Below are 54,763 nucleotides of genomic sequence, written 5' to 3'. Positions count from 1 at the left end.
CTCGGTCCGCGACCAGCCGTTCTCGCGCTGGATTTCGGTGAGAAGCGAGCTGTCGTTCTGGCTGAACGTGTCGGTCTCGGGCTCCCACGCGAACGCAGACGAGTAGTCGAGTTCGCCGGTCCGCTGGTCGATGTCGCCGATTTCGCCGATAGTCTGCGAGCGGCGGACGCGCTCGCCGTCGTGTCGGGTGAGCGTCTGGACGCACAGCAGGTCGAGCGACTGCACCATCGCGCGCGGGACGTTGATGGGCTCGTTTTCGAGGCGGTTGATGACCGTCTCGACGCTGTCGGCGTGCATCGTCGAGAACGTCGTGTGGCCGGTGTTCATCGCCTGAAACAGCGTCACGGCCTCGTCGCCGCGCACCTCGCCGACGATGATGTACTCGGGGCGGTGCCGGAGCGCGGACCGAAGCAGGTCGTACATCGAGATGTCGGTCCCCTCGTGGAGCCGCTCGCGGGTGACGGACGACAGCCAGTTGTCGTGGTAGAGCGCGAGTTCGCGGGTGTCCTCGATGGAAAGCACCTTCGACCGCGGCGGGACGAACATCGACACCGCGTTCATCGAGGTGGTCTTGCCCGAGGCCGTCCCGCCCGCGAAGATGAGGCTCTTGTTGTGTTCGATACAGAGCCACAGGTAGGCCATCTGCTCGATGGAGAACGTGCCGTAGCGCACGAGGTCGATGGGCGTGAACGGCTCTTCGGCGTAGAGGCGGATGGTGAACGCCGACCCCCGCGGCGTGACCTCCTCGCCGAGTGCTAGCTCTGCGCGCGCGCCGTTCGGAAGCGTCGTCCCGAGGACGGGGTCGCCGACGCTGATGTGCTGACCCGAGCGCTGGGCGAGTCGGATGACGTAGTTGTCGAGCTCCTCGGCCTCGAACGAGACGTTGGTGGCGATGTCGGTGTACTCGTCGTGGTAGACGAAAAGCGGCAGGTCGTAGCCGTCACACGAGATGTCCTCGATGTGCGGGTCCTTCATCAGCGGGTCCAGCGGTCCGTAGCCGTGGAAGTCGCGCCGGAGGTAGTACAGAAGCGTGTAGAAGGTGTTCATGTCGAGTTCCAGCCCGTACTGTTCGAGAATCGACTGGAGCTCCTCGACGAGCGCCGTCTCGGTCCGCGGGTCCGCCTCGCGGCGGTACAAAAGCGGGTCGCGGACGTCGGTGCGGACGCGTTCGAGTAGCGCCGCTTCGAACTCGTCGAGGTCGGGCTCGACGGTGTGGTACTGGTGGGCGGTCGCGTCCGTGTCGTAGGTGACGACGACGTAGGCGAACGGGGCGTTCACCCAGTAGCGGTCGACCTCCTCGTGGCCCTCGGGAATCTCGTAGGTCCCGAGCGGCGTGTCGTCGGGCGAAAGCGGGTGCACGTCGAGGTCCGATCCCCGCAACATCTCCGCGGTCCGGCGCAGGAGCCGCCGAGCCTCGGCGGTCGCGGCGTCGAACTCCCCGCCGGCGAGGAGTCTCAACACCCCTCTGTCGGCCGGCGAGTCGCGTATCGCCTTCGTCTCAGTGGTCGTATCTCGTGGCATCGTCACCCGGTCAGTTGGTCGGGAGGTATGGCGGGTCAGTACTTAAAAGGTCCGCGCGGGAGACTGTCACTCGGTGTGAACGACCGGCTCGCGGCTTCGGCTCAGGTGCGGTCGACGGTCAGGAGGACGCCGGCGAGGACGAGCGAGATGACGACGCCGAGGGGGAGCGGAATCCCCGGAAGCCCGCGCGTCACGAGGAGGTACGTCGCCGCGGCGAGGACGACGCCGACGACGCCGAGGAGGCCGCCGAGGACCCGAACGGGGTCGACCGGCCCGGCTTCGACCCGCTCGTCGCGCAGGTAGTAGACGAGGGAGAACAGCACCGCGAGCGCGAGGACGGCCGCGCCGACGACCCACGCCTGATACGCGACGGCGACGGTCTGTCCCGACTGGACTGAAAGCGAAGCAAGCGGGGACCTGACCACGACGGGAGTGGAGAGTCCCCACGCGAACTGAATCTCGGCGAAGGGGAACCGGACGAAAAGCAGGCTCACACCCGAGACGTTCGGCGTGTACGTGACGTTCCACGGGAGGAGCGCGCAGAGCCACGTCGAGACGACCGCCAGCGCACCCGCGTGTTCGGAGCGAACCCAGACCATAGGACAATCGCACGGTCTGACAGGTAAAAACTACCGACGGCGCGGGCACGTCGGCGGGGCGGCGCGGTCGCAGGCGGTCCCCGGTCCGGTCGACTCCTCAGGAGAGTCGTTCGGGGTCGTGAGTCAGGTCGCTCTCCGCGGCGTCGCCGGTGTTGAGCGTCTCGGTCGGCTCGACGAGGAGCACCTCGGTCGGTTCGAGTGCCACGGGCCGGTGTTCGACGCCGCGGGGGACCACGAGGAGGTCGCCCGGCCCGAGGTCCGCGTCGTCGCGGTCGCGGAACTCGATTCGGAGCCGCCCGTCGCAGACGAGAAACAGCTCGTCTGTCTCGTCGTGGGCGTGCCAGACGAACTCGCCGTCGAGCTTCGCGACCTTCACCGCGTAGTCGTTCAGCTCCGCGGCGATTCTCGGGGCCCACGTCTCGTCGAACGACGCGAAGCTCTCGTCGAGGTTGACGGGTTCCATACGCGGTTCGCTCGCGGCGGCGACCGATAACGGTTGTGACCGACGCGGTGGCGGTCGTTCGCTCGACGCGTCCTGACTCCGGCGGCGGCAGGAACCGGCGAGAGCGGCGTTTTCGCGTCGAATCGGCCCATTCGGTCGGTTTCGACCCCGGAACCACGGTTCGGGTGGCGTCACGTTAATAGGCCGCGCAGTCCAACGAGGGGTACGGAATGCGGCGTGACTACTTCGAACTCGATGTCCGCGACGTCGACTGGTACGAGGACGACGGCGACCCCCGCCAACCCACCGTATCTATCGACTTCTACGGCCCGGCCGAGGAGCTCCGGTCTCGGTTCCTCTCGACCAGCGGCGACGTGCTCGCCGCGGAGGAACTGGACGTCTCCTTTCGGTTGCAAGACTCCGTCGACGCCGACGACGCCCGCGGCGTCGTGAGCGTGACGGACCGACTCACCGGCGACTACGTCCTCGAACTCAACGCTCGGGCGGAGGACGTCCTCGACTTCATCCGCGCGGCCCGCGAGTACGGGCGCGCCGCGGGCGACGACGAGGGGCGCTACCGCGTCGACGTGGCCATCGAGGGCGACCACTTCGAGACCTTCGAGAAATCGACGTTCCTCGTCTACGACGGCGACGGGACGCTCCTGCGGAGCCAGAGCCTCATCCCCTCGGGCGTCGAACTCTGAGGGCGCTCGCCGGGTCGACGACGCGGACGACGCTCTCCCTCGATGCGTTCCTCACGCTCGTTCGTGTACGATATCGGGTCGAACCACGTCTTCTTTACTCCCCGCTCCCACAGAGAGTACCGTGAGAAACGTAACCGACCGCACGAGAAACCCGTTCGACATGCGACCGTCGTGTGACCGGTACGTCCCCGGCTACGGCGACGCCAACGCCGACTTCCACGTCATCGGCGACCACCCCGGCGTCCACGGGGGCGTCGAGACCGGCATCCCCTTTTCGGGGGAGGCGGGCGAGCGGCTGTTCCCGGCGCTCGAAGACGGCGAGTTGCTGGCCGAGACGGGCGACGAACCGACGGTGAACCGCACGTTCCTCTCGTACCTGCACATGTGCGTGCCGGACGGGACGCCGTCGGCGGCCGACTACACCGACATGGAGCGGTTTTTCGACGCGGAGCTCCGCGCTATCGCCGCCCACGTCCTCCTGCCGGTCGGCGCGGTGGCGACGAAGCACGTCCTGAACAACTACACGTCCGTCGGCTGGAAGACCGACGTGGACATGGAGACGCTCCACGGGAAAGAACTCCGCGGGAGCGGCTTCCTCGTGTTGCCCATCAAGGACCCCGCCGAGTGGGACGACGGCGACCACGACGAACTCGTCGCCGGCCTGCTGGAGCTCCAGTCGACCGACTTCCGCCGCGAATCCGACCTCGGCCGCTTCATGCCCGGCGCGGACCCGTATCTGGTCAGATAACCTGTTTTCGGCCGTATTCGACCCTCGTCCGCCGATTCGATAGATTCTTCACGATTCTACCGTTCGTTCGTCCAGTAACAACCATGAAGGTTACTGAATGTCCAGTTGAATCGGCTAAATGGCTCACATAAGAGCATATTTATCCAGTCGTTCTGGAGGCCGTGGTTCTAATTGGCGATAACAAAGGACTTTTTACAACTAGTGTCCAACGTGGTGTTGACGCGCGTGGTTCGATTCACTTCCGCCGGGCGCGTCAGGCAGCTGTGAGACTGGTGCTCCTCACAGTGGCTTGGTCAGTCCGGGGACCTGCGCTCGGCCGCGGTCCCCGCTCTTAACTCAGACGCGAGCGACGGCTCGGCGTCTCGTCGTCACGTAACTGGGGACTCACGCTCCGAAAGCGTCTTCTCTCCGATTAGAGCTTGTCAGCAAGTCGCTTGAGCGCGCCGTATCCGTACTCCGTGACCGGCTCGCCGTGGCCCATCGCGACGACGTCGACCGGCGGGCACCGCGCCGCGAACTCGCGGACGCTCCGCCTGTTCTCCGCGGCGTCGGTCGCGATAAACCCCGGCAACAGCCCGAGACGCCCGTTCGACTCGCGGACCATGTCGCCGACGAACGCGACGCCGTGGCCCTCGTGGACGAACGCGGTGTGACCGGGGGTGTGCCCCGGCGTCCGGTACGCGACGAAGCCGCCGAGTTCGTCGCCGTCGCGGACGACCTCCACGGGGTTCGTCGGTCGCTCGACGAACGACGCGAGCGCGCGCTGTGCGACGCCTTTCAGCGAGGTGAGAGACGGCTTCGACGCGCCGGTCAGGTGCGAGGCGTCCGGCTCGGCGAGGTGAATCGGCACGTCGTCGCGGAGGCTGAGCGAGGCGAGCGTCCCGACGTGGTCGAGGTCGAAGTGCGTCACGAGCACCCGGTCGATAGCGCCGGGGTCGAGGTCGGAGCGGGCGAGGCCCCGGAGCAGTCGGTCGCGGTCCCACGGCGTCCCGGCGTCGACGAGCACCGTCTCCGACCCGTCGGAGACGAGGTACGCGTTCACGCCGCGGAGTCGGAACCGCCGGACCGAGTCGGTCGGGATGGGCATACCGACCTGTCGGGCGCGGACGACAAAAATCGTGGGCGAGGACGACCCGCGCGCCGCGAAGTTAGCGTGAGGCGAAGAGATACCACCCGGCGTCGACGACGAAGCCGCCGGCTCCGAGGAGCGGACAGACGACGAAGCCGAGGAGGTCGACCGCGACGGGGCGTCCGACGCCGACCGCGCCGGCCGCCACGAGCGCCAGCGGGACAGCCGCCGCGAGCGCGTAGCCCCACGTCGTCCACGCGTGGCCGAACCGGGCGATGACCGCGGCGAGCGAGACGGCGAGAAGCGCCGCCGCGACCGGGAAGACGAACGTCGTCGGCGTCGTCGCCGCGGCGGCCTGCAGGGCCGCGAGGCTCGGCACCGAAAGCGGCGACGACGCGAGGAGTCCCGCGGCGGGCGCGGCGGTGTCGAGCGACGCGAGCGCGGCCGCGAACGCCGCGCCGTCGCCCGCGAGATGCCACGCGAAGCCGCCGAGATACGTCACCAGCGCGACGAGCGAGACGCCCCAGCCGTACCAAAGCGGGTTCGTCGCGCCCGACCGGGACGCGGTCGTAGTCGCCGACTCGGAGCCGTCGCGTCCGCGTTCGAACCGGCCGGTTGTCCCAGTCCGACCGGACTCCGAACTTCGGGTGCGGCCGCGCGACGACCCGCCCGCGGCCGACGACTGCGATGCGCCCGCGGTCCGCGACGACGAGGACGACCCGGAGGCGCGCGACCGACCCGACCGCGACGAACTCGATGCGGACGACGACCGCCGAGAGGACGACGACGACGCGCGCTGAGAGGACGACCGAGAAGACGAGGACGACGACGTTGTGGACGACGACGAAGCCGACCGCCCGGCCGACGACCGACCCGAAGCCGACCGACCGCCGGTGTCAGACTCGCCGCGTCCGCCGTTCTTGCCGGGTTTTCCGGGGTACTTGAACTTCGTCAGGCCGTCGAGGCGTTTCTCGACGTACGGGCCGTGACCCATCCGGTCGTAGTCGGCGCGCTCGGCGTCGTCGGTGAGGACTTCGTAGGCCTTCCGGACGACGGTGAACTGCGCTGTGGCTCGCTCGTCGTCGTTGACGTCGGGATGGTACTCCCGCGCGCGCTGACGAAAGGCCTGTTTTATCTCCGCCGTCTCGGCGTCGCGTTCGACCCCGAGGAGCTCGTAGAAGTCCACCGGCATTCGACGTGCGATTCGATGCGCGGCCGGCTTTTGAATGTGTCGGGCGTCGGGCCGGCGTGCGGGTCGCCGACTCGCCGCTGTCCGACCGACGCTCGGCCGCCCCGAGGGACGCCGCCGCGGCAGTCGGAATAATCATGCACCTCGACGGCCAGGTGGTCGCATGGAACGAATACGGCTCGGGAACACCGTCTTCGAGGGGCGGAACAACGCCTATTTCCTCCCCGGCGACCGGCCGACGCTCGTCGACGCCGGCGTGGCGACCGACTCGGTCCGGCGGGACCTCCGCGAGGGACTCGCGGCGGCCGGCCACGAGGTCGCCGACCTCGAAGCCATCGTCCTCACCCACTGGCACGCCGACCACGCCGGACTCGCGGCCGAGCTACAGGCCGAAAGCGGCGCGCCGGTCTACGTCCACGCCGACGACGCGGGCATCGTCGCTGGCGACCCCGACGCGATTGCGGCCGAGCGCTCGATTCGCGAGCGCCGCTTCGACGAGTGGCGCATCCCCGGCGAACCGCGCGCCGAGGTGACCGACTACCTCGACGGCCACGACGACCTCCGAGGCGGGCGCGTCGACGTGACGCCCGTCGAGGACGGCGACCGCATCGCCGCCGGTGACGGCGAACTCGAAGTCGTCCACCTCCCCGGCCACGCCGCCGGACTGAGCGCCTTCGCGTTCGACGGCGAGCGCGGCGCGGGCCGCGAGGCGTACGTCGGCGACGTCATCCTCCCGAAGTACACCCCGAACGTCGGCGGCGCTGACCTGCGGGTCGACCGCCCGCTCGAAACCTATCTCGACAGCCTCGCGCGCCTCGCCGACCTCGACTTCGAGCGGGCGTGGCCCGGCCACCGCGACCCCATCTCCGACCCCGCCGGCCGGGCGCGCGTCATCGCCGAACACCACCGCGAGCGCACCGAGCGCGTCGTCTCCGTTCTCGACGAACACGGCCCCACGGACGCGTGGACCGTAAGCGCGCACCTGTTCGGCGACCTCTCGGGCATCCACATCCTCCACGGCCCCGGGGAGGCGTTCGCCCACCTCGACCACCTCGTCGCCGAGGGCGTCGTTTCGCCCCCGGACGGCGAGGGACGATACGAACTCCTCGACGCGGACCCCGATTTCGACGAGCTGGTCGCGGTTCCCGAGACGAAACGTTAAAACGCCGCTGGAGGGAACGGAGAGCCATGGAACTGCGGGTCATCGACAAGACCGACGAGGAACTCCGCATCGAAATCGGCGGCGAGGACCACACCTTCATGAACGTCCTGAAGGGCGAACTCCTCCAGACCGACACCGTCACGGCCGCGACCTACGACGTGAACCCCGAGCAGTCCGGCGGACAGACGGACCCCGTCCTCTCTATCAAGACGGAGCCCGGCGTCGACCCCCTCGACGCGCTCGCGGAGGCCGCCCGCGGCGTCCAGCGCACCGCCGACGACTTCACCGACGCCTACCGCGCCGGTATCGACGCGTAATCTGCGGGTTCTCTCTCGTTTCCGCTCGTCCCCGAGCGACGCGTCTCTCCGTTACGCGTCCGCGTCGCCCGGTCCCTCGTAGTCCTTCTCGCCGGCCTCGATGCGGACTTCGAGCCAGTTCTCCATCGGGACGAGCGGGCACTCGTAGCGCGGCGAGTAGGCGCAAAACGGGTTGTACGCGTAGTTGAAATCGACGACCCACCGCCCGTCGTCGCCCCGGTCCGCGGCTTCGAGGTCGAGGTAGCGACCCGCTCCGTAGGTCTCCTCGGTGTTCGTCTCGTCGCGGAACGGCACCCACAGGCGGTCCTCGTCGGCGTCGGCGCGGTAGGCGTCGAGCGCGTACGACTCGCCGTCGACCTCGAACCCGAAGCGCCCCCACGCGAGGTACTCGCGCTCGCCGTCGGTCGAGGTGCCGATGGTGATGCGCTCGGGGTCGTCGTACTCGCGGAGTTCGAGTTCGAATCGGAGGTCGGGGTCCGGCTCGAAGTAGTCGAGACCGTCGAAAAAGCTCCGTTGGTCCGGCGGAATCGGCGAGTTGCGGTCGGCGGCGAGATAGCGGTCCTTCTGTTCGCGGTGCGTGCGGAGGGCGTCGAGCCACGCGTCGTCTGTCATCTCGGAGCGAGATACGACGCGCCGGCGGGTTAAGATTGGTTTCGACTGCGCGGGGGGCGCACGACCGGCCGAGGGGTCGGCGACGGGGCGCACGGGGATGGCGACGGGGCGCACAGGGACAAGAGAGGCAGAGCAGAACGGCTGTGAGGGCGCTGGTTTACAGTCGAACCGGCACGTCGCGCTCGTCGAGGTACTCCTTGACGTCCCGAATCGTGTACTCGTCGAAGTGGAAGATGGATGCGGCGAGACCGGCGTCCGCGCCGGCCTCGGTGAAAACCTCGTACATGTCCTCGGGGCCGCCACAGCCGGAGGAGGCGATGACGGGCGTCGAGACGCTGTCGCAGACGGCCTTCGTCAGCGGGATGTCGTAGCCGTCTTTCGTCCCGTCGGCGTCGATGGAGTTGATGAACAGCTCGCCCGCGCCGCGCGATTCGGCCTCGTTGGCCCACTCGACCACGTCGACGCCGGTGCCCTCGCGGCCGCCCTTGACGGTGCACTCGAACCAACAGGACTCGCCGTCGACCTCGGCGTAGTGCTCGCCCGCCTCGTCGTAGCGCCGGCGGGCGTCCACCGAGATGACGATACACTGGCTCCCGAAGGAGCGCGCGCCCTCCTCGATGAGGTCGGGGTTCTGGAGCGCCGCGGTGTTGATAGAGACCTTGTCCGCACCGGCGCGGAGCGTCTCTTTGATGTCGTCGCGGGTGCGGATACCGCCGCCGACCGTCAGCGGGATGAACACCTCGTCCGCGACCTTCGAGACGGTGTCGAGCATCGTCGCCCGCCCCTCGGCGGAGGCGGTGATGTCGAGGAAGACGAACTCGTCCGCGCCCGCCTCGTTGTATCGTTTGGCCATCTCGACGGGGTCGCCCGTGTACTTCAGGTCCTCGAAGTTGACGCCGGTGTAGACGGCCGGGTTCCCGTCCTCGTCGAGGTCGACGTCGATACAGGGGATGATTCGCTTCGTGAGCATTCGCTACCGAAACGTTGGCGAAAGAGCCGTTTCACCGTTTCGACTACGGCAGGCGGTGGCCGAAATCCGAACACCTCGGCGAGTCCCGGCGACGAGGACGCCGATTCGGCCCCTCGCCCAGCGGGTGGTTTGATGACTCGGCGGCGAAAAGTCCGACGCGAGTCCCAGTCCGACCGATGACGGATTCAGCCGAACTCCTCAGTCTGCTCGTCGTCGTCGAGTTCGCGGTGACGGCCGCGATAGTGGCGCTTTTGGTCCCGCTCGACGCCGCGATTCCGTTCCTCCCGCTCGCGATCGTGTTTCTGGTCGCGCTGTTCCTGTATCGGTCCTGAACCGCCGGGGCGACGCCCGCCCGCGAGACCGAGTGCCGCCGAGTCGGTCCCGCCGCCCGCGGAGGATGTGCGGACGACGGTTAGGTGCGTTTTTGTACCGCGAACCCGTCGCCTCGCGTATGAGCGACGACCACGACCACGGACACGACGAGCACCACGAAGGCGAACAGGAAGGGCGCGTCACCTCCCCGATGCAGGACTTTTCGATGAGTCAGGTCACGACCGGACTCCTCGTCTTCGTCGTCGGCCTCGTCGTCACGTTCGGCATCCCGCTGGCGCTGGCGTAGGGCGCACGACACTCCCGGAACCGGCAACTCGTACGAACTTCCGCGTTCTCTTTCCTTTTCAGGCCGCCGCGGCTACGACCCTGCGTGAAATCTATCGTCGTCACCGAGTACGGGAGTTCCGACAGCCTCGAACTGTGTGAGACGGAGACGCCGGAGCCGGCCCCGGGCGAGGTCCGCATCGCCGTCGAGGCCGCCGGCATCAACTTCGCCGACATCATGCAACGCCGGGGAACCTACCGAGACGGCCCGGAGCCGCCGTACACGCCGGGGATGGAGGCCGCGGGAACCATCGACGCGGTGGGTGAGGGCGTCGACCGCGAGGTCGGCGAGCGCGTCGTCGCCATGACCGGCGGCGGGGCGTACGCCGAGTCCGTCACCACGCCGGCCCCGACGCTGTTCGACGTGCCCGAGTCGATGTCGTTCGCCGAGGCCGCCGGCTTCCCCGTCCAGTTCCTCACCGCCTACAACTGCCTCCACGGGTGGGGCGACCTCGAAGACGACGACCGCGTGCTGATTCAGGCGGCCGCCGGCGGCGTCGGCACCGCGGCGGTCCAACTCGCCGCCCACGCCGGCGTCGAGACGTTCGGCACGGCCAGCACCGAGGAGAAACTCGACCTCGCGGCCGACCTCGGTCTCGACCACGGCATCCAGTACACAGAAGGGGACTTCCGCGAGGTCGTCGCCGACGAGACCGACGGCGCGGGCGTCGACCTCGTTCTCGACGGCGTCGGCGGCGAGACGTTCGAGCGCAGTCTGGACGCCCTCGCCGACTTCGGCCGACTCGTCACCTACGGCGCGGCCTCCGGCGACGCGGCCGCGGCGGACCCGACGCGCCTGCTGTTCGAGAACAAGTCCGTCATCGGCTTCCACCTCGGAAGCGCCATGCAACAGCGCCCCGAGTCGATTCTCGGCGCGGTGCCGGAGCTGTCCGAACTGCTCGCCGCGAGCGAACTCGACGTGGTCGTCGGCGAGACGTTCGACCTCGAAGACGCCGCGGCGGCCCACGAGTACATCGAAGCCAGAAAGAGTCGCGGGAAAGTCGTCCTCGAACCGTAGCGGAGGGGGTTCGACGCGGTGCGACGCGGACGGGTTTTTTGCAGTTCAGTCGAGTTCGCGGGCGAGCACGTCGCGCAGGTCGGCGATGTCGGCCGCGCCGTAGGCGGCCTCGTCGCCGTCGACCGCGAGCGAGAGCGTCGCGTCGTCGGTCGTCGTTCCGAGTTCTACGACGGGCACGTCGCCCGCGAGGTCGCGCAGTGCGGCCTCGTCGGTCGTCTCGACGACGACGCGACCGGGCGTCTCCTCGAACAGCGAGACGTAGTCGGAGACGGACACGTCCGCGCCGACCTCGTCTGTGACCATCTCGGCCAGCGCGACCGCGAGGCCGCCGTGGCTCACGTCGTGGACGGCGACCGTGGACTCGTCGGCCGCGACGGCCCGAATCGTCTCGACCGCGGTCGCGGCGTCGGCGTCTTCAGGGAGCGCCGGGAAGGCGTCGGAGCCGCCGAGGTGTTCGAGGACCGTCGAGCCGCCGAGCGCGCCGCCGTCGAAGCCGACGAGGAACAGGTCGCCCTCGCCCGAAAGCGAGAGGCCGGGCGAGGAGCCGTCGGCCTTGCCGACCATCGCCAGCGTCGGCGTCGGCGGAATCGGGCCGGAGACGGAGTCGTTGTACAGCGAGACGTTGCCGCCGACGACCGGGACCGAGAGCGCCCGGCACATGTCGGCGAGGCCGTCGACGATGCCCTTGAAGCCGCCGTACACGTCGGGGTTCTCGGGGTTGCCGCCGTTGAGGCAGTCGACGGTCGCGAGGGGCGACGCGCCCTTCGCGGCGAGGTTAGTCGCGTTCTCGAAGGCGACGGCGCGCGCGCCGTCGTACGGTGCGGCGGTCGTCCAGTTGGGGTCCGCGCCGCCGGTGAACGCGAGTTTCGTGTCGGCCTCGGGCACGTCGAGGAGCGCCGCGTCGTCGCCGGGGCGGCGGGCGGTCCGCAGGCCGACCTCGTGGTCGTACTGGCGGTAGACCCAGCGCTTCGAGGCCGTGTTGGGGTCGGAGACGACCGCTTCGACCGCCTCGGCGAGGTCGAACGCGGGCAGGTCGCGCGTCGCCGACTCGGGCTCGACCGAGTCGAGGTCGTTCATCGGCGCGCCCTCCGCGAGGAACTCCGGGGGCACGTCGACGACGGGTTCGCCGTCGAAGGTACAGACGTAGTTGCCCTCGGCGACCTCGCCGATGACGGCGCTCCCGAGGTCGAAGCGCGCGGCGAGTTCCCGCACGCGCTCGACGTTCTCGGGGGTCACCTCGTAGCACATGCGCTCTTGGGACTCCGAGAGGAGAATCTCGAAGGCGTTCATGTTCGGCTCGCGCTGGTGGACCTTTTCGAGGTCGATTTCGGCGCCGAAGCCGCCCTTGGCGACGAGTTCGGAGGACGCGCCGCCGAGGCCGGCGGCCCCGAGGTCGCGGGCGGACTCGACGAGCTCCTCGTCGATGAGCGCCTCGTTGCACTCGATGAGCAGTTTCTCCGTGTAGGGGTCGCCGACCTGCACCGCGGGCCGGTCTTCGGTCTCAGCGTCCTCCGCGAGGTCCTCGCTGGCGAACGAGGCGCCGCCGAGGCCGTCGCGGCCGGTCGAACTGCCGACGAGGACGAGCTTGTTGCCCGCTTTCTGCGCTTCGGCCGTGACGAGGCGGTCGGCCGAAAGCAGGCCGACGCAGGCGACGTTGACCAGTGGGTTGCCCTCGTAGTTCTCGTGGAACGAAGTCGAGCCGGTCACGGTCGGGACGCCGATGGCGTTGCCGTAGTCGGCGATGCCCTCGACGACGCCGTCGAGGAGGTACCGCGAGTGCTCGCGGTCGAAGTCGCCGAAGTAGAGGCAGTCGGCGAGCGCGATGGGGTACGCGCCCATCGAGAGGGTGTCGCGGACGATGCCGCCGACGCCCGTGGCCGCGCCGTCGTAGGGGTCGACGTAGGAGGGGTGGTTGTGGCTCTCGATACCGAGCGTGATGTAGGTGTCGTCGTCCAGAGCGACGACCGCCGCGTCGTCACCGGGGCCGATGACGACCTGGTCGCCCTCCGAGTCGAACGCCGACAGAAGCGGGCGAGACGACCGGTAGGCGCAGTGTTCGCTCCAGAGGTTCTCGAAGAGTATCTCCTCGGCCGGCGTCGGGTCTCGACCGAGCTCGGCGACGACGAGGTCGCGGTCCGCGTCGGAAAGCGTCATTCACTGGTATGGTCAGAACGCACATTGTAAACCCTTTCTATGTGCACGAACGTGCCTAAAATATGGTCGAGGTCGGAGTCGGTGTTCGCATCCGACTCACGCGGGCGTGTACGTCGGCGACTCGGCGCGGATGATTTCGGTCAGCTCGTGCATCTCGTCTTGGAGCAACACGAGTAGGTCGTCCATCGTGACGATGCCCGTGAGCTTGCCGCCGTCGGTTATCGGCGCGCGCCGGACGCCGTGTTCCCGCATCTGCCGGAACAGGTCGAAGACCCCCACGCCGGCGTCGACGGTGAACGGTCTCTCGGTCATCACGTCTCTCGCCGTCATCCCGCTCGTGTCGCCGCCGGCGGCGACGCAGTTGAGCGCGATGTCGCGGTCCGTCACGATGCCTCGGATGTCGTCACCGTCCGCGATGACGACTGAACCGACGTTTCGGTCCTCCATCAGCGTCGCCAGCTCTCGAATCGGCGTGTCTTCCCTCGCTGTCACCAGTTCGTCTTTCGGCCGTGCGATGTCTCGTACAGTCATCTCTCTCACCCGGTGGACCCACGCGGTGGGTACGCCACCGTGCGAACGGTTCGTCCCCCGCGATATTATTTCTGTATTCTTACACTTCGTCCAGTTTCGGCGGTCTGTCGGCACGCGCGGACTGTCTGCGGACGCTGACGGTCTCTCGGGTCGACCGCGTTCTCGCGCCGGTCGCGCGCTCACCGCACGCGGCGAGGCGACGGAGTGCGCCGATTCGCCAGTCCGCCGACACCGTGCGTGAGGGACACACGCCAATCACACCGGGACCGGGGCGCTTTTTTAGCCTCCATCGTTAGGAGACGGTGTGTTATCGGTCGAGTTGCACTCGCATTCGTCTCTGTCCTACGACGGGCGGGACCCAATCGAGTACCTCCTCGAACAGGCGGTCGCGGTCGGCTTGGACGCCCTCGCCGTGACCGACCACGACGAGATAGACGCCAGCCTCGAAGCCGCGGAGCTCGCGGCCGACTACGGGCTGGTCGGCATCCCGGGGATGGAAGTCACCTGCGCCGCGGGCCACGTCCTCGCGCTCGGCGTCGAGGAACTGATTCCGGCTGGGCTGTCGTACGACGAGACGCTCGACCGCATCCGCGACGCGGGCGGCATCGCGGTCATCCCGCACCCGTTCCAGAAGTCGCGTCACGGCGTCGCCCCCCACATCACGAGCGCGCAACTCGCCAGCGCCGACGCCATCGAAATCTACAACTCGCGGCTCCTCACCGGCATCGCAAACCAGCGCGCCGAGCGGTTCGCCAAGCGCCGGAACCTCCCGATGACCGCCGGGAGCGACGCCCACATCGCGGAGATGGTCGGCCAGGCGGTCACCGAGGTCGGCACCGACACCCGAAGCGCCGACGCCATCCTCTCGGCGGTCGCCGACGGTCGGACCAGCGTCGTCGGCAACAAGACCCCGTGGCGCATCTCGTTCCGGCAGGCCGCCGGCGGCGCGACCCGGCGACTGAAACACGCCCTGACGGACCTGTTCTGATGCGCGGCGCGTCTCCCGACCTCGTCCGGCAGGCCCTCGCCGACCGCGACTCGCTCCCCGGCACCGCGGGCTTCGCGGGCGAACTCGACGGCCGACTCGTCCGCGACGTGCTCGGTCGCCAGCCGCTTTTCTCCGACCGCGCCGACCCCGCGACGTGGTCGTTCGACCACCGCGACCTCGACGACCCGGTCGCCGTCCCCGCGGGCCACGCCCGCGAGACGGCCGGTGAAGCCGCCGGCGACGACGAACGCGTCTGGTCGCTTCCCGACCCGCCGGCCGCGACCGACCGCGACGCCGCGCTCGACCGCGTCCGCGACGCCGTGCTCGACTCGGTCCGGTCGGTCAGCGACGACGGCCTCGCCGTGGCCTTCTCCGGCGGCGTCGACTCCGCGGTCGTCGCGTCGGGCGTCCCCGACACCCCCTGTTACGTCGCCGGCTTCGAGGGCTCCCACGACGTCGCCGCCGCCCGCGAGGCCGCCGCCGCGATGGACCGCGACCTCGCCGTGGTCGAACTCACCCACGAGGCGCTCGAACGCGCCGTGCCGGAAATCGTCGCCGCGCTCGGGCGGACGAACCCGATGGACGTGCAAATCGTCCTGCCGCTGTACCTGCTCGCCGAGCGAGTCGCCGCAGACGGCCACGACCGCCTCGCGGTCGGGCAGGGCGCTGACGAACTGTTCGGCGGCTACGCGAAGGTCCAGAAAGCGCCCGACGACCCCCGCGTCGAGGCCGAGACGGTCCGCGGGGCCGCCCGCGAGATGATTCTCACGCTCCCCGACCAGCTCGAACGCGACCTGCTCGTGCTCCGCGCCGCCGGGGTCGAACCCGTCGCGCCGCTCCTCCGCGACCGCGTGGTCGAGGCGGCGCTCCCGCTCCCCGGCGCGTTACTCGTCGACGGCGACCGGCGGAAGGTCGCACTCAGGGAGGCCGCCAGCGGCGTGCTCCCCGAATCGGTCGCCGAGGCGGACAAGAAGGCGGTCCAGTACGGGACCTACGCCTCGCGCGAACTCGACCGACTCGCGCGGCAGGCGGGGTTCAAACGACGGATGGAGAACCACGTCGAGCGGTACGTCGAATCGCTCGTCGAGTAGGCCGGTTCCGCGCGGTTTCGGGCGTCAGTCCGTTCGGCTCAGTTCTCCGTTTCGTCGTCGCGCACGACCTCGATTGCCTCCAGCGCGAACTGCACCGTGTCGGGGTCGAGGTCGCTCTCGCGGAGGTCGGACTCGTCGTACCACGCCCAGACCTCGGGGTCGGCCTCGCCCGGCGCGGGGTCGATGTCGCGGGAGTCCACGCGGGCGTAGAAGACGTGGTCGATGTGCTGGTGGCCGACCGAGCCGTCGCCGTGGACGTTGATGTCGTAGAGCATCTGCTGGCGAGGCTGTGGGAGCGTTTGGCCGGCGGGCGCGGGGACGGAGTCGGTGTCGTCGACGAGTTCCGGGTCGAGACCCGTCTCCTCGCGGACCTCGCGGAGGCCGGCCTCGTGAGGGAGTTCGTCGCGGTCGACGTGACCGCCCGGCGGGATGCGGATGCCGAGGCGCTCGTGTCTGTGGAGCGCCACCGCGCCGTCGTTGACGATGTACACGGTCGAGGTGAAATGTCGGGTCGTCTCCATGGCTGTGGCTCCGGAGCGAGCGCCATGGCTGTTGCGGAACGAGGCGGGACAGGGCGAGACGGAGCGGAGTGGAACGAAACGAGGCGAGGCGAGCCGAGACGCGACGGCGCGAAACGAACGGACCGACCGGGTTAGGGCAGTTGGACCTGCTCTTCGGCTTCGAGCAGTTCGTGGTAGCGGTTGCGGATGGTGACCTCGGAGATGTTGGCGACCTCGGAGACCTCGTTTTGGGTCACCTTCTCGTTGGTGAGAAGCGAGGCCGCGTAGACGGCGGCGGCGGCGAGGCCGACCGGCGACTTGCCGGAGTGAACGCCCTGTTCTTTGGCGTTCTTCAAGAGCTGTCGGGCGCGCCGCTCGGACTCGTCGGAGAGACCGAGATCGCTGGCGAACCGCGGGACGTACTGCTCGGGGTCGGCGGGCTTGATTTCGAGCTTCAGCTCGCGGACGACGTACCGATAGGTGCGGGCGATTTCGTCCTTCTCGACGCGCGAGACGCTCGTAATCTCGTCGAGCGAGCGCGGGGTGTCGGCCATGCGGGCGGCGGCGTACAGCGCCGACGTGGCGACGCCCTCGATGGAGCGACCGGGAAGCAGGTCGTCGTCGAGCGCGCGGCGATAGATGACCGAGGCGGTCTCGCGGACGTTGTCCGGGAGGCCGAGCGCCGACGCCATGCGGTCGATTTCGCCGAGCGCCTGCTTGAGGTTACGCTCCTTGGAGTCGCGGGTGCGGAACCGCTCGTTCCACGTGCGAAGCCGTTGCATCTTCTCGCGCTGGCGGGACGACAGCGAGCGCCCGTAGGCGTCTTTGTTCTGCCAGCCGATGTTGGTCGACAGCCCCTTGTCGTGCATCATGTTCGTCGTGGGCGCGCCGACGCGGGACTTCTGGTCTTTCTCCGAGGAGTTGAACGCGCGCCACTCGGGGCCGTGGTCGATTTCGTTTTCCTCCACGACGAGGCCGCAGTCGTCACAGACCGTCTCGCCGTGTTCGGTGTCGGAGACGAGGCTCTCCGAGCCGCACTCGGGACACGAGGGCGTCTGCTCCCGCTCGGTGTCGGTCTGTTCGGTATCGCTCGTATTCTCTTTGCGCACGCGCGCGTTGCCGGTCGTGAAACGTCGGACACTTTCTGTCATTTGTGTGCGAGAGAAGCAACTGGGAACGGTCGTTCTCCGTCTATTCGTATCGGCCCTCGTTACTTATATCTGACGGCGGTAGAAGGACGGAATAACGGCGGGTTCGCACGGTCGGACCCGGCCGCCTCGCCGGTGGTCTCGACCGGCCGGGGTCGCGCCGGGGACCGGACGAAACGACCCACACCGAAACCCTTACTCCCGGTCTCCGTTTCCTCCGATACATGAGCGATACGCCCGTCGACGCCGACGAGGTTCGACACGTCGCCGAGTTGGCGCGGGTCGACCTCGACGAGGACGAGGTCGAGGAGTTCGCGGCGCAGTTCGCGGACATCCTCGGCTACTTCGACGCCCTCGACGAGGTCCCCGAAGTCGACCGCGAGGACGAACTGGTGAACGTGATGCGCCCCGACGAGGTCCGCGAGGGGCTCACCCAAGAGGAGGCGCTCTCGAACGCCGCAGAGACCGAAGACGGCTTCTTCAAGGGTCCGCGGGTGTCGTAGATGTCGCTGAACGCCTTCATCACGAAAGAGACGCTCGACGGCTCCGACGACGGCCCGCTTTCGGGCAAGACCGTCGCCGTCAAGGACAACATCTCCACGGAGGGACTGCGGACGACCTGCGGCTCCGCGATGCTCGAAGACTACGTCCCGCCGTACGACGCGACCGTCGTCGAACTCCTGAAGGACGCCGGCGCGACCATCGTCGGCAAGGCCAACATGGACGAGTTCGGCATGGGCACGACGACCGAGACCTCGGCGTTCGGCCCGACGAAGAACCCCGTCGACGAGTCCCGCGTCCCCGGCGGCTCCTCCGGCGGCTCCGCGGCCGCCGTCGCCGCCGGCGAGGCCGACCTCGCGCTCGGCACCGACACGGGCGGCTCCATCCGCTGTCCCGCCGCGTTCTGCGGCGTCGTCGGCATCAAGCCGACTTACGGCCTCGTCTCGCGCTACGGCCTCGTCGCCTACGCGAACTCCCTCGAACAGATCGGCCCCATCGCCCCGACCGTCGAGGACGCCGCCGCGCTCCTCGACGTCATCGCCGGCCCCGACGACCGCGACGGCACGACCCGCGACGCCGGCGCCGACTCGAACTACGCCGCGGCCGCCGACGGCGACGTCGAAGGGCTCACCATCGGCGTCCCGACCGAGTTCGTCGAGGGCGCGGACGACGGCGTCGAAGCGGCGTTCTGGGCCGCGCTCGACGAACTCGAAGCGCAGGGCGCGGAGTACCGCGAGGTCAGCATGCCCTCCGTCGAGAAGGCCGTCGCCGCCTACTACGTCATCGCCATGTCCGAGGCGTCGTCGAACCTCGCTCGCTTCGACGGCGTCCGCTACGGCAAGTCCGGCGGCTACGACGGCAACTGGAACGAGGCGTTCGCCCGCGCCCGCGAGGAGGGCTTCGGCTCCGAGGTCAAGCGCCGCATCCTCCTCGGCACCTACGCCCTCTCCGCGGGCTACCACGACAAGTACTACGCGAAGGCCCAGGACGCCCGCGCGTGGGTCAAACAGGACTTCGACGAGGCGTTCGAGGACGTCGACGTCGTCGCCTCGCCGACGATGCCCGTCCCGCCGTTCGAACTCGGCGAGAGCCTCGACGACCCGCTCCAGATGTACCTCGCCGACGCCAACACCGTGCCGGTGAACCTCGCGAACCTCCCCGCCATCTCGGTTCCGGCGGGCGAGACCGACGGCCTCCCCGTCGGTCTCCAGCTCATCGGCCCCAAGTTCGGCGAGGAGACCATCGTCCGCGCGGCGTCCGCGGTCGAGAACTAACGCGAGAACTCCTTTTCGCGGCACCGAGCGGCGACCGAGACGCTCGGTCCCGCGTCGTCGGTCGCCGTCAGGGTTCAACTAGCCCCGAAACAGGTTCATCACTTCGTCGGCCACGTCCGACTCGACGCCGAGGACGTAGCGGTGGCCGGCTTCGAGGACGGTGTCGGGGCCACCGATTCGGTTCCCCTGATAGTCGACGATGATGAGGCACCCCTGTGGGAGTCGAACCTCGTCGAGTCGCTTGCCGGCGACGGGGGCGCGTTCGGCGACTTCGACCTCCACGATTTCGACGTTGCCGCCGACGTCTTCGATAGTCCGAACGCCGCCGTCGGCGATTTCGTTGGTCGCCGCCCGTGCGCCGAGTCGCTCGGGAAAGACGAGTCCGTCCACGAACTCCTCGTAGAGTTCGTCCGGCGTCCCGGTGATTCGCATGACGGTTCGGACGTCCGACATCCGCTGAGCGGCCAGACAGACGGCGAAGTTAGTGGACTCGTCGCCGGTGAGCGCGGCGACCACGTCGCTCCGCTCCGGTTGTGCCTGTCTGAGTATCTCCGGACGGGAGGCGTCTCCCTCGATGACGGTGGCGATGTACCTGTCGGCGACGTCCGGGATTCGGTCGGGGTCCGCTTCGACGATGACCACGTCGTGGCCGCGGTCGGAGAGGAGTTCGGCCGTCCGAAGGCCCAACTCCCCACCGCCGGCGACGACGACGCGCAAGTGTGTCTCTGGGTCGGGCATGCGTGTGAATTGGTGTCGGCGTGTAGTAGTCGTCTCGGTGCGGCGTCTCGGCGGCGAGGGGGTCTCGGACCCCGCTGTCGGTTCGTCGGTCAGTCGCTGGCCCCTTCCGTCGACTCAATCGGTTCCGGTTCCTGAATCTCGGTCGGTCCCGCCGGGCCGACGTCGCCGCGCCTCGACAGGAGGAGGTAGACGCCGCCGCCGACGACGAGCCAGCCGATTGCCAGCGCCCAGGTGAACGGGTCGATAAAGAGGCCCAAAAGCACGTTACAGACGATACCGAGAATCGGCGTAACGGGGTACAGCGGCACCTCGAAGGGTCGCTGTAGGTTCGGCTGTCGCCGTCGAAGCCGAATCAACGCGTAGTTGACGATGATAAAGCCCAGAAGCGAAAACAGGCTCGCCAGGTTCCCGACGATGCGGATTGGCACGACGAGGACGGCGACGAGCATCACCACGGCGGACGCGAGAATAGCGACGAGCGGCGTCCCGTACCGGTGGTGGAACCGACCGAGGCGGGCGGGCAACTGTCGCTCGCGTCCCATGGCGAACGCGACCCTCGACGAGCCGATGACGACCGCGTTGAGCGCCGAGACGGTCGAAAAGACCGCCCCGAAGGCGATGAGCGCCGCGCCCGTCCCGAGTATCGGGAACGTCGGCATGAAGCCCTCCGCCGCCTGCGCGATTGCCGTCTCGCCCGCGCCAGCCAGCCCGTCCGCGCCGAGCGTCCCGATGGCGACGAAGACGACGAACAGGTAGACGACCACGGTGACGGCGACGGACAGGAGGATGGCCCGCGGGATGTTAATCTGTGGGTTCTCGACCTCCTCGGTGACGGTGGCGATGAGGTCGTACCCCTGAAACGCGATGAACGTCAGCCCCATCGCGGGGAGGACCGACAGCGGTCCCTCGGTGAAAAGCGGGTCGAACTCCCCGGCGTCGGCGGCCGTGAGACCGAACGCGACGAACACGCCGAGAATGGCGATTTTGAGTAGCGTGATTGCCGTTTCACCCCGTCCCGAGGCCTCCGTCGAGAGGGCGTTGAGCGCCACGAGCGTCACGACGGCTCCGAGCGCGTACAGGACCGGTGGCCCCGGAAGGGCGTACCCGTAGATGTGGCCGAACTCGACGAAGTTCGACGCGAATCCGAGCGCGTACAGCGACCCCGCAATCATGTACGTGAACCACCGCGTCCACCCCATGACGAAGGCGACGGGCGCGGAAAACACCTCGCGGACGTACGCGTAGCCGCCGCCGTTTCGCGGGATCGCGGCCGCGAGTTCGGCGTACGAAAGCGCCGTGAAGGTCGTCACGCCGCCGTTGAGGGCGAACGCGACGATGGCCGCCGGACCGGAGATATCGACTGCGAGTCCCGTCAAGACGAAGATTCCCGCACCGACCATCGCACCGATTCCGACCATCGTCGCGTCGAGCAGACCGAGACTCACGGCCGGCTCGCGCCCGCCCGAGTGACTCACGGGCGGGCCCTCGTTTGGCCGTGAGACCGAGTGGTCGAAAATGGCATGTGCACACATATACCATATCCGTCGATAAATATCCGGTCCATCAAGCCGACCGAGACACCGTGAGCGCTCGCTCGGGGGTGGACATATTCGCGGTTATTCCCAATTTTAACGACCGAACACGCGTTTAATCCGTACTCACTGCCCGTTTGTACTGGAAATTCCATCCCGAACAACGAAACGACATGCCGATAGTTTTTCCACTGCCCGATACGCACGCCGGAACGTCATGTACATCATCGTCGTCGGCGCGGGCAACATCGGCACGCCGCTCATCGAAATCGCCACCGAGGGCGGCAACGAGGTCGTCGTCGTCGAGCGCGACGAGGCGAAAGCCGAGGCGGCCGCCGCGACGTTCGACTGCCTCGTCCTCAACGACGACGCCACGATCAAACAGACGCTCGACGAGGCCGGCGCGGACCGGGCGGACGCCATCATCACGACGACCGACAAGGACGCGACCAACATCATGGTCTGTCTGTTGGCGAAGGAGCTCAACATCCCCGACATCGTCTCGGTCGTCCACAACCCAGAGCACATGAGCCTCTACCGCCAAATCGGCGTCAACACGATGGAGAACCCCCAACGGCTCATCGCGGAGTACCTCTACCGGGCGGTCAAGCGGCCCTCCATCGTCGACTACATGCGCATCGGCGAGCACGCCGAGGTGTTCGAAATCCGCGTCGACGAGGACGCGCCCATAGCGGGGATGACGATTCAGGGGGCCGCACAGGAGAACCTCCTCGACGGGGACACACTCATCGTCGCCGTCGAGCGCGAGGGCGACGACGACCCCGTGACCCCCCGCGGGAACACCACTATCGGGTCGGGAGACCTCCTGACGGTCTACTCCGCGAAGGGTGCGACGCCCGATGTGACTGACGTGTTCGGCCACTACGAGGACCACTGATGCCCCGCCGCGGACGAACCGTCTCGGGGTGGCCCGCAGACCTCGCGGTCATCGGCCGCGACGTGGGGTCGCTTCTCGTCATGGAGGCCGCCCTGATGAGCGCCACGGTCCTCGTCGCGGTCGGCTTCCGCGAGTGGTACGCCGCGCTCGCGTTCCTCACCGCCGGCGGCGCGACGGCGTTCGTCGGACTGGGCGCGCGAAAGGCGTTCGCGAACGCCCCCGCGCCCCGGATGAAACACGGGATGATAATCGCCGCCGCGGGCTGGTTCGCCACCGCCGCGTTCGGGTCGCTTCCCTTCTTCCTCACGGCGCAGTTCGCCCCCCAGAGCGTCCTCACGGCGCTCGTCCCCGCCGGCGTCGACTACGCCCAGTCGAGTCTCGTCTACTTCCGCGACCCGCTCCACGCCCTGTTCGAGAGCATGAGCGGCTGGACCGGAAGCGGCCTGACGATGGGCATCCACGAGCCGTCGCTCCCGCGGACGATCCAGTGGTGGCGCTCGCTCATCCAGTGGGTCGGCGGCGTGGGCGTCATCGTCCTCACCGTCTCCATCCTCTCGCGGCCCGGGAGCGGGAGCTACGCCCTGTACCGCGGCGAGGCCAGAGAGGAGAAGATTCACCCGAGCGTCGTCTCGACGGTCCGAACGGTCTGGAAGATTTTCGTCGGCTACACGCTCCTGTCGGTGGCCGTCCTCTTCGTCGCCATCCGCGCCAGCGACTACGGGGCCGCGCTCCCGCTGTGGGAGGTCGCGTGGCAGGCGCTCAACCACGCGATGACGGGGCTTTCGACCGGCGGGTTCGCCGTCACTGACGGCTCTATCGGCACGTACGACTCACCGCTCATCGAGACGGTGTTGCTCCCCGTCATGGCGCTGGGCGCAATCGCCTTCCCCGTCCACTACGCCATCCTGAAGAACCGCGATATCGACCGTCTCTGGGGCGACCTCCAGACGCGCTGGCTCCTCGTCATCTTCGCGGTCGGCGGGGTCGCGCTCGCCGTCCAGAACCTCGTCAGCCTCCCGGCGACCGCGGGTTCGGCGTTCGTCGAGACCGCCGACTACTTCGGACTCGCCGGCGTCGTGGGCGGACCGGAGTCGGACGCCGTCCGCGACGCCGCGTTCCACTGGGTGAGCGCGCTCACCTGCACCGGCTTTCAGGCCGCGCCGCTCGGCGAGTGGTCCGACGGCGGGAAGGTGCTCCTGTCGGGGGCGATGACCCTCGGCGGGGCCGCGGGGTCCACCGTCGGCGGCATCAAAATCATCCGCGGCTACACCATCTCCCGCGGCATCCGCTGGCAGTTCTCCCGCGTCTTCCTCCCCGAGAGCGCGGTCGTCAACATCGAGATGAACGGCCGCCGACTCTCGCGGACCGAGATGGACCGCGAGTTCTCCGAGGCGGCCATCGTCTCGATGCTCTGGCTGTTGCTTCTCGTCGGGTCGAGCGTCCTCCTCGTGAACCTCGCCGGGCCGGAGTTCACCTACGCCGACGCGCTGTTCGAAGTCGCGTCCGCACAGGGGAACGTCGGCATCTCGACGGGCATCACCGGCCCGTGGATGAACCCGTGGGCCGAGGCGATGTTCCTGTTTAACATGTGGGTCGGCCGCCTCGAAATCATCCCGGTGTTGGTGTTCGCCCGGTCGGCCATCTACGGGCTGAACCCCTGAGGGGAAACGAAAACCGGCGTTTGATTCTCCGGGCTCTGTTGAAGTCCTCTGAGCCTGACAGAAAGTGCGTGCTGAATATCGAGGGTGTCTGTGTCACGTCACACAAATCGCGGACTCATCTCAAAGCACGCTAGTACCGGCAGAAGTATGGTTGATTCGCACCTGTTCAGGCAGAGAATTGTAGGTGACTGGGACGAGAACAAGCAATTCCCCTTGTCGTGTCTCTACCCACTCCTCCATAGAGTTCGAGTTCCAGCAACAGGGCGTCCATGCTCCGGATTCGAGGTGGTTCCACACGTCCACATCACCGTAATAACGACCGTCACTGCATCGATAAACTGTCCCCCCGCCTTCTGTTTTCTTCATCTGCATCCATCTCCGGGTGGCCGAAGTACTGGTAACAGGCACTCTGCGAGGAGAATGTAATTCTTTGACACGGTGTCCGTCCTCGCACTCCCGATAACAGAGGTCGTACCCACTCTCGTCTCGTAGGTGGGACGATCTACATTCTCGTCACCATCGAGCCAGTCAGGTTTCTCTGTTACCATTATCTGAATCTGAGTAGTCGCTCTTACCTAATGGCGACTCGACTGTCACTTCGGTGTCTTCGACGAATTGATTCGAGGGAATGTCAATCGAACCCATAATCTCAATCAAATATGACTCTGTAAGGGGATAAGGCTTCCATGATATCCAATAAAAACACAATTAAAAAGACAATTGTCTAATCTAGAGTGGCATTTAATAGGTTTTGTTTGTTCCAATCATTGAGTGCAGATTCACTGGGCGGACTCCAATATACCGTTGGTACTTCGGTGGTATCGGCAGTTCTCATTCCTAGCTTCTCGTGAGAACGCCATCACCCCTTTCTATTCTGACACATTCGCGCGCTCTCTTCAGCACGGACACCGAAACCTATCATCGTCTGAGGATTTCAACGGAGCCGTTCTCCGCGCTACCGCCGCCAGTACTCCGGCGTGAAGATGACTAACACGGGGAGAATCTCCAGTCGACCCACCCACATGAGAACCACCATGTACAGCTTCGAGCCGTTGGAGAAGTCGAGGTAACTCCCCATCGGGCCGGCGACGCCGAAGCCCGGCCCGACGTTCCCGAGGGTCGCGGCGACGGCGCTCATGGTTTCGAGGATGCTCACGTCGAAGCCGATGCGCGCGGCGTCGAGGTGGAGCAGGCCGGTCGAGACGAAAAACAACACGAGATACAGGAGCGTGAAGGCGTAGATGCCGCGGATGGCGCGCTCGTCGACCGCGCGCCCCGCGAGCCTGACGGGGCGGACCGCCTCGGGGTGGGCCGTCGTGAACAACTCCCGGCGGAGCGACTTCACGATGACGTACCAGCGGACGATTTTGACCGCGCCGCCGGTCGAGCCGCCGGAGCCGCCGATGAACATCGCGAACAGCAGGACGTACTGCGCCGGCGCGCTCCACGCGTTGAAGTCGATGCTGGCGTATCCCGTCGTCGTGACGATAGAGACGACCTGAAACACCGACTGGCGAACCGCCGGCTCGACGTTGCCGATGATGGCCGTGCGGATGCCTTCGAGGTAGAGCTGGTCGTAGGTCTCGCCCGCGGGCGCGACGGACATGAGCCCGTCACCGAGGAACAGAATCCCCGCGAGAATGGCCGAGACGACGCCGATAACGCCGAGGTAGGACTTGAACTCGGTGTCGCGGAACAGCCGCTTCGGGTCGCCCGTGAGGACGTGCCAAAACAGCGCGAAGTTGGTCCCGGCGGCGACCATGAAGGGGATAATGACCCACTGCGCGGCCGCCGAAAAGGCCTCGATACTCCGGGCTTCCGGCGAGAACCCGCCGGTCGGCATCGTCGTCAGCCCGTGGGCGATGGCGTTGTACACGTCCATGTTCGGGGCGTTGCCGGTGACGTGCAGGCCGTAGAGGAGGACGATTTCGAGGACGGTGAGACCGAGGTACGCGCCCCAGAGCGCGCGGGCCGTCTCGGCGATGCGCGGGGTGAGCTTCTCGATGCCGGGGCCGGGCGCTTCGGCGTCCATCAGCTGTGCGCCGCCGACGGAGAGCTCGGGGAGGATGGCGACCGCGAGGACGACGATACCCATCCCGCCGAGCCACTGGGTGAGCTGTCGCCACATCATGATGCCGCGGGTGTGGGAGTTAAACGAGATGTCGCCGAGCACCGTCGCCCCGGTCGTGGTGAAGCCGCTCATCGTCTCGAACAGCGCGTTCACCGGGTTGCCGAGGGTCGATTCGGGGTGGACGGGCGCCGCGACGAAAGGGATGCCGTGGGCCTCGATGAGAAACGGTATCGCGCCGACGATAGTGACCGCTAACCACGTCACTGCGACCATCAAAAAGCCCTCGCGGGCACCGATGTCCGGCTCGTCGGCGAGCCGTTCGAGCCCCGTGCCGACGAGGACCGTGACGGCCATCGTGACGACGAACGGGAGTACTGACTCGCCGTAGTACAGCGCGACCACGAGCGGGAAGCAAAGCGGGACCGCGAGATACTTCAGGACGGTCCCCACGAGACGCAGGCTGGCTCTGTAATCGACCCGCAATTTCATCCGTGGACTAACGTACCGAGCGCCGGGTTCTTCCGTGTTCGGGTTCGCAGTCGGGCGCGCGACAGCGTGACGCGGGGCGTTCGGCGGCCGAACGGAGTCGAGCGGAGTCGGACGGAGCTAACGGGACCGTGCGGCGGCCGCCCGGCTCACAGATTCGGGGCCACGTCGTCGATGACACAGCTATCGACGAAGACGACGACGTGGTCGCCGGGTTCGATGACGGTGTCGCCGCGGGGGGTGATGAACTCGCGGCGGCGGGTTATCGCGCCGATGACGACGCCCTCGGGGAGCGACGCGACCGACTCCCGAATCGGCTTGCCGGCGAGGACGCTGTCGGCGTCGACCTCGATTTCCAGCACCTCGGCCTTGTTCGACTCGATGAGCGCGACGTTCTCCGCGCCGCCCTCGCGGGTAAAGCGGGTTATCTCCTCTGCGACGACCTCGCGGGGGCTGACGCCAACGTCGACGCCGACGGCCTCGAACAGGTCCACGTACGGCGTCGTGTCGATGACCGCGACGGTGCGTTCGACGCCGAGCCGGGCGGCCAGAAGCGACACGAGCAGGTTCTTCTCGTCGGAGTCGAGCGCCGACACGAGCAGGTCGGCGTCGCCGATGTACTCGCGTTCGAGGAAGTCCACGTCGGTCGCGTCGCTCTCCATCACGATGGTCCCGGGGAGCATCTCCGCGAGCTCGCGGGCGCGTTCCGCGTCGTGCTCGATGAGTCTGGGCTTGAAGCCACGTTCTTCGAGCAGGCGGGCGACGTGGTAGCCGATTTCGCTCCCGCCGACGATGACGACCTCCTCGGCGGTGCCCGGTGGCTCGTCCGGCGAGACGGAGCTTGCGAACCCCTGAACGCTCTTGGGACTGCCGATGACGACGACGCGGTCGCCCGGCCCGATGACGGAGTCGCCGCGGGGAATCGTCACCTCGCCGTCGCGGAGGATGGCCGCGAACGTCAGCGAGTCGAAGCGGTCGGCCTCGCTCACGGTCTGGTTGGCGACGGGGCTCTCCTCGTCGACTTCGAACTCCGCCATCTGGACCTGCCCGCCGGCGAAGGGGTCCACGTCGCGCGCGGCGGGGAGGCCGACGACGCGGACGATGGACTCCGCGGCGAGCAGGTTCGTACAGACCATGAAGTCGATACCGAACGCCTTCTCGGAGCGTTGCCACGTCCGGAGGTACTCCGTGTTCTTGACGCGGGCGATAGTGAAGGCGTTCGAGATGGCCTTGGCGGTTGCGCAGGCGACGATGTTCGTCTCGTCGTCGTCGGTCGAGGCGATGACCATGTCGGCGCGCTCAACGCCGGCCTCTTCGAGCGTGTCCACGGACGTGCCGTCGCCGTGGAGCGCGAGCACGTCGAGCGAGTAGTTCAGTTCGTCGACGCGCTCGGGGTCGCAGTCGATGACGACGACCTCGTGGGTCTCGTCGAGGTCGGCCGCGATGGACGACCCGACCTGCCCGGCACCGATGATTATCACGCGCACCAGAGACCAGCCCCTGTCATACCCCTGTGTTGGTCCGCGGGCGCGTATGTGCATTTCCCTTCACGAATACCCCGTTCATCGGCGGTCACGCCCCCGGTTTGGCGTGAATCGTCAGTTCCACGCGCCGCGGCCGTCCCTCGATGTCGGCGACGATGCGCTCGACGATGCGCTCCGCCTCCTTCTGGAGCACCGGCCGGAGCTTGTCGATGACCCACCCCAGCGAGACGAACCGCGGGAGGTCGATATCGCCGGCGGAGACGCTGTCCGGGTCGTACTCGACCTCGAAGAAGACGCGGCAGGCGGTGTCGGCGTCGGCGGGGGCCTCGGCCGGCAGGTCGTCGAGTTCCTCGACTCGCCAGCGGCCGACGGCGTGTACGTCCTTGGTGATGGTCCAGTCGATTCGCGCCGGCGGGGTGACGTCGGTCACCTTCGACTCGGCGGTGTAGGTGAGCTTCCACCACGAGAAGTACAGGGCGTACCGCGTCCCCGGCGACCCGTCGCCCGACTGTCGCACGTCCCGCAGGTGCTTCGAGTAGTCGGCGTACCGCGGGAAATCGACGAGGAACTCGTATATCTCCTCGGGCGGCAGGTAGACGACGGTGCTGACGGCTATCTCGTCCACGAGCGTCGAATGGGGTCGGCGGGACCAAAGCCTTGTGGGCCGCGTCGGGCCCGCCCGCGGTGCCGACCCGGCGTCGCAATCGCAACCTATAATCGGTCGGTGGGCCGACATACAGCCGAGATGGTGGGGGGGACGCTTCGGGACATCAGAGCCGAGATTCGGTCTCTGGCGCGTTCCGACGGCGACTACGCAGTTGTGTGCGGCCGCACGGGCGCTGAGCCCCCGGCCGCGACGGGCCAACGGTTTCCGGACCGGCGCGCCGCCGGGGAGGCCGCGGAACTGACGCGGGACTACCGGGCGGCGCTCCGGCGATACGACCCGAACATCCCGTACGACGACCCGCTCGTCTACGAGGTGGCCGAGGGGCCGCCGCGGGCGGCCACCGAGGCGTCGGACGACTACGCCCGCTACAGCGCGTTCTGCCACGACACCGCGGGCGCGCTGTTCGAGTCGCTGTCGGAACTCGGCTACAGAGAGGCCGAGACCGCCGCGATGGAGACGTACCTCACGCTGGCCGAGGTCGTCGGCGACCGCGACGACTTCTGTCTGACGCTGGTGTGGAGCCTGATGAGCGAACTGGACGTCCGCCTCTCGGCGGCCGAGCGGCGGGCGGTCGTCGAGGCGGCCGCGGACCTGTTTTCACCGACCGCGACGCCGAACCCCGTGGACGCGACGCTCCGACAGCTCGAAGCCGTCGGCTTCGTCGAGGGCTTTTCGGTGCGTCCGATTCCCGACGCCGAGGCGGCCGGCACGCGCGATGTCGACGCCGGGCCCGACGTTCGGACTGACGCCCGAAAGGACGCCCGGACCGACGGCGACGACAGCTCTCGGACGTGGGAACTCACCTTCGGCGACTACGCGCTCGCGGAGCGCACCGGCCGGATTCCGACGCTTCCGATTTCCGTGGCCCTCCTCCGCCGGACGCCGGAGCGAACCGTGCGCTTTCTCGACGGCGAGGCGCTCTCCAACGGCCGCTGGCGGCTCCGGCTCCGGATGTCGCCGAACGGCGAAGGCGGGCGAGAGCGCGGCCCAGCGGGGCTCGTCAGCGTCGAGGCAATCGAGAACCGCTGGCTCAACGACCCGAGCGCGTCGCTGGGCCGGTAGCGCACCCGGGTCGCCGAGCGCGAGACACGCGGGACTCGGCAGAGTTCGGCGACATCCGTACGGTTTTACTCGCCGCTGAGCTATCGCACGACATGACCGAGACGACTCCACGAGACGCGCTCGTCGTCGGCGGCGGCGTCGCCGGCCTCACCGCCGCGACGTTCCTCGCGCGCGCCGACCTCGACACCTTCGTCGTCAACGAGGACGAACCAATCGTTCGCCGGAACGCCCACCTCGAAAACGTCCCCGGCTTCCCGGCGGGGGTCAACAGTCGGCTCTTTACCGACCTCCTCTCCGAACAGGCCGACCGGAGCGGCGCGGACCGACTGGCGGGCCGCGTGACCGACCTCGACGTGGTCGGCGACGACGACGAGCCGCTGTTCCGCGCGACCGTCGAGACCGACGACGGCGAGGAGCGTATCGAGGCGTCGCGGGTCGTCGCGGCGTCGTGGTCCGACGCGTCGTACCTCGAAGACACGGGCGTCGACCTCCGCGCCGCCGGGTCGAAGACGTATGTCGGCGTGGACGACCTCGGGCGGACCGCCGTCCCCGGCATCTACGCCGCGGGGCGACTGACCGAGATTTACCATCAGGCGGTCGTCGCCGCCGGCGACGCCGCGGAGACGGCCATCACGCTCGTCCACGACTCGGGGACGGCGTTCTACAACGACTGGGTCGCGCCGACCGGCTACTTCACCGACCGCGGCCGCGAGGTGCCACCGGCCTGCGAGGAGATAGACGCCGACGAGCGCGACCGCCGCGAGAACGAGTCCCGCGAGGTCATGCGCGAGTTCTTCGCCGAGCCGCACGACGAACCCCAGCGCACCCACCCGAGCCTCGTCGACGACGAACTCGGGCGACTCGACGAGTAACCGACCCGACCACACCGCGGGCGGGCCACCTCGTGGTCCTGCGCTCGCCCGCGGACGCGAATCCTTTTAGCGGGTAGCGGGCGCAGAGGCGAGTGAATGCTCGAAGGAGTGAACGTCGCGCTCGGGGTGACGGGAAGTATCGCGGCCGTGAAAGTCGTCGAGTTGGCGCACGAACTCCGCCGCCGGGGCGCGTCGGTCCGCGCGGTGATGACCGACGCCGCGACGGGAATCATCCACCCGTGGGCGGTCGAGTTCGCCACCGACGACGACGTGGTGACCGAGATTACCGGCCGCGTCGAACACGTCGAACTCTGCGGCCGCGACGGCTGGGCAGACGTGTTCCTCGTCGCGCCCGCGACCGCCAACACGGTCGGCAAGATAGCCGCCGCCATCGACGACTCCCCGGTGACGACCACCGCGACCACCGCCCTCGGCGCGGGCGTCCCGGTCGTCGTCGCGCCCGCGATGCACGAACCCATGTACGACCATCCCGGCGTCCTCGACGCCATCGAGCGGGTGCGGTCGTGGGGCGTCGAGTTCGTCGACCCGCGAATCGAGGAGGGGAAGGCGAAACTCGCCACCGAGGAGGCCATCGTCACCGGCGTGGCGAAAGCGACGACCGAACAGACCCTCGCCGGGAAGTCGGTCGTCGTCACCGCCGGCGCGACGACCGAGTCAATCGACCCCATCCGCACCCTCTCGAACCGTGCCTCCGGTCGCACGGGCCGCGCCGTCGCCCGCGCGCTCGCCGTCCGCGGCGCGGACGTGACGCTCGTCCACGACGGCGACGACGTGCACTACGCCGACGTGCTCGCCGTCGAGTCGGCCGCCGAGATGCTTTCGGCCGTCGAGGCCGCGGTCGACGCCGGCGCCGACGCGCTCGTCTCCGCGGCCGCAATCTCCGATTTCACCGTCGAGGCGGCCGACGAGAAGATTCGCTCCGGCGAGGCGCGCACGCTCGACCTCGAACCCGCGCCGAAGCTCATCGACGCGGTCCGCGAGTCGCACCCGGACCTCACCATCGTCGGCTTCAAGGCCGAGACGACCGGCGACGACGAGGCGATGGTCGGCGAGGCCCGCCGCATCATGGACCGCGTCGGCCTCGCCTTTGTCGTCGCCAACGACGCCTCCGTGATGGGCGCGGACGAGACCCGCGCGCTCGTCGTCCGCGCCGACGAGACCAGCGAGTACGTCGGGTCGAAAGACGGACTCGGCGCTCGCGTCGCTGTCGAACTGGCCGGCGAGTTCGAAAAATAGCCCCTCGGTGGGTCGTCAGTCGTCGCCGTTCGCGGCGTCGGCGTCGGTGCCGTCCGCGGTGTCGGCGTCGCCCGACGCGACCTGTTTCGGCCACGTGACCCCGTCGAGGAACGGGACGCCCATGCGCTGGGCGGCCTGCGAAATCATGTGCGCGCCCGTCGGCGCGGTGAGGAACAGGAACAACACCGTGACGAGCGCCATCAGTCCGTCGCCGTGGGGCAGGTAGTACACCGTCGCGGCGAGCGCGATAGAGGCCGCCCCCAGCGTGGTCGCCTTCGAGGTGGCGTGCATCCGGTTGTAGACGTTGGGGAACCGGAGCAGGCCGATGGTCCCGACGACGAGGAAGAAACTCCCCAAGAGCGTCAGGAGGATGACGAGCGCCGCGCGAACGGGACCGGCCGTCGCGGCGGCCGCGGTCTCTGCGGCGGTCATTCGATGATGTCCCCCTCCGTGACGTACCGAGCCACGGTAATCGTGCTGATGAAGCCGATGATGGCGAGCACGAGGCTCACGCCGACGAAGTAGCCCTGTTGGCTCCAGATGGCGTACAGCGCCGCGATGGCGACGACGTTCGTCCCGATGGTGTCGAGCGCGACGACGCGGTCGGGCACCGTCGGCCCGCGGATGACGCGGTAGCTCACGAGGAGCGTCAGCCCCGCGGCGAGCGCGAGGCCGGCGAAGAGGATGGTGTCCATCCACGCGAGGTACGCGGGCTCAGCCATGTTGCTCACCTCCCGGCGCGGCGGCGGGCGCGTCGCCGCCGTCCGCGGGGGCCCCCTCGACTTGCGGCGCGGGGTCGCCCGGTTTCAGTTCCTCGTCGAAGATGACGAGCGCGTAGTCCTCCCAGCGGCGGATGGGTTCGAGGATGCCGTCGGGGTCGCTCCCGTCGATGCTGTGCACGTACAGCGAGTTGGTTTCGTCGTTGTAGTCCATGGTCAGCGTCCCCGGAGTGAGGGTGATACTGTTCGCGATAGTCGTGATGGCGAGCGGCGTCCGCACGCGGAGCGGCACCTCGACCACGGCGGGGTCGATTGGCATCGACGGCGACAGCGTCCGCACCGCCACGTCGACGTTGGCCGTGAGGAGTTCCCAGAGGAACGTCGCGAGGTACAGCGCCGCGTAGGGCGCGACGCGGAGGCTCCGCGCGATGGGCGCTTCGTCGCCGTAGAACCGCCGGAAGAAGAAGGCGATGCCCATCCCGACGCCGAGGCCGATGACGAACTCCTCCAGCAGGCGCTGGGGAGTCAGTTCGACGCCCCGGACGAACAGCCAGAGGACGGCCATGACGAGCCCCGAGACCGGCCAGCGGCGGCTCATCAGTGGCCACCCCCGCCGGATTCGAGGCCGACGCCCGGACCGTGCATCACGGCGTCGACGTAGCCGTTCGTGTCGACGGCGGCGTGGGCCGCGGCGTCCGCGGCACCGAACAGCGCCTCGAAGCCGATACCGAAGCCGATGGCGGCGACGGCGAGCGCGACGACGACGGTCACCTGCGCGGTGAGTTCGAGCCGTTTGAGGCCGTCGTCACCGCCGTCGGTCATCGCCACGTCGCCCGTGCCGACGGCCCAGCGCTCGGGGAGCGCGGCGTCGACGAGGTCGCTCGGGCGACCCCAGAACACCGCGTTCCACGCGCGGGTGTAGTAGGCGATAGTCAAGATAGCGCCGGCGAGCGCGACAGCGAGCGCGAGTCCCGCGCCGGCCGCGCCCGCGGCGAACGCCTCCGCGGCCGCCTGGAAGACGAGGTACTTCCCGAAGAAGCCCGAAAGCGGCGGGACGCCGATGAGCGTCAGCGCGCCGAGCAGGAAGCCCGCCGCGAGCACCGGCGCTCTGTCGGCGAGGCCGCCGAGGTCGGAGAGCCGGTCGCTACCGACGGCGTCTTTGAGCGTGCCGCTCGCGAGGAAAAGCAGGCTCTTGGCGATGCCGTGGTTGAACGCGTAGACCAGCGCGGCGGTCACGCCGAGCGCCCGAACCGCCTCGGACGGCGCGGTCGCGGCCACCGCCAGCGGGAGGACGATAAAGCCCACCTGACTGATAGAAGAGTACGCGAGGATGCCGTCCACGTCGTCGCGGCCGACGGCACCGATGCCGCCGAGGACGATGCTGACCGCGGCCATGGCGAACATGACCGGGCCGAAGAAGCCGAGGAACGAGTCCCCGGTGATGCCGAGGAAGCCGATGTCGATGGACGCCGCGGCGAAGACGGTGAAGTAGAGCCGAACGATGGCGTAGACCCCGACCTTCTTCACGACGCCGGCGAGCATCGCGGTCACCGGCGACGGCGCGGCGCGGTAGGCCGCGGGCACCCAGAACTGGAAGGGCGCGAGGCCGGCCTTCAGCGCGAACACCGAGAACAGCACCGCCGACAGGCCGAGCGTCGGCAGGAGTGCGATGTCGTAGGCGGCCGGTTCGGCCAGTCGCCGGGCGATGTCGGCCATGTTGAGCGTCCCGGTCGTGCTGTAGAGACCGCCGATGGCGACGAGCATCACCGCGCTCCCGATGAGGTTGAGCACGACGTAGTTGAGCGCCGCGCGGGTGTGCTCGCGGCCGGAGTAAAACAGCACGAGGATGTAGCTCGACATGAGCATCACCTCGAACCAGACGAACAGGTTGAAGATGTCGCCGGTGAGGAACGAGCCGGTGACGCCGACCACCATGAAGTGGAACAGCGTGTGATAGCTGAGGCGCTGGCCGAACGAGCCGACCGACGCGACGGAGTAGCCGAGCGTCAGGAGCGACACGAAGCCGGTGAGCGCCAGCATGAACACCGACAGGGCGTCGGCGACGAGCGTGATGCCGAACGGCGCGGCCCAGTTGGACACCTGATAGACGAGCGTGGTCGACTCGCCGCCGAGCGGCAGGATCACGGCGTCGAACAGGGCGGCGACGGCGACGAGGTAGGCGACGCCGCCGAGCAGGCTGACCGTCCGTTGGAGTATGTCGCTCGGGCGCGTGAGAAGCGTCAAGATCGCCGTCACGAGCGCCACGAGGAGCGGTGCGATGACGAGCGTGCTCATCTGCTCCCTCCGAGTTCGTACATGTCGATCGTTCCGTGTTCCTCGTACACCCGGTAGGTCAAGACGAGCGCGAGCGCGGTCGTCCCGAAGCCGATGACGATGGCGGTGAGGACGAGCGCCTGCACGATGGGGTCCGAGGGTGCGGGACCGCTCGCGCCGTGGCCCGAGAGGATGGGCGCGAGCCCGTCGAACCCACCCATGGTGACGAGGTAGACGTTGGCCGATTGGCTGATGATGCTGATACCCCAGACGACGCGAACCACGTCGCGCCGGAGCACGAGGTACGTGCCGATGCTGAACAGGACGCCGAGCGTGGCGGCGAGGAAGAACTGAATCATTCGTTACCGACCTCCGCGACGATGGTGAGCAGGCCGCCGACGACGGCGAAGAAGACGCCGAGGTCGAAGGCGAACGCGCTTGCGACCTCGAGTTCGCCGTAGAGGGGCAGGTGCTCCAAGAAGAGCACGCCCTGGGTCAGGAACGGCGCGCCGAACGCGAGCGGGGCGAGGCTGGACGCCACGGCGATTGCGAGGCCGAGCGAGGCCATCCAGCGGTAGGTCTCGACGAGCCGGTGTCGCTCCGAGCCGTCGGGTTTGATGGCGAGAATCTCGCGCTGGATGAACTCCAGCCCGAAGATGATGTAGACGAGCGCGAAGGCGGCGGCCGCGAGGACGGCCCCGATGAAGCCGCCGCCGGGGAGGTTGTGCCCGCGGAACAACAGCGCGATGGCCGTCACCAGGATGATGGGGACGACGATGCGCGCGACGGTCCGCGAGATGACGGTCGTCCGGCCGGACGAGCCGTTCATTGGGTCTCACCCCGCGTTCGCATGCGAATCAGCGTCAGGATGGCGATCGACGCCATCACGACGACCGAAATCTCGCCCATGGTGTCGATTCCACGGAAGTCGACGAGGATGACGTTGACGACGTTCGACCCGCCGCCGTAGTCCGCGAAAAAGGGCCCGTGTTCCGCCGGAACGCCCGCCCGCGCCACGATGAACTCCCGGAGGAGCGGGTCGGGCGAGGCGTTCGTCGACAGCAACACGGTGAGGAACACCGTGCCGCCGACGGCGAGCGATAGCAGGCCGTCGCGGACGGAGACGAGTCGGTCCGGCGCGTCGCCGTAGAACGCCGGCAGGCGGTCCAAGACGAGCAGGAAGATGACCAACACCAGCGTCTCGACGACCAACTGGGTCAGCGCGAGGTCGGGCGCGTCCGCGAGGATGTAGAAGATGGCGACCATGAAGCCGACGATAGACAGCGTCAGGACGCCGGCCACGTGCGACGGCGCGATGTCGACCGCGAACGCGGCGACGAGCGCGACGAGGAGCACGAGCACGATGGGTATCGACACGCTGAGTCCGTCGAAGCCGGGGAGAGAGACGCCGGCGGCCGCGTAGCCGCCGAGCGCGAGCGCGACGAAGCCGAAGAGGCCCCACGTCGTGTAGGTGCGCAGGAGGCCGGTCTGAATCTTCGGCGTGACGGCGACGCTCGTCGTCGTCAGCCCCTCGACGAAGTTATCGTACCACCAGTTCGCGCGGACGGGGCCGCGCAGGACCGCGTTGATGGCGTCGTGGATGCGGTCGTAGAACGGGAAGGCGGCCGCGCCGACGACGATGGTGACGATACTCATAATCACGTACGGGGTCAGTTCGGTCGGGAAGTGGACCGAAAACGAGTGCGCCTCGCCGGGGACGACGCTCCCGTACACGTCGCCGATGAGCCCCTCGATGAAGAGGTTCGGCTGGGCGGAGATGGCGAGGACGAGCGCGCCGAGAATCGCCGGCGGAACGAGCATGGCCACCGGCGGGCGGTGGACGTGGCCCAGTCCGTCGGGTTCGTCGCCGAAGAACAGCGAGGCGAACTTGATGGAGTAGAGGAACGTGAAGACGCTCCCGAACACCGCGACGACCGGGAAGACCCACGCGACGCCGCCCATGTGCTCGGCGGCGTAGTACGTCGACTCGAACAGCAGTTCCTTCGAGTAGAAGCCGTTGAACGGCGGGAAGCCGGCCATCGACAGCGACGCGACGGCCGCGATGACGGCCGTCACGGGCAGGTGTTTTCTGAGCCCGCCGAGACGGTCTATCTTCCGCGTCCCGGCCTCGTGGGCGATGATGCCCGCGACCATGAACAGCGCGGCCTTGAAGCTCGCGTGGTTCAGGATGTGGAACGCGCCGGCCTCCGCGCCGTAGCTGTTGGCGAAGCCGAAGGCGGCGATGATGAGGCCGAGGTGCGAGGCCGTCGAGTACGCGAGCAGTTCCTTGATGTCGGTCGCGCTCACCGCGAGCATGGCCGCGACGGTCATCGTCAGCAGGCCGAGCACGGCGAAGACGAGCGTCCACTCGCCGAGGACCGCCGCGTCCTCGGGGAGGAAAAGCGGGCGGAACCGGCCGACGAGGTAGACGCCGGCTTTGACCATCGTCGCGGAGTGGAGGAACGCCGAGACCGGCGTCGGAGCCTCCATCGCGTTGGGAAGCCACACGTGGAACGGGACCTGCGCGGACTTCGTCGCCGCGCCGAGACCGACGAGGACGAGCACGGGGACGAGCAGGCCGGAGGCCGTCAGGACCTCGCGAATCGCGTCCGCGTGTTCGACCAAAAGCGGGATGCTGTAGGTCGTCCCCTCGATGGCCGTCGTCTGGCCGGACGCCCAGACGAGAAGCAGGAAGCCGACCAGCATGAACAGGCCGCCGGAGACGGTGATGAGCATCGACTTCCGGGCGGCGTACTGGGACGCTTCCTCGCCGGTGTAGTGGCCGATGAGGATGAACGACGAGAGGCTCGTCAGCTCCCAGAAGACGAACAGGGCGACGAGGTCGCCCGCGAGGGCGACGCCGAGCATCGAGCCCATGAACGCCAACAGGGTCGCGTAGTATTTCGCCTGGCCCGGTTCGCCGTGCATGTATCCTCCAGAGTACGTGAGGATGAGCACGCCGACCCCGCTGGCGAGGAAGGCGATGAGAAGCGCCAACCCGTCTACGTGAAACGCCAGCGAGACTCCGAGCGAGGGAATCCAATCGAACGACACGGTTCCGTGCGCCCCCGCGAGATACTGGTCCGTCACGAGGCCGAGCGTGACCAGCGCGACGGCGGCCGCGAAGTACGCCGTGCGCTCACCCAAGATCCGGTAGACTACCGGGGTGAACGCCGCGGCGAGAAACGGCAAGAAGACGACCGCGAGGACGACTTCCGGTGTGGGTTGCACGGGGGAAATTGCGGGAAGCGCCGACTTAGGTGTTGTCAAACCCGTTGGCTATTCGGCACCGAAATGTGACGGTCGGTCGATTTCTTCGGCGTTTTTCTGAGCTTCATGATTTCCATGGGAGGGCGAAATTTATATCCTCAGACGACCATACTACGTCTTAGAGTACATTCAGCCGTTCGAGAATATTTGTCGCGCCGGCGGGTGATTCGTCCGCGCGCGACTTGGTCGGCGCTGTGCTCACGCGTCGCGGCGGTCGTCTCACCGACGAACGTCGCGACTCCACCGCGTCGTCTGTGAGGGAGGCGGTCCCGCTGTCAGCCGTCTTCGTCCGCACGCGAGGTGTCCAATTGTCATAGTGTTACTGGAGTCCCCCGATTCGGCCCTCTGGTACCCCGCTTGCCCGCGCTGAAGGCGGTCACTGCCGCAGGGGCGCAACTACTTTATACGCTCATTCGGAGGCTTTCATCAGAGATGGACGGACGTGCGTCGAGCGACGAACTCCTCGATATACTGGGAGACACCGAGTCCAGGGCACTGCTCGTGGCGCTCCGCCGTGAGTCCCGCACTGCCAAGGAGCTCGGTGAGACGCTCGACCTCTCGCTTCCGACCGTGTACCGGCGGCTCGACCGGCTGTGCGAGTGCGGGCTCGTCAGTTCGGCGACCGAGGTCCGCGACGACGGCACGCACCGCCGCCGCTACGACTGCGACTTCGACGAGACGGTCGTCTCGCTTTCCACCGAGGGGTTCCGGACCGAGGTCCGCTCGACCCCCACGTTATCGAGCGAGCGAGCCGAGACCGGAACCGACTGACGACCGACCGTCCGCGTCCGTGGCTGTCGCGTCCGTTGCGGCCTGTCGAGCCTCGCTTCGCTGTCGTGTCTCTCAGCGTATCGGGTGCTAAACGGCGTCTCACCCGGACTGAGAACCGGTTTTTCAGCGAGAGAAACTACACCTCTACATTTATAGCGACAACTGACAATCTGAGATTCATGATACGTCCAGGCGCGCGCTCCGGGCAGGGAGACGCGCAGCGTCAGGGCAGGGGGGGAAACGAATGATAATCGACCCGTCACGGATGGCATCCGTCAACGGACCGGGACCAGACAGCGAAGTCGCGATGGACGCGCTCTGGGGGACTGCGAAGGGGGCAGTCTCGCTGGTCGCCGTCTACGGTGCGACGGCGTTCGACCTGTTCCACGTCGGCGAGACCGTCCGAGAGGACTTTCGGAGCCGAGACGAACTCGTGGCGCACCTGAGTTCGCTCGCCGAGGAGACTCGGCGCGAGTTCATGGAACGCGGGCTGTTCTCCGGGCTGAGCCCGGTGCAAAACAGCGTCGAGTACCGCTTCGAGGAACGCGACGGTTACGGCGTGTTGCAGGTCTACTGCGGCGGCCGCGGCATGTTGCTTTTCGTCGAACCCGACGAGAACGTCGAGCCGCTCGTGAAGACCGCGTCACAGCTTCTCGGCGGGATGTAACCGCCGCTCCGGAGCGCCGCGCTCCGGACCGAGAATCAGGGTCGGACCGAGAGCGGTCGCGCTCGTCGCCGTCCCCTCCACGAGAGGCGATACCGCACGGCGTGGGTCAGCGTGTCCGAGAGCCTTCGAACCGCCACATTTTATGCCTAACCGGGGAAACGAGCGCCATGGACCAGTTGCGGCAGTCCCTTCTCGACGCGCCGATCATCGAAAAAGGAGACTACGAGTACTTCGTTCATCCCATCAGCGACGGCGTTCCGATGCTGAAGCCGGGGCTCCTCCGCGAGATCGTCATCAAGATAATCCGCAAGGCGAACCTCGAAAACGTCGACAAAATCGTCACGCCCGCGGCGATGGGCATCCACATCTCGACGGCCGTCTCGCTGATGACGGACATCCCGCTCGTCGTCATCCGCAAGCGCGAGTACGGCCTCGACGGCGAGGTGTCGCTCCACCAGCAGACGGGCTACTCCGAGGGCGACATGTTCATCAACGACGTCAACGAGGGCGACCGCGTGCTCGTCCTCGACGACGTGCTCTCGACCGGCGGCACGATGAAGGCCGTTCTCGACGCCCTCGACCACATCGGCGCGGACGTCGTCGACACCGTCGCCATCATCAAGAAGGCCGGTCCGAACGAGCTCGACGACTCCGAACACCACGTCAAGACGCTCATCAACGTGACCGTCGAAGACGGTGAAGTCGTCATCGTCGACGAGCACGGCGACGACTGACCCGACACGACACCGACGCGGCCGCGGCGTCACAGCCGCGTCGCCTTCTCTCGCGGATTTCCGCCTCCGCGGGGCCTTTTTGTGACCGGTCCGTACCCGGGAGCGATGACATCGGCGCTTTTCATCGTCAGCGAAGACGGTTACTGGGGCGAAGAGTGCATCGAGCCGCTTACGAGCTTGACCGACGCCGGCGTCGACGTGACCGTTGCGACGCCGACCGGCGGCGCGCCGGTCGTCGACGAGCGCTCTGTCGACCCCGAGGAGGTCGGCGAGGAACTCGCCGAGCGCGTCGTCGAGGTCCACGAGAACGACGAGCGACTGCAGAATCCGGTGCCGATTGCACGGGTCGACGCCGACGAGTACGACGCCGTGGTGTTCCCCGGCGGCCACGGGACCGCGTGGGACGTCAATCAGGACCGACACGCCCGGCAGGCGCTCCTGCAGGCGGTCGCCGGCGACGACTCGAAGGCGCTCGTCGTCTGCCACGCGGTCGGCATCCTCGGGTTCACCCGCGAGGCCGACGGCTCGTTCCTCGTCGAGGGCCGCGAGGTCACCGGCTTCCCCAACGAGTGGGAAGAGGGCATCGTCGACGACGACGACCTGATGCCGGACGGCCGGAAGCTTCCCTACTGGGTCGAAGACGAGGTGAAGGCCGCCGGCGGCGTCTGGGACGCCGAACTCGACAGCGACACCAGCGTCACCGTCGACGGCGACCTCATCACCGCGCGCGGCCCCGGCTCGTCGGCCGCGGCGGCCCAGACGCTCTTGGACGAACTGTAAGACGCGAACTAGTCGGTCCCATCGGGGCGGCATCCCCGCGCAGGAGAACGTTTTTTCGTCGGTCGGTCGTCCGAACTGGTGTGGAACTCGCAACGCTCTCGCTCGAACCCGGTGAACGGTTGAGCGGGTCAGAGCTCAACTCGCGGTTCGACCGCGGAATGACGGGACGGGGCATCGAAATCTGTTACGACGACGACGACCAACGATATCTCCGTCTCTTTTCGAGCGACACCGGGCCGTACGGCGACGACGTGACCGGCGGCGAGTTCACGTACATCGGAGAGGGACGGACCGGTGACCAGACGCTCACCGGCGGAAACAAGTTTCTCGCGCGGGCGAAACACCACCCGTTACCGATATTCTTCTTCCACCGAAAATCGGGTGAAGCCGACTGGGTGTACCAAGGTCAAGTCGAAGTCGTCGATTACGCGTGCGGCCCGTTCGAAGGCGACGACAGGGACGTCTATCGATTCGTGCTCCGCCGCCGTCACGAAACGCGGGAGCGAGTCGATGAGGAGGAAGCCGCGACAGACCTCGCGCCCGCGGAACGCACCGAGACGACGCGGAGCCGAATCATTCGGAACACGGCGCTCGCGACCGAGTTGAAAGCGCGGTACTCCCACACGTGCCAAGTCTGTGGAGAGCGCCGTCGTCGGGGGGTTCACGACGGGTACGCCGAAGCGCATCATCTCAGACCGCTCGGTCGACCTCACGACGGTCCGGACGTCGAGGCGAACCTCCTCGTCCTCTGTCCCGACCACCACGCGGACTTCGACTACGGCATGATTGCGGTCGACCCCGAGACGCACACCATCTCCCACGCCTACGAGCGCGAGTTAGACGGCGATTCGCTCTCTGTCCGCGAGGACCACGACCTCGGTTCCGCGTTTCTCGACTACCACAACCGAACCATCGCGTCGTTTTGACCGGTCTCGTTATTCGATTTTGAACACGGCCTCTTCGATGCCCTCGCTTCGGCACTCCGGACACCGCGAGGGGTAGTTCACGGGGTCGTCGAAGGCGTTGAACCCGCAGTGTTTGCACTCCGGCGGCGCGACGAGGAACTGCTCGCCTTCTTCCCCGTGGACCGTTCGGGCGACGTGTTGGAGGTGGCCGTACACCGACGACACCGAGACGCCGACGCTCGCCGAGAGTTCGGAGGCCGTCGCGGGGTCGTCGCGGAGGGCGTCGGCGATGCGCTGGCGGGCCGTCGTGTCGGACTCCCGGGCTGTCATATCGCTGGGTTGGGAGCCGAAGGGAAAATCCCTTGCGCCGCCGCCCGCCCAGAAATGTCAGCAATATAGAGAGGATGCAAAAAGGCCTTGTCCACGTGGCGGGATTTGAGGATATGAAGGCTGTCGTCCTTGCCGGTGGGTACGCGACGCGTCTGTGGCCGATTACCAAACACCGACCCAAGATGTTCTTGCCGGTCGGTGACCAGACGGTCATCGACACCATCTTCGAAGACCTGGAGGCCGACGACCGGGTCTCCGAGGTGTTCGTGAGCACGAACGAGCGCTTCGCCGACGCGTTCGAGGAGTACATCGACGAGTCGCCGTTCGAAAAACCGACGCTGTCGGTCGAAGACACGAGCGAAGAAGACGAGAAGTTCGGCGTCGTCGGCGCGCTCGCCCAACTCATCGACCGCGAGGAGGTCGACGAGGACCTCGTCGTCATCGCGGGCGACAACCTCATCAGCTTCGACGTGGCCGACTTCGTGGACTTCTTCTACGAGAAGAACGCGCCGTGTCTCGCCGCCTACGACGTGGGCGACAAAGAGCTCGCGAAGGCCTACGGCCTCGTCGAACTTGACGGCGACCGCGTCATCAACTTCCAGGAGAAGCCCGAAGACCCCAAGAGCACGCTCGTCTCCATCGCCTGCTACGCCATCCCGGCGGGCGACCTCCCCAAGTTCGACGAGTATCTCTCCGGCGACAACAACCCCGACGAGCCCGGCTGGTTCATGCAGTGGCTCCAGCAGAACGGCGACCTGTTCGCCTACACGTTCGACGAGGCGTGGTTCGACATCGGGACGCCCCAGAGCTACCTCGACGCCGTGGCGTGGTACCTCGGCGGCGAGAACTACATCCACGAGTCGGCGACGCTCACGAACACGGAGGTCGGAACCAACGTCCACGTCATGGCCGACGCGGTGGTCGAAGACTCCGTCCTCGAAGAGTCCGTGGTGTTCCCCGGGGCGGTCATCCGAAACGCGGAGCTCAAAAGCTCCATCGTCGACGAGGAGACCCACATCGATAGCCTCGACCTCTCGAACGCCCTCATCGGGGCGCACTCGCGGTTGACGAACGGGCAGTAACGCGGTCGCGCGGTTTCGTATTTCTTAGCCGAGGTACGCGTCGGTGATGCGGAGCCTGCCGTGGGTCCCCTCCCACTCCGTCTCGTACTCCAGTTCGATGGGTCGGTCCATGTGCGGGCCGTCGGTGACGAGCGTCTCGAACTCGCCGCCCTCGCCGAGGATGTGGACGCCGTACCGCTCGTTGAGCGCCTCCAGTTCGTCGAGCGCGTCGGCGTCGAGCGTCCGGCCGAGCCACGACTCGTCGAGGCCGTGGGCCGCGACCTGAATGATGGTGATTTCGAAGCCCGCCGCGAGCATGGCGTCGCCGAGTTCGCGGGGGTCTTCCTGCCACAGCGGGGCGAACAGGTCGATTCCGAGGCGGTCGCACATCGCCTGAATCCGGTCGGTCTGGAACTCGCTTTCGATGGCCCCGGCGGTGACGCCCGCGAGGTCGATGTCGGACTGGAGGTCCGACAGCGCCGCTTCGAGGGGTTCGAGCTCGGCGTCGCCCTGCGCGCCGGAGTCGGCGGCGTCGGTCGCTTCGAGGTCGCCGGGGTGGACCTCCACGAGCTCGATGCCGGTGCTCTCGGCGGCGAGCGCGGCGAGGTCCGTCGCCGGCACGTGGTACATGTACGAGTCGTCGCTGGGGTGGACGGTCAGGAGGCGGGTGACGTTCAACCCCTCTTCGAGCGCGCGGTAGAGCGCCCACGAGGAGTCCTTTCCGCCGGAGAAGAGGCTGACCCACTCGGCTGTCATGGAGGCGATAACGTGTTGGAGGAGTTAGGCGCTACGGTGTTCGCGCGGCGGCCCCGCGTCTGCGTGACTCGCGTGAGACTACATATACCCCAAATCGCGGAGCCGACCCATCAGGTCCTCTTTGTCCTGCGCGCGCCCCTCGCGTTCCGCGCTCGCGCCGAGGTCCTGCACCCACGCGGGGCGGTCGTCGGACTTCGCCGAGCCGGATTCGGTGCCGAGCGAGCGGTAGCCCTCGAAGTACTTCGGCGAGACGGGGAGGTCGGCGGGTTCGACACCGTCGGGAAGGTCGTCGATGGACGCGGGGACGTGACCGGCGGGGTAGCCCTCGACCGAGTCGGGGACGATGCACTCCCAGAACGCCGCCCACACGTCGGCTTCTTCGAACTGGAGGATGGAGTGGACGCGGTCGTGCGGCGGGTATTTCTCGGAATCGTGGCGGGGGCTGAAGAACGTCTCGTCGGCGCGAGACTCCTGTTCGTCCCAGCGGACGCCCGAGAAGACGCCGTCGAAACCGCGGTCTTCGAGGGTGTCGTTGAGCGCGACGGTCTTCAGCAAGTGGTTGCCCTCGAAGCTGTCGGCGTCGAGGACGACAGTCTCGCCCTCGTAGCCGAGGCGGGCGAGTTCGCGTCGGGTGTCGTCGCCGAGGTTCGAGACGGGAATCTCGTCGCCGGGTGACGCGCCGAGACGTGCGATGTCCCCGTTGCGGGCGACGACGAGGTCGAGGCCCCAGCGGTCGGCCCACTCGCGGACGAACGCCTCGGTCTCGTCGAAGTGCTCGAAGTGGTCGATGAAGACGACCGGCGGCACGGCGACGCCGGTGTCGTCGGCGACCTCGCGGACGACGTAGAGGACGAGCGTGGAGTCCTTCCCGCCGGTCCACATGACGGCCGGGCGCTCGTACTGTTCGAGCGCGGTCGCGGTCACCGCGGCCGCCTTCTCGAGTTTGTCCGCCAGCGTCGGGTAGTCCGCGGCGGTCTCCTCGCGGCCGTCGTCGTAGTCGACGTGGAGGTAGTCGGGAAACGAGAGGCTCATACGACAGGTGTCGCTCGCAGAGCATATCGCTGTTTCCGCTGTGGGACGGTCGCAGTCGCTCTCGAAGCGGGGCCGCGAAAAAGTGACCGCGTGGCGACGTTCGCGTTAGATATCGACCGTCGTCACATGTAGCCGAGGTCGCGCAGGCGCTCCATCAGGTCCTCTTTGTCCTGGGCGCGGCCCGCGCGCTCGGTCGTGTTCTCCATGTCCTGTAGCCACGCCGGTTCCTCGGCGGACTTGTCGGTCGAAACCTCGCTTCCGAGGCTCCGGAAGCCGGCGAAGTACTTCGGCGAGACGGGCACGTCCTCCTGCGTGACGCCCTCGGGGAGGTCGGTGTCGCTCGTCGGGACGTAGCCGTCTTCGGGGTAGTTCTCGACGGTGTCCGGGACCGCGAAGTACCAGAAGGCGTCCCAGACGGCGCTCTCCTCGAACTGGAGGATGGGTTGAATGCGGTCGTGCGGGGGGTAGATGTCGGGGTCGTGACGGGGGCTGAAGAACGTCTCGTCGGCGCGGGCCTCCTGTTCGTCCCAGCGGACGCCGGAGATGACGCCGTCGATGTCGTACTCCTCGAGGGTGTCGTTGAGCGCGACGGTCTTCAGCAGGTGGTTGCCGACGTAGGTGTCGAGCAGGAAGGGGAACGTGTCCTCCTCGTACTCGAGGATGTTGCGGATGTGGTGCTGGTTGTGCTCGGAGAGTTCGGAAACCGGGATGTCGTCGCCGGGTTCGAGGCCGTTCTCGTCGACGTACGCGCCGACGTCCTCGTTGCGCGCCCAGATGACGTCGAGGTCCCACTCGTCGGCCCAGTGCTCGACGAAGTCCATGATCTCGTCGAAGTGCTGGTAGTGGTCGATGAAGACCGCCGGCGGGACGTCGAGGTCGTAGCGCTCCGCGACCTCCTTGATGAAGTAGAGCGTGAGCGTCGAGTCCTTGCCGCCGGTCCACATCACGGCGGGGTTCTCGTACTGTTCGAGGCCCTGCTTCGTGACCTCGATGGCCTTCTCGATTTTGTCCTCGATACTCGGGTAGTCCTCCGGCGTCTCTCCCTCGCCGTCGGTGTAGTCGACGTCGAGGTAATCCGGGAAGGCTTCGGCTTCCGACATGGTGTGTAATTACATCTAATTAGGCAGTGTAAATGCTTTTTGCCCGAGAAGTCGCGTGCGTCGTGATACCGCCGAACACGATTTGGGCCGCTGGCTCACGTAATTCGGCGGTGACGAGATGGGGAGATACGACGCGGTTAGGAGATGAACTTGTTGTCGCGCCAGTTGATTCCGCTGTCCGAGGAACCGTTCTGCTGTGGGTTCTCGACGACTTCGACGGAGGCGGCACGCACCTCGCCCTCGACGATGCGCGTCGCCTGCAGTTCGTCGCTCTCCTCGGTGATTGCGGTCAGCGTTCCCTTCTCCGAGAGCATCGCGATCTCCCGGAGGACGAGGAACATCGGGTACTGGAGCGCCGTGTTCTGGAGCACGGTTTCGAGGTCGCCTTTGAAGCAGGCGAACTCGACGAGCTCGGAGGGAATCTCCTCTTCTTCTTCATCTCCCCAGTTGGGCGCTCCCGCTCGGGGGGGCTCTTCTTCGTAGACGCGGTTTTCCGTCACGCTCGCTTTCAACTGGGCCGTCGGCGTGTACTTGCTGAGGTTGTCGTCGGCGGAGACGGCTTTGATGATGAGGGTGTTGTTTCGGCGGGTGATGTCTACGTTCTCGACCTCAGGCGGCAGTTCTGGGTCGTTTTCGAAGTAGTCCATCACGTCTTCGAGTGGCAGTTCCAACGTCGAATGGAGTCGATATACGCGGCCTGACATTGTTGGCTTCGGTATCGACGAGAGCCACGGTGCGGGCGCACCCGGATGGCGATACCTGTGTGCATGTACGAGTTCGAGGCTTATATGGCCTCCCCTTCTCGTTAGCCGAAAGATACAAAGTCGCCGTCCGGCCGCGGTCGGGCGGTCTGTCGGGGGCGCTCCCGGCGGTCAGTTCGCGCCGGTCAGCGTCGCTTCGAGTTCGCCGCGCTCGTCGAGCTCTTCGAGGATGTCACTGCCGCCGACGAACTCGCCGTCGACGAACGTCTGCGGGATGGTCTCCCAGTCGCTTTTCTCCTTGAGCGCCTCGCGGTAGTGCGGGAGCGCGGGCAGTACGTCCACGGTCTCGAACTCGTCGACGTACTGGGAGATGAGGTCGACCGCCTTCGCGGAGTAGCCGCACTGCGGCATCAGGCGGTTGCCCTTCATGAACAGGACGACGCGGTTGTCCGCGACGGCCTCGTCGACGCGGGTCTGCACTTCTTCGGGGTCCAAACTCTCCGGTTGGAACGTCATGCACCCAGCTAGCGGCCGGGCGGACAAAGGAGTTGCGTCGCGGTCGGGTCGGGAACCGACGACCCGCGCCGACCGAGACGGCGGCTTACTGCTCGCCGACGCGGACGACGTTGATGAGCGAGTGGACGGGGACGCCGTCTATCTCTTCGACGCCCTGCTTGTCGACGATGACCACGCACGCGAGCGGCTCGCCGCCCTCGGAGCGGATGGCGTCGATGGTCTCGCGGAGGGTCGTGCCGCTCGTCACCGTGTCGTCGACGATGAAGCAGTCGCGGCCCTCGACGGGCGAGAAGTTCCGGGAGAAGCCGCCGCCGAGGTCTTCGAGGTCGCCTTCGTCCCACTGGTGTTTCGCGGGCGAGTACGCGCCGAGCGTCGTTTCGAGTTCGCGCGAGACGGAGGTGGCGAGGGGGACGCCCGCCTTCTCGATGCCGACGGTCACGTCGGCCTCGCCGTTCGTCTCCATGAGCAGATCGGCGAGCGCGCGCCCGACGTAGGTGAGGCGCTTGCCGCCGCTCCCGATGGCGTTCCAGTCGACGTGGATGTCGTCGGGGCCGTCGGGCTCCGCACGGGGCTCGGGTTCGGTCGCCGCGCCGCTTCGTTCGACAAGCCAGCTGGCCGTCTCGCGGGAGACGTTCAACTCGTCGGCAATCTCGCCTTTCGAGAGGCCGCGGTCCGCGAGCTCAGCCGCGCTGGCGATGAGGTCGTCGACGTTCTTCATACAGTACCGAATTCGATGGCGGTTTTTATAGTGGTGTCGTCGTCTTCGAATGCTGCTTCGAACTCCGAAAGCGGGTGGACGCCGGTGACCAAATCGCGGAGGAACCACCGGGGAAGCTTGGTGAACGTCACGGTCGCGGCCTCGAAGTGCTTGACGTGGGAGTTGACGCTTCCGACGAGCGCCTTGTTGTGGAGCACCATCTCGCGGTGGAACGCGCCGGCGTCGACCTCGAACTTCCAGTCGCTCGGGACGCCGAGGAGCGCGGCGACGCCGTTGGGCGCGAGCGCCTGCACCGACTGGATGGCGTGTTTGGGGAAGCCGGTCGCCTCGTAGATGAAGTCCATGCCCTCGTGTGCGGTCGGAACCTCCCCGACCGGCGTCTCGCGGGAGTCGACGTACGTCGCGCCGAGTCTCTCGATGATGTCGATAGTCGGGTCGGGGCGGTCGCGCCGACCGAGGCAGTAGAGGTTCTCGTAGCCCTTGTCGTCGGCTCTCAGCATGGCGAGCGTCAGGAGCCCGAGGCTCCCGTTGCCGAGGACGAGCGCCGACGAGGGGTTCCAATCGAACGCGGACCGACTCGCGTAGGCGTGCTCGCGCGCCTTCTCGGTGATGGAGATGGGTTCGATGAGGAAGCCGAGGTCGGCCTGCGAGCGCGGGATGCGAACGAGGTAGTTCGAGGGGCTGGTGAAGTACTCGGACATGAAGCCGTGCGCGCCGACGATACCGCGTTCGGCGTACATCCCGTCGGGAGCCATGTCGGGTTGATTCTTTTCGAAGTACTCGTTGGTCCCCGACGCCGGCGGGCGGCGGACCGTCGGCACGACGATGTCGCCTTCCTCCAGTTCGGTGTCGTTCGGGTCGACGACGACGCCGACCGCCTCGTGGCCGAGCACGAGGTGGTCTTCGCCCTCGGGGAACCCGCCGTGACCGCCGGCGATGACCTCGTGGTCCGTCCCGTCCACGCCGACCCGAAGCGTCCGGACGAGCGCCTCCCCGGCGTCGGGTTCCGGTCGCGGCTTCTCGATGACGACCGGCTTGTCTTCCCCGCGCTCGACGGCGATTGCTTTCATACACCCACCAACGCACCACCCCACCAAAAGACTTATTCTATGATGAGTAAATAATTTAGCCACGGTGAGCGCCCAGCGTCGTCACACCAGCCCATGACGCACCGCATCGCGCGGACCAGCCTGTCCAGCCCACCCGTGCCGGCGCTCTCCGAACCCGTGCCCGAACCGCGCCGAGGCCGATATCCCGTGCCCGTCGGCCTCTGAGGCGGATTCGGGTTTCTCCTGACGGTCGCTCCGCTCAGCGACGCGTTCGACCGACTCCGAAAAGAAAGCGTGTCGATTCGGCAGATGGATGGCCCGACGGCTCGACGGCCCGGCCGACCGCTCAGTTGTCGATGTCGTCGACGAGTTCGTCCGCGAGGCCGACGTACGTCGCGGGCGTGAGCGCGAGCAGTTCCTCGCGGGTGTCCTCGTCCACGTCGAGGTCCGCAAACAGGTCGTGGAAGTCGCCGAGGGTCACCTCGCGGCCGCGGGTGAGCTCCTTCACCCGCTCGTAGGCCTGCGTATCGCCCTCGCGGCGGAGAATCGTCTGGACGGCCTCGCCGATGATGGCGGGCGTGTCGTCGAGTTCGTCGCGCATGACCTGCTCGTTCGGGACGACCTTGCCGAGGCCGGTCTGGGTCTTCTTGTAGCCGATGAGGCAGTGGGCGAACGCCGCGCCGACGTTGCGCTTGACCGTGGAGTCCGAGAGGTCGCGCTGGAGGCGCGAGGTCGTCACGTAGTCGGCGAGGAACGTCAGGTCGGCGTTCGCCTTCGAGAGGTTGCCCTCGGAGTTCTCGAAGTCGATGGGGTTGACCTTGTGCGGCATCGTCGACGAGCCGGTCTCGCCCTCGACGGCCTCCTGTCCGAGGTAGCGGTCGGAGACGTACAGCCACGCGTCGCGGTCGAGATCGACGAGGACGTTGTTGACGCCGCGGACGGCGTCGAACAGCGCCGCGAGGTCGTCGCAGGGGTTGACCTGCGTGGCGAGCGCGGTGTGGTCGAGGCCGAGCGACCCGACGAACTCGCGGGAGAACGCCCGCCAGTCCACGTCGGGGTAGGCGGCGACGTGGGCCGCGTAGACGCCCGACGCGCCCGCGAGCTTGCCGGCGAGGTCGTCGGTCGCGGCCTCGACGCGGGCGAGCGTCCGGCCGAGGCGGGCGGCGTAGACGGCCATCTCCTTGCCGAACGTCGTCGGCGTCGCGGGCTGACCGTGGGTGCGCGCGAGCATGGGAACGTCGCGGAACTCCCGCGCGAGCGAGACGAGTTCGTCGCGGGTGTCACGGAGTTCGGGCACGAGGACTTCCTCGACCGCGCCCTTCACCATGAGGCGCTGGGCGAGGTTGTTCACGTCCTCGGAGGTGAGTCCGAAGTGAATCCACGGGTGGACCGACTCGTCGGTCTCGGTGCGGATGAAGTACTCGACGGCCTTCACGTCGTGGTTCGTCGCCGAGAAGCCTTCCGCGCCCTCGACTTCGAGCCGCTTCACGAGGTCGGCGTCGTCGGCGTCGAACTCCTCGTAGAGCGCCCGGAGGTCGGCGCGCTCGTCCTCGTCGAACGAAAGCGGCGTCGCGTCGAGGTCGGCGAGCGCGAGGAGGTACTCCACTTCGACTTCCACGCGGGCGCGCATGAGCGCGGCCTCGCTCACGTGCGGCGCGAGAGGTGCGGTTCGAGAGGCGTATCGCCCGTCGAGCGGGGACACCGCGTACAGCGGGTCGTGCCGGTCGGCGTCGGTCATGTCTGAGCCGTCACGATGGGGGAGGTTAAACGCCGGGGGTTCGTCTCTTGAGAAGATACACGGACGTGAGCATCACACGGGCGATTTTCGGATAACTGCCGCGATGATGTACACGTACACGGTTATCTTGGTGTGACGTGCTGTACCGTGGTCGCAGTGATGGGTGCGGAGGGTTTCCGCCCCTCCGTCAGCTATCGGTCAGGGACCGCTGTCGGCTTCTTCGGTGTCGTCGTCGTCAGCGTCGTCAACGTCCTCGCCCGCCCCAGCGTGAGGTTGTTCGGGAACATGGCTGTAGATGATGTCTCCGTCGACGACGTGGAACCCACCGCACACGTCGTCTTCGATGACTCTCGAATTCGAATCGACGGCGACGTCGACGAGTCCGTCGAGAGTTTCGACTTCGATTACCGGGTTCTCTCGAATCGTCTCGGGTATCCTCCCGCGGGAAATCCACTCGTCGTTGGCGGCTCTCTTCTCGATACTGTCCAGCCGGTCTCGTTCGCTGGCGGTCAGCGGTGGGAAGCGCGTCAGCCGCCCGACAGCTACTGAAAGCAGACCGAGTCCACCGAACGCCAGTAACGCGACACTTCCGACTCGACGGAGTAGTCCGCGTTGCGGTTCTGTCTCGATGGTCCCGACGAAGTCGAACTGTTTCGGAGGCGTCTCACCCGTTATCCTGAACGTCTTGTCACCCGGATACTCCCCGAATAGTTTGTAGTCTATCGTCTCGTCGACTCTCTTTCCATCGACAGTCCCGCTGACGTGTGTTCTGACGATGATAGTCGCCTCGACCCGTCCGGGGGCAGTGCCGAGGTCGTCCTGCACACGAGCGGCGTGCCGGGCGGTCTCGTTGACGTCGAACGGGAATCTGAGCTGTGCGGATTCACCGGGGTTGAGCGACGTCACACGTTTTTCGCCGAGTGACTCCGTCTGACTCCAGTACTCGATGCGCCCCTGCTCGACGCGTCCCGTCTGGTTGAGTCGGATGAAGGCGTTCATCTCCACGTCCACGTCCCCCTCGGCCGCGTCTCGATAGCGGTACGTGAACGTCTGGCCGATGTCGTCGATGATGTGGGGAAAGTACACCGACCGGTTCTCTAATACCGTTCCGTTATCGTAGAGCGTACTGCTGTTCGTCACGATGGCGGTATGAGAAAAATCGCCACTGGACGTCCACGAATCGACGACTGCCTCTTGTGTCTGCACCGGTGGCGAAACGTGGGTCGTATACGTGGTCCACCCGCCGACCACCGTGAGGACGACGAACCCGATAATCAAGACCGTCTGCCACTTGTCGAGGAACGCGCGACGCCGAAGGTTCGTTTCAGACATCTATCCCGATGCTCCACTGTAGCTTCGTTTCGGTCGAATCCGGCGCAGGCGTGCAGTCTGTGTCCGTCTGTTCTTCCGCCGTCGCGGTCGTTTGACTCTCTGAGTCCGTGTCCGCGGAGTCACACGTTTCGAGAGTTTCGGCATCGGTCTCGGTGACACCGAAATCGCTTCCGGCGCTCACCGTGCCGGTTATCTCCTCTGTATCTTCTAACGTCGCCCCCGTGAACTGTCCCCCAACGGCGACTGCCCCGAGGAGGACGACCCCCACTATGAATATCCGTCTCATTTTCATGGTTTTCCCTCACAGATTTGACCGACCTCTATCGCGTTCTCATCGGTTCCGATTCCGTTCGCCACGTTCGAGACGGGCGGCTCTGTCCGTTTGTCCGGTCACCGCGACGAGTTCTCTGACCTCTGAGAGGACGAGCACCGACGCCGGGAGTACGACGACAATCGCCACCCACATTCGACTCGATCGCTCGGCAAAGAGGAAGACCTGTCCGACTACTGGAACAGCAAAGACCACGCGCCCGACCACGTCGTCGCCTTGCACCGGGACGACGTCCGGCTCTTCGTTCGCGTCGCCTTTGGTCGTGAACGTCGTGGATTCCCCCGCGTGGTTCACGCCGACGACTCGGTGCGTCGTTCTGCCCGCCGCGTTTCTCATCCCCGCTTGACCAGTGTCGTTGAACGTGATGACGTCTCCTTCCTCGATGTGTTCTGGCCGGACAGATTCGACCACGACGACGTCACCGGGGTTGTACGTCGGAACCATGCTCGAAGAGAGGACGACGAAGTTGTGGAGTCCACCGGCGATAGCCGTGGTCCCGATCACGACGAACGGCAGTGTGACGAGGAGGACGGCGACAGCGACAGCGACCCTAGTCTTTTTCGACCCGGAGGTCTGTCTGTCACGTCTCCGGTCCGTTCGCCCACGATTCCGTCGCTTAGGACGCATCACGTCACCACCTTCGACGTCTCCGGTCAGACACTTGGTTATAGTATGTGTAACGCCCGGGACAGGATCCGTCTGCAGAGAGTTTCATTAGGAAAAATATGAGTCGCGGTCGCCGCCCGATTAGCTCGACGCGTCGGTCTCGCCTTTGACCTGAATCTTGAGATTCAGCTGGTCGAGCATCGCCTGGTTGTTCTGGGGGTGGTTCTGGAACGTGAATCTGAGCGTGAACTCGTACTCGTTGTCGCCTGGGCGGAGGTGCGGGTCGATGCGCCGGCACTTCCAGCCCTGGTTTTGAATGTCGCGAATGTTCCCCTTGAACCATCTGTACTCTGGTCCGCCGCCGACCGGGTTCAGACGGCCTTCGACCACGAGGAACTTGTCGAGCTCACCACCGTTACCACTGTCTTTGTCAGTCTCCGGTTCTGGAACTCCGTCTTCGAGGTCGTCCATGATGTCGATATTGTAACAGAGCGCCTCGATGTCGATGGCGGAGTCCAGCTGATTCGGCGGGTCGTTCTTGAGCGTGTACGTCTTAGCTCGCGTCTCACCGGGCTCCATCCCTTTGAGCGTGAAATCGTCAGGAACCGGAGAGCCAGATGCGACTAAGTCGATCTGGCCGGACTTGACGCGCCCCGGGTTGTCTTCGTTCGTCAGGTCTTCGACGTCCGTGAATTCGGCCATCGTCCCCATCCCTGCGACGGCGCTGACTGCGCCGATAGTCGTGAGTCCACTGAGCACCTTGCGGCGCGTCAGGTCGAGCTTGCCTCGGTCTTTCTTTGGCATGTTTTCGTTTGTCGTCTTGTGGTCTGCGTTGGTTTGCTTCCGATGCCCCGTACACGCCTTCTCTCGTCGAATTCTGCCTTTGCATCCTCCGACGCGATTCTGAGCGAGTGTACACCTCGACCCATTACCTATCACTTTGTAGTTATGTACTAATCAACATGTTTGGGTGACTGTATTGTAGATCAAAAGAGACATATTCGGAGTTTAGAACGTCGTTAATCCGGGATTCTCGGGGCTACCTCGTCTCAATCTGCCGATTACTGCCGTGGCTAGTCGTCACGTCGCTGACGACCCCGTTCGTAAGGGCATAACTAATGAGACATCTCTCGAATGCCGCTCTGCGAGTACATACCGACACTATCTGAAAATGGATCGGATCATGAAGTTGCGAAACATCTCCCGACGCGGCAGAGGCGAGAGGGCTCGAGAGCCGAGTTTGTCGCGGAGCGAGGCGTTCGACGTGCTCAGCAATCAACGTCGACGGTTCGTCCTTCACATACTGAAGCAACGGGAGAACTCGGTGTATCTCAGGGAGATCGCGGAGCAAGTCGCCGCGTGGGAGTCCGGTAAACAGGTCGAAGGGCTGTGTTGAATCGCCATACTGCATTCGAATTCACTGTTTCACGAAGCGTTTGATGTTGTAGAC

General features: G+C 66.8%; 59 protein-coding genes (1 of these 59 cut by a window edge). 23 read left to right on the top strand and 36 right to left on the bottom strand.

Annotation, left to right across the window (positions count from 1 at the left end):
• The 3 genes from IEV64_RS11780 to IEV64_RS11770 form a co-directional block, all read right to left on the bottom strand.
• Positions 1–1,521 carry the 5' portion of a type II/IV secretion system ATPase subunit gene (locus IEV64_RS11780; protein WP_049920353.1) on the bottom strand. The gene continues 174 nt to the left of window position 1, outside the view, so 1,521 of the gene's 1,695 nt are visible here — the first part of the coding sequence; its start codon is at positions 1,519–1,521; its stop codon lies beyond the left edge, outside the window.
• A gap of 101 nt (positions 1,522–1,622) precedes the next feature.
• Positions 1,623–2,120: a DUF7549 family protein gene (locus IEV64_RS11775; protein WP_188423951.1), complete on the bottom strand. Its 498-nt coding sequence runs from the start codon at positions 2,118–2,120 to the stop codon at positions 1,623–1,625.
• Positions 2,121–2,217: 97 nt separating this feature from the next.
• Entirely contained in the window at positions 2,218–2,583 is a 366-nt protein-coding gene (locus IEV64_RS11770) for a cupin domain-containing protein (protein WP_007273369.1), read from the bottom strand.
• A gap of 209 nt (positions 2,584–2,792) precedes the next feature.
• Between IEV64_RS11770 and IEV64_RS11765 the strand changes: the two genes are divergently transcribed.
• Positions 2,793–3,266 carry a DUF5793 family protein gene (locus IEV64_RS11765; RefSeq protein WP_188423950.1) on the top strand — a complete coding sequence of 158 codons (474 nt, stop codon included), beginning with the start codon at positions 2,793–2,795 and terminating at the stop codon, positions 3,264–3,266.
• Between the two features lie 121 nt (positions 3,267–3,387).
• Entirely contained in the window at positions 3,388–4,014 is a 627-nt protein-coding gene (locus IEV64_RS11760) for a uracil-DNA glycosylase family protein (protein ID WP_049920354.1), read from the top strand.
• A 412-nt stretch (positions 4,015–4,426) separates the two neighbouring features.
• On the opposite strand, the gene IEV64_RS11755 is transcribed toward IEV64_RS11760, so the two are convergent.
• Both IEV64_RS11755 and IEV64_RS11750 read right to left on the bottom strand, forming a co-directional pair.
• Positions 4,427–5,101 carry an MBL fold metallo-hydrolase gene (locus tag IEV64_RS11755; protein ID WP_188423949.1) on the bottom strand — a complete coding sequence of 225 codons (675 nt, stop codon included), beginning with the start codon at positions 5,099–5,101 and terminating at the stop codon, positions 4,427–4,429.
• Between the two features lie 61 nt (positions 5,102–5,162).
• Positions 5,163–6,275 carry a J domain-containing protein gene (locus tag IEV64_RS11750; RefSeq protein WP_188423948.1) on the bottom strand — a complete coding sequence of 371 codons (1,113 nt, stop codon included), beginning with the start codon at positions 6,273–6,275 and terminating at the stop codon, positions 5,163–5,165.
• Between the two features lie 160 nt (positions 6,276–6,435).
• On the opposite strand from IEV64_RS11750, the gene IEV64_RS11745 reads away from it, so the two are divergent.
• Both IEV64_RS11745 and IEV64_RS11740 read left to right on the top strand, forming a co-directional pair.
• On the top strand, positions 6,436–7,434 hold the full coding sequence (locus IEV64_RS11745; RefSeq protein WP_007273373.1) for an MBL fold metallo-hydrolase: 999 nt from the start codon (positions 6,436–6,438) through the stop codon (positions 7,432–7,434).
• Between the two features lie 26 nt (positions 7,435–7,460).
• Positions 7,461–7,751 carry a DNA-directed RNA polymerase subunit L gene (locus tag IEV64_RS11740; RefSeq protein WP_004970976.1) on the top strand — a complete coding sequence of 97 codons (291 nt, stop codon included), beginning with the start codon at positions 7,461–7,463 and terminating at the stop codon, positions 7,749–7,751.
• Positions 7,752–7,802: 51 nt separating this feature from the next.
• Here IEV64_RS11740 and IEV64_RS11735 read toward each other — a convergent pair whose 3' ends face one another.
• A complete protein-coding gene (locus IEV64_RS11735; protein WP_007273374.1) occupies positions 7,803–8,363 on the bottom strand; it encodes a DUF1684 domain-containing protein in 561 nt (186 codons plus the stop codon).
• Between the two features lie 157 nt (positions 8,364–8,520).
• Positions 8,521–9,333, bottom strand: coding sequence for an imidazole glycerol phosphate synthase subunit HisF (hisF, locus tag IEV64_RS11730; protein WP_007273375.1), 813 nt, complete (start codon positions 9,331–9,333; stop codon positions 8,521–8,523).
• Between the two features lie 176 nt (positions 9,334–9,509).
• Here hisF and IEV64_RS11725 point away from each other — a divergent pair, with 176 nt between their 5' ends.
• From IEV64_RS11725 to IEV64_RS11715, 3 genes are all read left to right on the top strand, one after another.
• On the top strand, positions 9,510–9,665 hold the full coding sequence (locus IEV64_RS11725) for a hypothetical protein (RefSeq protein ID WP_007273376.1): 156 nt from the start codon (positions 9,510–9,512) through the stop codon (positions 9,663–9,665).
• Between the two features lie 119 nt (positions 9,666–9,784).
• Positions 9,785–9,952 carry a DUF7550 family protein gene (locus IEV64_RS11720; protein WP_004970972.1) on the top strand — a complete coding sequence of 56 codons (168 nt, stop codon included), beginning with the start codon at positions 9,785–9,787 and terminating at the stop codon, positions 9,950–9,952.
• Between the two features lie 84 nt (positions 9,953–10,036).
• Entirely contained in the window at positions 10,037–11,008 is a 972-nt protein-coding gene (locus IEV64_RS11715) for a quinone oxidoreductase family protein (protein ID WP_188423947.1), read from the top strand.
• 45 nt (positions 11,009–11,053) lie between these two features.
• Here IEV64_RS11715 and purL read toward each other — a convergent pair whose 3' ends face one another.
• Together purL and IEV64_RS11705 are read right to left on the bottom strand one after the other, a co-directional pair.
• On the bottom strand, positions 11,054–13,162 hold the full coding sequence (gene purL / locus IEV64_RS11710; RefSeq protein ID WP_188423946.1) for a phosphoribosylformylglycinamidine synthase subunit PurL: 2,109 nt from the start codon (positions 13,160–13,162) through the stop codon (positions 11,054–11,056).
• Positions 13,163–13,258: 96 nt separating this feature from the next.
• Entirely contained in the window at positions 13,259–13,693 is a 435-nt protein-coding gene (locus IEV64_RS11705) for a CBS domain-containing protein (RefSeq protein ID WP_188423945.1), read from the bottom strand.
• Between the two features lie 304 nt (positions 13,694–13,997).
• On the opposite strand from IEV64_RS11705, the gene IEV64_RS11700 reads away from it, so the two are divergent.
• The gene (locus tag IEV64_RS11700; RefSeq protein WP_007273381.1) at positions 13,998–14,681 is read left to right on the top strand and encodes a PHP domain-containing protein; all 684 of its coding nucleotides are present in this window, start codon (positions 13,998–14,000) and stop codon (positions 14,679–14,681) included.
• Positions 14,681–15,772, top strand: a complete 1,092-nt coding sequence (locus IEV64_RS11695; protein WP_188423944.1) for an asparagine synthase-related protein — start codon at positions 14,681–14,683, stop codon at positions 15,770–15,772. Before IEV64_RS11700 ends, IEV64_RS11695 begins: the two co-directional genes overlap by 1 nt.
• 38 nt (positions 15,773–15,810) lie before the next feature.
• Here IEV64_RS11695 and IEV64_RS11690 read toward each other — a convergent pair whose 3' ends face one another.
• A complete protein-coding gene (locus IEV64_RS11690; protein ID WP_188423943.1) occupies positions 15,811–16,293 on the bottom strand; it encodes an NUDIX hydrolase in 483 nt (160 codons plus the stop codon).
• A gap of 131 nt (positions 16,294–16,424) precedes the next feature.
• Positions 16,425–17,381, bottom strand: coding sequence for a transcription initiation factor IIB (locus IEV64_RS11685; protein WP_188424105.1), 957 nt, complete (start codon positions 17,379–17,381; stop codon positions 16,425–16,427).
• A 263-nt stretch (positions 17,382–17,644) separates the two neighbouring features.
• On the opposite strand from IEV64_RS11685, the gene gatC reads away from it, so the two are divergent.
• Both gatC and gatA read left to right on the top strand, forming a co-directional pair.
• Positions 17,645–17,923, top strand: a complete 279-nt coding sequence (gene gatC / locus IEV64_RS11680) for an Asp-tRNA(Asn)/Glu-tRNA(Gln) amidotransferase subunit GatC (protein ID WP_004977559.1) — start codon at positions 17,645–17,647, stop codon at positions 17,921–17,923.
• Positions 17,924–19,195, top strand: a complete 1,272-nt coding sequence (gene gatA, locus IEV64_RS11675) for an Asp-tRNA(Asn)/Glu-tRNA(Gln) amidotransferase subunit GatA (protein WP_188423942.1) — start codon at positions 17,924–17,926, stop codon at positions 19,193–19,195.
• Positions 19,196–19,273: 78 nt separating this feature from the next.
• On the opposite strand, the gene IEV64_RS11670 is transcribed toward gatA, so the two are convergent.
• Positions 19,274–19,933, bottom strand: a complete 660-nt coding sequence (locus tag IEV64_RS11670; protein ID WP_007273385.1) for a potassium channel family protein — start codon at positions 19,931–19,933, stop codon at positions 19,274–19,276.
• Between the two features lie 89 nt (positions 19,934–20,022).
• Positions 20,023–21,408: an APC family permease gene (locus IEV64_RS11665; RefSeq protein WP_049920369.1), complete on the bottom strand. Its 1,386-nt coding sequence runs from the start codon at positions 21,406–21,408 to the stop codon at positions 20,023–20,025.
• 274 nt (positions 21,409–21,682) lie between these two features.
• Here IEV64_RS11665 and IEV64_RS11660 point away from each other — a divergent pair, with 274 nt between their 5' ends.
• Together IEV64_RS11660 and IEV64_RS11655 are read left to right on the top strand one after the other, a co-directional pair.
• Positions 21,683–22,363 (top strand): potassium channel family protein, encoded by a 681-nt coding sequence (locus IEV64_RS11660; protein WP_004970962.1) that lies wholly within the window; start codon positions 21,683–21,685, stop codon positions 22,361–22,363.
• Positions 22,363–24,024: a TrkH family potassium uptake protein gene (locus IEV64_RS11655; RefSeq protein ID WP_007273387.1), complete on the top strand. Its 1,662-nt coding sequence runs from the start codon at positions 22,363–22,365 to the stop codon at positions 24,022–24,024. Before IEV64_RS11660 ends, IEV64_RS11655 begins: the two co-directional genes overlap by 1 nt.
• A gap of 955 nt (positions 24,025–24,979) precedes the next feature.
• On the opposite strand, the gene IEV64_RS11650 is transcribed toward IEV64_RS11655, so the two are convergent.
• The 3 genes from IEV64_RS11650 to IEV64_RS11640 form a co-directional block, all read right to left on the bottom strand.
• Complete coding sequence (locus tag IEV64_RS11650) at positions 24,980–26,584, bottom strand: TrkH family potassium uptake protein (protein WP_188423941.1); 1,605 nt, start codon at positions 26,582–26,584, stop codon at positions 24,980–24,982.
• 146 nt (positions 26,585–26,730) lie between these two features.
• Positions 26,731–28,068 carry a Trk system potassium transporter TrkA gene (gene trkA, locus IEV64_RS11645; protein ID WP_004970959.1) on the bottom strand — a complete coding sequence of 446 codons (1,338 nt, stop codon included), beginning with the start codon at positions 28,066–28,068 and terminating at the stop codon, positions 26,731–26,733.
• Positions 28,069–28,153: 85 nt separating this feature from the next.
• Positions 28,154–28,690: a type II toxin-antitoxin system RatA family toxin gene (locus IEV64_RS11640; RefSeq protein ID WP_007273389.1), complete on the bottom strand. Its 537-nt coding sequence runs from the start codon at positions 28,688–28,690 to the stop codon at positions 28,154–28,156.
• Between the two features lie 120 nt (positions 28,691–28,810).
• Here IEV64_RS11640 and IEV64_RS11635 point away from each other — a divergent pair, with 120 nt between their 5' ends.
• The 3 genes from IEV64_RS11635 to coaBC all read left to right on the top strand — a co-directional run bounded on the left by IEV64_RS11635 (position 28,811) and on the right by coaBC (position 31,923).
• Positions 28,811–29,794: a DUF7551 domain-containing protein gene (locus IEV64_RS11635; protein WP_007273390.1), complete on the top strand. Its 984-nt coding sequence runs from the start codon at positions 28,811–28,813 to the stop codon at positions 29,792–29,794.
• Positions 29,795–29,886: 92 nt separating this feature from the next.
• A complete protein-coding gene (locus IEV64_RS11630; RefSeq protein WP_188423940.1) occupies positions 29,887–30,666 on the top strand; it encodes an FAD-dependent oxidoreductase in 780 nt (259 codons plus the stop codon).
• Positions 30,667–30,762: 96 nt separating this feature from the next.
• A complete protein-coding gene (coaBC, locus tag IEV64_RS11625) occupies positions 30,763–31,923 on the top strand; it encodes a bifunctional phosphopantothenoylcysteine decarboxylase/phosphopantothenate--cysteine ligase CoaBC (protein WP_188423939.1) in 1,161 nt (386 codons plus the stop codon).
• Between the two features lie 15 nt (positions 31,924–31,938).
• On the opposite strand, the gene mnhG is transcribed toward coaBC, so the two are convergent.
• Genes mnhG through mbhE form a run of 7 tightly spaced genes read right to left on the bottom strand, consistent with a single transcriptional unit; the run spans position 31,939 to position 38,147 of the window.
• The gene (gene mnhG, locus IEV64_RS11620) at positions 31,939–32,355 is read right to left on the bottom strand and encodes a monovalent cation/H(+) antiporter subunit G (protein WP_188423938.1); all 417 of its coding nucleotides are present in this window, start codon (positions 32,353–32,355) and stop codon (positions 31,939–31,941) included.
• Positions 32,352–32,645: an MrpF/PhaF family protein gene (locus IEV64_RS11615; protein ID WP_188423937.1), complete on the bottom strand. Its 294-nt coding sequence runs from the start codon at positions 32,643–32,645 to the stop codon at positions 32,352–32,354. The genes mnhG and IEV64_RS11615 overlap by 4 nt, the downstream gene beginning before the upstream one ends.
• The gene (locus IEV64_RS11610; protein WP_188423936.1) at positions 32,638–33,240 is read right to left on the bottom strand and encodes a Na+/H+ antiporter subunit E; all 603 of its coding nucleotides are present in this window, start codon (positions 33,238–33,240) and stop codon (positions 32,638–32,640) included. The genes IEV64_RS11615 and IEV64_RS11610 overlap by 8 nt, the downstream gene beginning before the upstream one ends.
• A complete protein-coding gene (locus tag IEV64_RS11605; RefSeq protein ID WP_188423935.1) occupies positions 33,240–34,937 on the bottom strand; it encodes a complex I subunit 5 family protein in 1,698 nt (565 codons plus the stop codon). Before IEV64_RS11605 ends, IEV64_RS11610 begins: the two co-directional genes overlap by 1 nt.
• Positions 34,934–35,275, bottom strand: coding sequence for a sodium:proton antiporter (locus IEV64_RS11600; RefSeq protein ID WP_004970950.1), 342 nt, complete (start codon positions 35,273–35,275; stop codon positions 34,934–34,936). Before IEV64_RS11600 ends, IEV64_RS11605 begins: the two co-directional genes overlap by 4 nt.
• On the bottom strand, positions 35,272–35,745 hold the full coding sequence (locus IEV64_RS11595; RefSeq protein ID WP_007273397.1) for an MnhB domain-containing protein: 474 nt from the start codon (positions 35,743–35,745) through the stop codon (positions 35,272–35,274). Before IEV64_RS11595 ends, IEV64_RS11600 begins: the two co-directional genes overlap by 4 nt.
• Positions 35,742–38,147, bottom strand: coding sequence for a hydrogen gas-evolving membrane-bound hydrogenase subunit E (gene mbhE / locus IEV64_RS11590; RefSeq protein WP_188423934.1), 2,406 nt, complete (start codon positions 38,145–38,147; stop codon positions 35,742–35,744). The genes IEV64_RS11595 and mbhE overlap by 4 nt, the downstream gene beginning before the upstream one ends.
• Before the next feature lie 471 nt (positions 38,148–38,618).
• On the opposite strand from mbhE, the gene IEV64_RS11585 reads away from it, so the two are divergent.
• The 5 genes from IEV64_RS11585 to IEV64_RS11565 all read left to right on the top strand — a co-directional run bounded on the left by IEV64_RS11585 (position 38,619) and on the right by IEV64_RS11565 (position 42,064).
• Positions 38,619–38,957 carry a winged helix-turn-helix domain-containing protein gene (locus IEV64_RS11585; RefSeq protein WP_007273399.1) on the top strand — a complete coding sequence of 113 codons (339 nt, stop codon included), beginning with the start codon at positions 38,619–38,621 and terminating at the stop codon, positions 38,955–38,957.
• Between the two features lie 265 nt (positions 38,958–39,222).
• Positions 39,223–39,624 (top strand): hypothetical protein, encoded by a 402-nt coding sequence (locus IEV64_RS11580; protein ID WP_188423933.1) that lies wholly within the window; start codon positions 39,223–39,225, stop codon positions 39,622–39,624.
• Positions 39,625–39,791: 167 nt separating this feature from the next.
• Positions 39,792–40,358 (top strand): hypoxanthine/guanine phosphoribosyltransferase, encoded by a 567-nt coding sequence (gene hpt / locus IEV64_RS11575; protein ID WP_004970945.1) that lies wholly within the window; start codon positions 39,792–39,794, stop codon positions 40,356–40,358.
• A 105-nt stretch (positions 40,359–40,463) separates the two neighbouring features.
• Positions 40,464–41,138 (top strand): type 1 glutamine amidotransferase domain-containing protein, encoded by a 675-nt coding sequence (locus IEV64_RS11570; RefSeq protein ID WP_188423932.1) that lies wholly within the window; start codon positions 40,464–40,466, stop codon positions 41,136–41,138.
• 80 nt (positions 41,139–41,218) lie between these two features.
• A complete protein-coding gene (locus IEV64_RS11565) occupies positions 41,219–42,064 on the top strand; it encodes an HNH endonuclease (RefSeq protein WP_007273402.1) in 846 nt (281 codons plus the stop codon).
• A gap of 9 nt (positions 42,065–42,073) precedes the next feature.
• On the opposite strand, the gene IEV64_RS11560 is transcribed toward IEV64_RS11565, so the two are convergent.
• Positions 42,074–42,373, bottom strand: coding sequence for a transcriptional regulator (locus IEV64_RS11560; RefSeq protein ID WP_007273403.1), 300 nt, complete (start codon positions 42,371–42,373; stop codon positions 42,074–42,076).
• 113 nt (positions 42,374–42,486) lie between these two features.
• Here IEV64_RS11560 and IEV64_RS11555 point away from each other — a divergent pair, with 113 nt between their 5' ends.
• On the top strand, positions 42,487–43,455 hold the full coding sequence (locus IEV64_RS11555) for a nucleotidyltransferase family protein (RefSeq protein WP_007273404.1): 969 nt from the start codon (positions 42,487–42,489) through the stop codon (positions 43,453–43,455).
• Between the two features lie 24 nt (positions 43,456–43,479).
• Here the strand turns inward: IEV64_RS11555 and IEV64_RS11550 are convergent, their stop codons facing one another.
• The 12 genes from IEV64_RS11550 to IEV64_RS11495 form a co-directional block, all read right to left on the bottom strand.
• Complete coding sequence (locus IEV64_RS11550) at positions 43,480–44,190, bottom strand: diphthine--ammonia ligase (protein WP_004970939.1); 711 nt, start codon at positions 44,188–44,190, stop codon at positions 43,480–43,482.
• Between the two features lie 78 nt (positions 44,191–44,268).
• On the bottom strand, positions 44,269–45,222 hold the full coding sequence (locus IEV64_RS11545; protein WP_188423931.1) for a phosphoadenosine phosphosulfate reductase family protein: 954 nt from the start codon (positions 45,220–45,222) through the stop codon (positions 44,269–44,271).
• A 122-nt stretch (positions 45,223–45,344) separates the two neighbouring features.
• Entirely contained in the window at positions 45,345–46,322 is a 978-nt protein-coding gene (locus tag IEV64_RS11540; RefSeq protein ID WP_004970937.1) for a phosphoadenosine phosphosulfate reductase family protein, read from the bottom strand.
• A gap of 137 nt (positions 46,323–46,459) precedes the next feature.
• Positions 46,460–47,026 carry a DUF7110 family protein gene (locus IEV64_RS11535; protein ID WP_004043858.1) on the bottom strand — a complete coding sequence of 189 codons (567 nt, stop codon included), beginning with the start codon at positions 47,024–47,026 and terminating at the stop codon, positions 46,460–46,462.
• Positions 47,027–47,194: 168 nt separating this feature from the next.
• Complete coding sequence (locus IEV64_RS11530) at positions 47,195–47,539, bottom strand: glutaredoxin family protein (protein WP_007273406.1); 345 nt, start codon at positions 47,537–47,539, stop codon at positions 47,195–47,197.
• Between the two features lie 85 nt (positions 47,540–47,624).
• Entirely contained in the window at positions 47,625–48,257 is a 633-nt protein-coding gene (gene gfcR, locus IEV64_RS11525; RefSeq protein WP_004970934.1) for a transcriptional regulator GfcR, read from the bottom strand.
• Positions 48,254–49,327 (bottom strand): glucose 1-dehydrogenase, encoded by a 1,074-nt coding sequence (locus IEV64_RS11520; RefSeq protein ID WP_007273407.1) that lies wholly within the window; start codon positions 49,325–49,327, stop codon positions 48,254–48,256. The genes gfcR and IEV64_RS11520 overlap by 4 nt, the downstream gene beginning before the upstream one ends.
• Positions 49,328–49,652: 325 nt before the next feature.
• Positions 49,653–51,044 carry an adenylosuccinate lyase gene (purB, locus tag IEV64_RS11515; protein WP_007273408.1) on the bottom strand — a complete coding sequence of 464 codons (1,392 nt, stop codon included), beginning with the start codon at positions 51,042–51,044 and terminating at the stop codon, positions 49,653–49,655.
• A 198-nt stretch (positions 51,045–51,242) separates the two neighbouring features.
• Entirely contained in the window at positions 51,243–52,376 is a 1,134-nt protein-coding gene (locus tag IEV64_RS11510) for a DUF5305 family protein (RefSeq protein WP_188423930.1), read from the bottom strand.
• Positions 52,369–52,668 (bottom strand): hypothetical protein, encoded by a 300-nt coding sequence (locus IEV64_RS11505; protein ID WP_007273410.1) that lies wholly within the window; start codon positions 52,666–52,668, stop codon positions 52,369–52,371. Before IEV64_RS11505 ends, IEV64_RS11510 begins: the two co-directional genes overlap by 8 nt.
• Before the next feature lie 39 nt (positions 52,669–52,707).
• A complete protein-coding gene (locus IEV64_RS11500; RefSeq protein WP_083874830.1) occupies positions 52,708–53,334 on the bottom strand; it encodes a signal peptidase I in 627 nt (208 codons plus the stop codon).
• Positions 53,335–53,454: 120 nt separating this feature from the next.
• The gene (locus IEV64_RS11495; protein WP_007273412.1) at positions 53,455–54,117 is read right to left on the bottom strand and encodes a hypothetical protein; all 663 of its coding nucleotides are present in this window, start codon (positions 54,115–54,117) and stop codon (positions 53,455–53,457) included.
• Between the two features lie 367 nt (positions 54,118–54,484).
• Here IEV64_RS11495 and IEV64_RS11490 point away from each other — a divergent pair, with 367 nt between their 5' ends.
• Positions 54,485–54,709 carry a DUF7344 domain-containing protein gene (locus IEV64_RS11490; protein WP_188423929.1) on the top strand — a complete coding sequence of 75 codons (225 nt, stop codon included), beginning with the start codon at positions 54,485–54,487 and terminating at the stop codon, positions 54,707–54,709.
• The last annotated feature ends 54 nt before the right edge of the window (positions 54,710–54,763 follow it).

It is taken from the genome of Haloferax sulfurifontis (assembly GCF_014635105.1).
Classification (GTDB): domain Archaea; phylum Halobacteriota; class Halobacteria; order Halobacteriales; family Haloferacaceae; genus Haloferax; species Haloferax denitrificans.
Note: the sequence above shows the minus strand (reverse complement) of the source record. Positions and strands in the feature narration are given on the sequence as shown.

What these genes read in the sequence shown, in the direction of transcription:
- IEV64_RS11610 (WP_188423936.1), bottom strand. Translation starts at nt 33,240, where the DNA reads ATGAGCCGCCGCTGGCCGGTCTCGGGGCTCGTCATGGCCGTCCTCTGG.
- IEV64_RS11635 (WP_007273390.1), top strand. Translation starts at nt 28,811, where the DNA reads ATGGTGGGGGGGACGCTTCGGGACATCAGAGCCGAGATTCGGTCTCTG.
- IEV64_RS11555 (WP_007273404.1), top strand. Translation starts at nt 42,487, where the DNA reads ATGAAGGCTGTCGTCCTTGCCGGTGGGTACGCGACGCGTCTGTGGCCG.
- IEV64_RS11670 (WP_007273385.1), bottom strand. Translation starts at nt 19,933, where the DNA reads ATGCCCGACCCAGAGACACACTTGCGCGTCGTCGTCGCCGGCGGTGGG.
- gatC (WP_004977559.1), top strand. Translation starts at nt 17,645, where the DNA reads ATGAGCGATACGCCCGTCGACGCCGACGAGGTTCGACACGTCGCCGAG.
- IEV64_RS11770 (WP_007273369.1), bottom strand. Translation starts at nt 2,583, where the DNA reads ATGGAACCCGTCAACCTCGACGAGAGCTTCGCGTCGTTCGACGAGACG.
- IEV64_RS11505 (WP_007273410.1), bottom strand. Translation starts at nt 52,668, where the DNA reads ATGAAAATGAGACGGATATTCATAGTGGGGGTCGTCCTCCTCGGGGCA.
- IEV64_RS11540 (WP_004970937.1), bottom strand. Translation starts at nt 46,322, where the DNA reads ATGTCGGAAGCCGAAGCCTTCCCGGATTACCTCGACGTCGACTACACC.
- IEV64_RS11630 (WP_188423940.1), top strand. Translation starts at nt 29,887, where the DNA reads ATGACCGAGACGACTCCACGAGACGCGCTCGTCGTCGGCGGCGGCGTC.
- IEV64_RS11560 (WP_007273403.1), bottom strand. Translation starts at nt 42,373, where the DNA reads ATGACAGCCCGGGAGTCCGACACGACGGCCCGCCAGCGCATCGCCGAC.
- IEV64_RS11615 (WP_188423937.1), bottom strand. Translation starts at nt 32,645, where the DNA reads ATGGCTGAGCCCGCGTACCTCGCGTGGATGGACACCATCCTCTTCGCC.
- IEV64_RS11745 (WP_007273373.1), top strand. Translation starts at nt 6,436, where the DNA reads ATGGAACGAATACGGCTCGGGAACACCGTCTTCGAGGGGCGGAACAAC.
- IEV64_RS11570 (WP_188423932.1), top strand. Translation starts at nt 40,464, where the DNA reads ATGACATCGGCGCTTTTCATCGTCAGCGAAGACGGTTACTGGGGCGAA.
- IEV64_RS11490 (WP_188423929.1), top strand. Translation starts at nt 54,485, where the DNA reads ATGGATCGGATCATGAAGTTGCGAAACATCTCCCGACGCGGCAGAGGC.
- IEV64_RS11720 (WP_004970972.1), top strand. Translation starts at nt 9,785, where the DNA reads ATGAGCGACGACCACGACCACGGACACGACGAGCACCACGAAGGCGAA.
- IEV64_RS11500 (WP_083874830.1), bottom strand. Translation starts at nt 53,334, where the DNA reads ATGCGTCCTAAGCGACGGAATCGTGGGCGAACGGACCGGAGACGTGAC.
- IEV64_RS11755 (WP_188423949.1), bottom strand. Translation starts at nt 5,101, where the DNA reads ATGCCCATCCCGACCGACTCGGTCCGGCGGTTCCGACTCCGCGGCGTG.
- IEV64_RS11705 (WP_188423945.1), bottom strand. Translation starts at nt 13,693, where the DNA reads ATGACTGTACGAGACATCGCACGGCCGAAAGACGAACTGGTGACAGCG.
- IEV64_RS11655 (WP_007273387.1), top strand. Translation starts at nt 22,363, where the DNA reads ATGCCCCGCCGCGGACGAACCGTCTCGGGGTGGCCCGCAGACCTCGCG.
- IEV64_RS11585 (WP_007273399.1), top strand. Translation starts at nt 38,619, where the DNA reads ATGGACGGACGTGCGTCGAGCGACGAACTCCTCGATATACTGGGAGAC.
- IEV64_RS11660 (WP_004970962.1), top strand. Translation starts at nt 21,683, where the DNA reads ATGTACATCATCGTCGTCGGCGCGGGCAACATCGGCACGCCGCTCATC.
- IEV64_RS11550 (WP_004970939.1), bottom strand. Translation starts at nt 44,190, where the DNA reads ATGACAGCCGAGTGGGTCAGCCTCTTCTCCGGCGGAAAGGACTCCTCG.
- hpt (WP_004970945.1), top strand. Translation starts at nt 39,792, where the DNA reads ATGGACCAGTTGCGGCAGTCCCTTCTCGACGCGCCGATCATCGAAAAA.
- IEV64_RS11535 (WP_004043858.1), bottom strand. Translation starts at nt 47,026, where the DNA reads ATGTCAGGCCGCGTATATCGACTCCATTCGACGTTGGAACTGCCACTC.
- IEV64_RS11735 (WP_007273374.1), bottom strand. Translation starts at nt 8,363, where the DNA reads ATGACAGACGACGCGTGGCTCGACGCCCTCCGCACGCACCGCGAACAG.
- IEV64_RS11650 (WP_188423941.1), bottom strand. Translation starts at nt 26,584, where the DNA reads ATGAAATTGCGGGTCGATTACAGAGCCAGCCTGCGTCTCGTGGGGACC.
- IEV64_RS11495 (WP_007273412.1), bottom strand. Translation starts at nt 54,117, where the DNA reads ATGCCAAAGAAAGACCGAGGCAAGCTCGACCTGACGCGCCGCAAGGTG.
- IEV64_RS11510 (WP_188423930.1), bottom strand. Translation starts at nt 52,376, where the DNA reads ATGTCTGAAACGAACCTTCGGCGTCGCGCGTTCCTCGACAAGTGGCAG.
- purB (WP_007273408.1), bottom strand. Translation starts at nt 51,044, where the DNA reads ATGACCGACGCCGACCGGCACGACCCGCTGTACGCGGTGTCCCCGCTC.
- IEV64_RS11765 (WP_188423950.1), top strand. Translation starts at nt 2,793, where the DNA reads ATGCGGCGTGACTACTTCGAACTCGATGTCCGCGACGTCGACTGGTAC.
- IEV64_RS11605 (WP_188423935.1), bottom strand. Translation starts at nt 34,937, where the DNA reads ATGAGCACGCTCGTCATCGCACCGCTCCTCGTGGCGCTCGTGACGGCG.
- IEV64_RS11740 (WP_004970976.1), top strand. Translation starts at nt 7,461, where the DNA reads ATGGAACTGCGGGTCATCGACAAGACCGACGAGGAACTCCGCATCGAA.
- hisF (WP_007273375.1), bottom strand. Translation starts at nt 9,333, where the DNA reads ATGCTCACGAAGCGAATCATCCCCTGTATCGACGTCGACCTCGACGAG.
- gfcR (WP_004970934.1), bottom strand. Translation starts at nt 48,257, where the DNA reads ATGAAGAACGTCGACGACCTCATCGCCAGCGCGGCTGAGCTCGCGGAC.
- IEV64_RS11580 (WP_188423933.1), top strand. Translation starts at nt 39,223, where the DNA reads ATGGCATCCGTCAACGGACCGGGACCAGACAGCGAAGTCGCGATGGAC.
- IEV64_RS11775 (WP_188423951.1), bottom strand. Translation starts at nt 2,120, where the DNA reads ATGGTCTGGGTTCGCTCCGAACACGCGGGTGCGCTGGCGGTCGTCTCG.
- mnhG (WP_188423938.1), bottom strand. Translation starts at nt 32,355, where the DNA reads ATGACCGCCGCAGAGACCGCGGCCGCCGCGACGGCCGGTCCCGTTCGC.
- gatA (WP_188423942.1), top strand. Translation starts at nt 17,924, where the DNA reads ATGTCGCTGAACGCCTTCATCACGAAAGAGACGCTCGACGGCTCCGAC.
- IEV64_RS11595 (WP_007273397.1), bottom strand. Translation starts at nt 35,745, where the DNA reads ATGAACGGCTCGTCCGGCCGGACGACCGTCATCTCGCGGACCGTCGCG.
- IEV64_RS11750 (WP_188423948.1), bottom strand. Translation starts at nt 6,275, where the DNA reads ATGCCGGTGGACTTCTACGAGCTCCTCGGGGTCGAACGCGACGCCGAG.
- IEV64_RS11600 (WP_004970950.1), bottom strand. Translation starts at nt 35,275, where the DNA reads ATGATTCAGTTCTTCCTCGCCGCCACGCTCGGCGTCCTGTTCAGCATC.
- IEV64_RS11695 (WP_188423944.1), top strand. Translation starts at nt 14,681, where the DNA reads ATGCGCGGCGCGTCTCCCGACCTCGTCCGGCAGGCCCTCGCCGACCGC.
- IEV64_RS11725 (WP_007273376.1), top strand. Translation starts at nt 9,510, where the DNA reads ATGACGGATTCAGCCGAACTCCTCAGTCTGCTCGTCGTCGTCGAGTTC.
- IEV64_RS11530 (WP_007273406.1), bottom strand. Translation starts at nt 47,539, where the DNA reads ATGACGTTCCAACCGGAGAGTTTGGACCCCGAAGAAGTGCAGACCCGC.
- IEV64_RS11690 (WP_188423943.1), bottom strand. Translation starts at nt 16,293, where the DNA reads ATGGAGACGACCCGACATTTCACCTCGACCGTGTACATCGTCAACGAC.
- purL (WP_188423946.1), bottom strand. Translation starts at nt 13,162, where the DNA reads ATGACGCTTTCCGACGCGGACCGCGACCTCGTCGTCGCCGAGCTCGGT.
- IEV64_RS11545 (WP_188423931.1), bottom strand. Translation starts at nt 45,222, where the DNA reads ATGAGCCTCTCGTTTCCCGACTACCTCCACGTCGACTACGACGACGGC.
- IEV64_RS11520 (WP_007273407.1), bottom strand. Translation starts at nt 49,327, where the DNA reads ATGAAAGCAATCGCCGTCGAGCGCGGGGAAGACAAGCCGGTCGTCATC.
- coaBC (WP_188423939.1), top strand. Translation starts at nt 30,763, where the DNA reads ATGCTCGAAGGAGTGAACGTCGCGCTCGGGGTGACGGGAAGTATCGCG.